Source organism: Haloferax sp. S2CR25 (assembly GCF_031624535.1).
In the GTDB taxonomy this organism is placed as follows: domain Archaea; phylum Halobacteriota; class Halobacteria; order Halobacteriales; family Haloferacaceae; genus Haloferax; species Haloferax massiliensis.
Genome location: NZ_JAMQOO010000006.1, coordinates 1 through 57671, shown reverse-complemented (window position 1 = coordinate 57671; position 57671 = coordinate 1). Strand labels below are relative to the sequence as shown.

Below are 57671 nucleotides of genomic sequence, written 5' to 3'. Positions count from 1 at the left end.
ACCACACCATCCCCGTCCCCTTCAACGACGAGGAGACGGTCCGCGAGGTGTTCGAGGAACACGGCGAGGACATCGCGGCGGTGCTGACCGAGCCGATTCTGGCGAACACGGGCATCGTCCACCCGGTCGACGGCTACCTCGAAGCCCTCCGCGACGTGACCGAGGACCACGGCGCGCTCCTCATCTTCGACGAGGTCATCACCGGCTTCCGCGTCGGCGGCCTCCAGTGCGCGCAGGGCAAGTTCGGCGTCACGCCCGACCTCACGACGTTCGGGAAGATTATCGGCGGCGGCTTCCCCGTCGGCGCGGTCGGCGGGAAGGCCGAGCTCGTCGAGCAGTTCACCCCCGGCGGCGACGTGTTCCAGTCGGGCACCTTCTCGGGCCACCCGGTCACGATGGCCGCGGGCCACGAGTACCTGAAGTACGCCGCCGAAAACGACGTGTACGGGCACGTCAACCGCCTCGGCGAGAAGCTTCGGGCGGGCATCACCGACATCCTCGAAGACCAGGCCCCCGAGTACACCGTCGTCGGCACGGACTCGATGTTCAAGACGGTGTTCACGCGCCACGGCGCGGCCGAGCGCGCCGACGCCTGCGCCGACGGCTGTGCGCAGGTCGAGTCGTGTCCCAATTACGACGCCTGTCCGAAGACCGGCGCGGACGTGTCGAACGCCGAGACCGACCGCTGGGAGCGCGTCTTCTGGCAGGAGATGAAAGACCACGGCGTGTTCCTCACGGCGAACCAGTTCGAGTCGCAGTTCGTCTCCTACGCCCACACCGACGAGGACATCGAGGAGACGCTGGAAGCGTACAAAGCGGCGCTATAACCCGAATCGACGATTCACCGGCCGCGCGCTTTTTTCACGATTCCGGTCCGGTCGCCCGAGAGAGTCCGAGGTACGCCGGGAGTCCGATGACGGCGGCCAGTCCGGCGGTGAGGAAAAGCGGGACGACGCCGGTCGGGTCCGGCGCGAAGATGAATCCGAGCGGGAGCGCGACGACGAACGCGACGCCGAAGATGAGGGCGAGACGAGCGGACCTGTTCACGTCGAAGTCGTCGCCGCGGAGGCCGATAACTGTTCGGCACGTCGAGACGGGTGCGAGCCGGTCGGCGCGAGCGGCGTTCGCCCGCGCAAATGCAAGCCCGACGCGGACCCGACGCGAACCCGACGCGAACCCGACGCGAACCCGACTCACTCGGCCCGCAGTCGCGCCTCGGCCGCCCGCCACAGCGGCGGGTAGGTCAGGGCGACGCCGACGCCGAGACAGACCGCCCACGAGACGAGGATACCGACGGGATTCCCGTGGAGTTCGAGGAGAATCAACAGCGGAATCCAGAGGGCGGTCACGACGAGGCCGACGCCCCAGACGCGGGCGACGAGTCGGAGGCGGAGGGGACGCGCGAGGAGGAGCGCGAGCGCGACGAGCGCGGCCGAGACGAGGCCGGCGAACCACGGGGGCTCGACGCCGACCGACGAGAGGAACACGTCGAGGGGCGCGACGACCGAGGTCAGGCCGAACAGGAGGAGCGCGACGACGACGAGGTCGCCGACCTGCCGGACGGCCGAATCGAAGGCGGGCATCGTCCGGGTCGTCGCGCGGGGACTGTATCGGTCTTCCGTTCGGGTTCGACCCGGCGCGCGGGAGCGAACTGGTGGGCTTTTCAACGCGGGGGCCGGACTGACGCGTATGACTACAACACTTCGCTTGGCGACGCGAGGGTCGGCGCTCGCTCGCGCGCAGGCCGCGAGCGTGCAGGGGGCGCTCGCGGGCCGCCGACTCGACGTCGAACTCGTCGAAGTCGAGACCACGGGCGACCGGATTCAGGACGAACTCATCCACCGACTGGGCAAGACCGGCGCGTTCGTCCGCGCGCTCGACGAGCGCGTCCTCGACGGCGAAGTCGACGCCGCGGTCCACTCGATGAAGGACATGCCGACCGAGAAGCCCGCCGACCTCGTCGTCGCCGGCGTGCCCGAGCGCGCGCCGGCGGGCGACGTGCTCGTGACGGCCGAGGGCCACGACATCGACGACCTCCCGGAGGGGGCCGTCGTCGGCACGTCGTCGCTCCGCCGACAGGCCCAACTGCTGAACTACCGCGAGGACCTCGAAGTCGAACCGCTCCGCGGCAACGTCGACACCCGCATCGAGAAACTGCTGGCGACGCACCTCCAGCGCGAACACGAGGCCCGCGTCGAAAACGACAAAGAACGACAGGCGAAGAAGGGCAAGACCGACCACGACGAGACGTTCGACGAGACCGCAGACGAGTGGTTCGAGGGGCTCACCGAACTCGAACGACAGGCCCTCGGCCGGAAGGTCGAAACCGAGTACGACGCCATCGTCCTCGCCGAGGCGGGCCTCAAGCGCAGCGGCCTCACCGAGAAGGTGAACTACGAGCGCCTGCCGCGGACGACGTTCGTCCCCGCGCCCGGACAGGGAGCCATCGCCGTGACCGCGGCGGACTCGGGGGTCATCGACCTCATCCGCGACAAACTCGACCACCCGCGGACCCGCGTCGAGACGACCGTCGAGCGGACCATCCTCGCCGAACTCGGCGGCGGCTGTATCGCCCCGGTCGGCGTCCACGCCCTCCTGCAGGGCGAACACGTCCACGTCGACGTGCAGGTGCTCGCGACCGACGGTTCGGAGTCCATCAAGGCCTCTCGGGACCTCCCCGTCGGCAACCACGCCAACGCCGCCAGCGAGTTCGCGGCGGCGCTCCGGGACCGCGGTGCCGGCCAGTTAGTCGACGCCGCCCGCGAGGAGGCCGAGGAGTGAGATGACGGGGGACGACCGCTCGAACGGGGACTCGGGGGAGTCCGCGGAGGGCGTCGGCACGGTCCACCTCGTCGGCAGCGGCCCGGGCGACCCGGAACTGCTGACGATGAAGGCCGCCCGCCTCATCGACGAGGCGGACGTGGTGCTCCACGACAAGCTCCCCGGCCCGGAGATTCTCGGGATGATTCCGGCCGAAAAGCGCGAGGACGTGGGCAAGCGCGCCGGCGGCGAGTGGACGCCGCAGGAGTACACGAACAACCGACTGGTCGAACTCGCCCGCGAGGGCAACGACGTGGTGCGCCTGAAGGGCGGCGACCCGTTCGTGTTCGGCCGCGGCGGCGAGGAGATGGAGCACCTCGCCGACAACGGGATTCCGTTCGAGGTCGTGCCGGGCATCACCTCGGCGGTCGCCGGCCCCGGTTCGGCGGGCATCCCCGTCACCCACCGCGACCACGTCTCGTCGGTGTCGTTCGTCACCGGCCACGAGGACCCGGCGAAAGACGAGTCCGCGGTGGACTGGGACGCCCTCGCCGCGACCGGCGGGACGCTCGTCGTCCTCATGGGCGTCGGTAAACTCCCGCTGTACACCGCCGAACTCCGCGAGGCGGGGATGGACGGCGACACGCCCGTCGCCCTCATCGAGCGGGCGACGTGGCCCGACATGCGCGTCGCCACCGGCACGCTCGACACCGTCGTCGACGTGCGCGACGAGGCCGACATCGAACCGCCCGCAATCACCGTCATCGGCGAGGTCGCGGCGACCCGCGACCGCGTCAAGCAGTTCCTGCGGGGCGGCGGCGCGGACGCCATCGCTGAGGCCGACGCGACCGACGGAGGTGCTGGAGGAGACGAATGAGCCAGCAGGTCCGCGCGGCCGTCTTCCGCCCCGACGACGACCGCATCGAGCGCGCCGTCGAACTCCTCGACTCGCTCGGCGCGACTCCCGTGCCCGACCCGATGCTCGCAATCGAGCCGACCGGCGCGACGCCCGAACCCGGCGCGTTCGTCGTCCTGACGAGCAAGACCGGCGTCGAACTCCTCGACGAGGCCGGCTGGGAGCCCGGCGACGCGGTGCTGTGCTGTATCGGCCCCGCGACCGCCGACGCCGCCCGCGAGGCCGGCTGGACGGTCGACCGCGTCCCCGACGAGTACACCTCGGCCGGGCTGGTCGACCACCTCGCGCCCGACGTGGACGGCGCGACGGTCGAAGTCGCCCGGAGCGACCACGGCAGTCCGGTCCTCACCGAGGGCCTGCGCGACGCGGGCGCGGACGTTCACGAGACGGTTCTCTACCGACTCGTCCGCCCCGAGGGAGCCGGGAAGTCGGCCGAGATGGCCGCCGCCGGGGACCTCGAAGCCGCCCTGTTCACCTCGTCGCTCACGGTCGAACACTTCCTCGACGCCGCCGCGGAGCGGGGTATCCGCGAGGAAGCCATCGCCGGCCTGAACGACGCCGTCGTCGGCGCAATCGGGCCGCCGACCCGCGACACCGCGGAATCCCACGGCATCGACGTGACCGTCGTCCCCGACGAGGCGACGTTCGAAGCGCTCGCGGTCGCCGCGGTCGAGACCGCCGCGCCGACGTATCACGAGTGACGTGACGGGAAGCGAGGGAGCGGCGTGACGGGAGCCGAGACGGGAGACGGCTCGTGGCGCGCCGTCGGCTCGGTCGCCGGCTGGCAGACCGCCGCGAGCCTCTGTTACTACGCCATCTTCGCGGCGACCGGCTTCGTCCGCGACGCGTTTTCGGTCTCCGAGTCGCTGGTCGGCCTCTTTCTGACCGCCGGCCTGCTCGGCTACACGGTGTTTCTCTTCCCGAGCGGCGCGGCCGTCGACGGCTACGGCGAAAAGCCCGTGATGGTCGTCGGCCTGCTGGCGCTGTCGGTCGCGCTCGTCGGCGTCACGTTCGCGCCGCCGTCGTACGCGCTGTTGCTCGTGACGGTGGCGCTCCTCGGGGCGGCCTACTCGACCGCGATGCCGGCGTCAAACCGCGGCATCGTCGCGGCCGCGCCCGCCGGGAGCAAGAACCTCGCCATGGGGCTGAAACAGGTCGGCGTCACCCTCGGTAGCGGGGCGTCGTCGCTCGTCGTCACCGGCGTCGCCGTCATCGCGGCGTGGCAGGTGGGGTTCTGGGCCATCGCCGTCTTCGCCGCCGGCTACGCGCTCGTCTTCGCGACGCGCTACCGCGGGAACCCGGGGACGGGACGGCTCGAACGACCCCGACTCGCCGGGCTCGGCGGCAACCGCGCCTACGTCGCGCTCGTCGCCGCCGCGCTGTTCATCGGCGCATCCATCTTCTCGATGCTCGGCTACACCGTCCTCTACGTGCAGGACGTGGTCGGGACCGGTCCCGCCCTCGCCGGGGGCGTCCTCGCGGCGACGCAGGTGACCGGAAGCGTCGGCCGCATCGGCGCGGGAAGCCTCGCGGACCGCCTCGGCGGGCCCCGCGGCGCGGCCACCGTCGCGCTCGTCCAACTGGCCGGCGCGGTCGCCCTCTTTTCGCTCCTCGTCGGGACCGGCGGCTCGTTCGCGCTCACCGTCGCCGTCTTCGTCGCGCTCGGCCTCACCATCCACGGCTCGACCGGCGTCTTCTACTCCTGTCTGAGCGGCGTCGTCGACGACGGCGACATCGGCGCGGCGACCGCCGGCGGCCAGACCGCGCTCAACGTCGGCGGCCTCGTCGCCCCACCGCTTTTCGGCTTCGTCGTGGAGTCGACGGGCTACGGGGCCGGCTGGGCGCTCGTCGCCGGCTCGACGGTGCTCGCGACCGTTCTCCTGTTCGTCGTCAGGCGGCGAATCTGACCGGCGGTCGCGCTCGGTCAGGTCCGCGGCCGCGGGCGAGCCTTCTTATACCGAACCGCGGCAACGACGACACATGTCCGCCGTCGAACTGGAGTGGAAACGAAGGGGTTCCGTGCCCGAACTGCCAGCGTTTATGCCGGAGAGGGCGTGAGTACCACACCAATGGACGGACCCGTCCCCGAACTCACAGAGCACGCGGCGGCCTGCGCGGCCCGCCTCCGCGACGCCGACCGGGTGCTCCTCGCCTCGCACATCGACGCCGACGGGTTGACGAGCGCCGGCATCGCCTCGACCGCGCTCGAACGCGCCGAAATCCCCTTCGAGACGGTGTTCTGCCGCCAACTCGACGCGGCCGCCGTGGCCGACATCGCGGCGACCGACTACGACACCGTGCTGTTCACGGACTTCGGGAGCGGCCAACTCGACATCATCGCCGACCACGAGGCGGCGGGCGACTTCCACCCCGTCATCGCCGACCACCACCAGCCCGCCGAGGGCGTCGAGACCGACCACCACCTCAACCCGCTTCGGTTCGGCCTCAACGGCGCGAGCGAACTCTCCGGCGCGGGCGCGAGCTACGTCCTCGCGCGGGCGCTCGAACCCGAGGGGGGAGATAACCGCGACCTCGCCGCCCTCGCCGTCGTCGGCGCGGTCGGCGACATGCAGGACACGAACGGCGAACTCCGCGGGGCCAACGCGGGCATCGTCGACGAGGGCGTCGAAGCCGGCGTCGTCGAGGAGGGAACCGACCTCCGCATCTACGGCCGCCAGACCCGCGCGCTCCCGAAGCTCCTCCAGTACGCGACCGACGTTCGCATCCCCGGCATCTCGAACAACGAGGCCGGGGCCATCGAATTCCTCACCGAACTCGACGTGCCCTGCCGCGGCGACGACGGCGAGTGGAAGCGGTGGGTCGACCTCACCGGCGACGAGCGACAGACGCTCGCCAGCGCCCTGATGCGCCGCGCCATCGCCAGCGGCGTGCCCGCCTCCCGCATCGACGACCTCGTGGGGACGACCTACGTGCTCTCTCGGGAGCGAGAGGGGACCGAACTCCGCGACGTGAGCGAGTTCTCGACGCTCCTGAACGCGACCGCGCGCTACGACCGCGCCGACGTGGGCCTCGCGGTCTGTCTCGGCGAGCGCGACGCGGCGCTCGACCGGGCGCGCAGGCTCCTGCGGAACCACCGCAAGAACCTCTCGAACGGCCTCCAGTGGGTGAAAGAACACGGCGTCCGCGTCGAGGACAACCTCCAGTGGTTCGACGCGGGCGACGAGATACGCGAGACCATCGTCGGCATCGTCGCCGGGATGGCCGTCGGCACCGACGCGACCCGAAACGGGATTCCGGTCCTCGCGTTCGCCGACACCGAGGAGGGCGAGGTGAAAGTCTCCTCGCGCGGGTCGTACGTGATGGTCCGAGAGGGCTTGGACCTCTCGGCGGTCATGCGCGAGGCGTCGCGGTCGGTCGGCGGCGACGGCGGCGGCCACGACGTCGCCGCGGGCGCGACGATTCCGAAAGGCGAAGTCGAGGCGTTCATCGCCGAGGCGGACCGCATCGTCGGCGAGCAGTTAGCGAAGAACCCGGATTAGTCGTCGACCGGGTTCGACCCGAACCGCGCGGGAACCCAGTTTTGGCTGTCGATTGGCGGGCGCTCGTACCCGGAGTCGTCCTGTCGGGACGGCAGTTCGATCGGGTCCGGCGTGAGGTCCTCGTAGTCGATTTGGTCCAGCAGGTGCGAGATGCAGTTGAGTCGCGCGTGGCGCTTCACGTCGGCGTTGACGACGTGCCACGGGGCCTCGTCGATGTCGGTGTGTTCGAACATCGCGTCTTTGGCCTCCGAGTAGTCGGCCCACCGCGAGCGCGCTTCGAGGTCCATCGGGCTGAGCTTCCAGCGGCGCTTGGGGTCCTCGTTTCGCTTCTGGAAGCGCCGTTCCTGCTCCTCGTCGCTGATGGAGAACCAGTACTTGACGAGGACGATGCCCGAGCGGACGAGCATCCGCTCGAACTCGGGGCAGGTCCGTAAGAACTCCTCGTACTCCTCGGCGGTGCAGAATCCCATCACCCGCTCGACGCCCGCGCGGTTGTACCAACTCCGGTCGAAAAGCACCATCTCGCCCTCGGTCGGAAGCTGTTCGACGTACCGCTGGAAGTACCACTGCCCCCGTTCGCGCTCCGTGGGCTTGCCGAGCGCGACGACCCGCGCCACCCGCGGGTTGAGCCGGCGGGTGATGCGCTTGATGACGCCGCCTTTCCCCGCGGCGTCGCGCCCCTCGAAGACGACACAAACCCGCAGGTCGTGTTCCTTTATCCAGTACTGGAGTTTCACCAGTTCCTCTTGGAGGCGGTTCAACTCGCGTTTGTACTGTTTCTTCTTCAGGACGCCCTCGTCGTTGTAGCGAGGGTTGTCAGTGGACATAGGCGAACTGAGTGCGCTGTGAACAAATAACAGACGGGGGACAGGGACGAGAGCGGGGGCGGCGCGGCGACTCAGAGGCCCGAACAGACCTGCTCGCCGCTCACGATTTCCGGGACGACGACCTCGTCGGCTCCGGCGCGGCGCGCGAGCGCCTCGTCCATCTGGTCGCCGGCGCGGACGACGAGTTTGGCGTCGGGGGACAGCCGACTCGCCGCGATGGCGATTTGGATGTTCACCTTGGAGTCGTCTATCGCGCCGACGACCGTCGCGGCGCGCTCGACGCCCGCGTCGGTGAGTCGGTCCTCGCGGCGGGCGTCGCCTTCGACCGCGAGCAGGTCCGCGTCACGGGCGCGCTGGTACCCCGCCTCCTTGCTCTCGACGACGACCACGTCGCGGCCCATCTCGCGGAGCCGCGCCGCCACCGTCTTTCCGAAGGTTCCGTAGCCGCAGACGATTACGTGCGATTCGAGTTCCGCTATCTCTCGGTGGAGTTTCATCTGGTCGAGTTCCTCGCGTATCTGTCCGCCGAAGGCCGCGGAGACGAACGTCTCGCCGGCCCACAGTCCGGTTCCGATGAGGCCGGTGAGAATCACGATGGCGTACGCCTTGACGAGCGTCGCCGGCCCCTCGTGAGTCTGGTAGTGGAGTTCGATGCTGGTCGGGTCGAGTAGCCAGAACGCCGCGTCGACGAGGCCCGCACCGCCGAGGACGCTGAATCCGCCGACGCCGGCGACGACGAACGCCGCGACGGCGACGAGCGGTCTGACCATCCGCCGGAGCAACGGCCGGTGCGCGAGCGCGTCGATGAGGATGCGACGGTCGTACATCACGGGGGCGCGGACACCTCGGGAGAGCGCGACCGGTCGGGTTCGTGCGGCCCGCAATCCCGGTTAATCGAGCCGGCCGCGAGTCCGAAGTTGTGTTTGCTTCTACTTCCGAGAGAATTTGACCCAGATTCGAGTGTATAGTCGCTCATGTATCCAGTATTCGACAATCTATCGAGCATAAAATCGTTTGTCCTTAAACAATCCAGTAGACTGGCGATGACTGCCTGATTCGGCCGCAGTGATAATTCGATATAGCGGAGTGTAGTTTATTTTTGGAGCAGGGACGGAGAGCTGAATCGGCGTCAGACCGGGTTCGCGTTCGGTCTCGGGCGCGAAATCCGCGAAATCCTCATATCGTATGCGTGTGTATGCCATGATACCGGCACGCATGCCGGAGCGGAGTGAACGATGGCGACTGCCAGATCGAACGAGGCCGAATACGACTACCCGGTCGGCTACGAACCGGAGGTACAAACAGAGACGGTCGAACTGGACCGTCGAACCGTCGAGCGACTCGACGCGCTGCGCGAGGACGACGAGTCGTACGACGAACTGATAACCGAACTAGCGTCCATCTTCGCGGCGAGCGAACTCTCGGCCGCGCGCGTGGACAGTCCGCTCATCGAGTGACGCCCCGCGTCACTCAAATTTCTGTATCTGAACCGCTCTCCCCGTAGAATCGCGATTCTGCCGAGTGTCTACGATGAACCAGAAGTTGCTATACAGAATCTGGGGTGGGAGCGCGACCAACCGAGTCGGCGTCCACGTAAGCAGGGAGTACCAGAAAAAACGGGTGCGTCTTCGGTTTAGTCCGCCCGTGCCGCCGGGTTCGCACCGTCTGCGAGTAGTTCGCCGCCGAACAGCGCCCGTTCGAGCGAGAGCGACCCCGGGCCGCTCAGGACGAGCGAGACGGCGACCAGCGCGAGCGCGAAGGTCAGTTCACTGGACTGGTAGCCCTCCGGAAGGTGGACGAGGGCGGTGGCGGCGAGCATGTTGACGGCGACGAGCGCGCCCGTGACGCGGACGAACAACCCGACGAGCAACAGGAACCCGCCGACGAGTTCGACCAGGCCGACACCCCACGCGGCGACGATGGGAAGCGGGACGCCGAGGCTCACCAAGAACCCCGAAAAGCCGGGGATTCCCGACGTTTTCGGCCCGATTGCGAGGACTTTACCGAGTCCCGAGACGACCATCGGAATTCCCACCGCGAGTCGAACGAGGACCGGACTCCACCGCGTGAGCGAAGCGACGGATTGTTGCGACACGGTTAGCTCACTCCGAAGTCCGCGGGGGCGATTGTTTTGTACGTTAGATTGCATATTAATTCCATATATTATTATATTTATCTAATAGATAGAAAAGTCTCAGGTAACATCGGTGTGACCGGACCCGCGGAGCGCACCGGCCAATCGTCCGATTTTTTGCTCAGAGCGCGAAAGCTCCGAGTATGACCGACTTCGACCCCGAGAAGTTCGAGGACAAGTACGCCAACTACTTCCCCGAACTCCAGCGCGCGTACAAGAACGCCTTCGAGACGATGAACGACGAGTTCGACTCGTCGCTCATCCACGGGGTCGACCAGCAGATTCTCAACGAGTCCGAACCGTTCTACGAGGACGGCGACTTCTCCGTGCAGCTCCCCGAAAACCCCGCGGAGCGACTGACGGCGGTCGAAATCGACGACGACGAACTCGAAGCCGTCCTCGACCGCTACGTCGACGAGATAGAAGGCGAGCTTCGGCGGGTCTTCGGCGTCGAGGCGTAACCCCGAACCAAAGGCCTAAGCACGTTCACCTCGAAGCCGCGTGCATGAGCACGGAGACGCAGGACGGCGAGGACGACCTCAAAGAGCGTGTCGTGAACTTCCTCCGTCGGAACTTCCCGCAGATCCAGATGCACGGCGGCAGCGCGGCCATCCGCGACCTCGACCGCGAGACCGGTGAGGTCACCGTTCTCCTCGGCGGCGCTTGCTCCGGGTGCGGTATCTCCCCGATGACCATCCAGGCCATCAAGACCCGAATGGTCAAGGAGATTCCCGAGATTAACGAAGTCCACGCCGACACCGGCATGGGCGGCGACGGCGGCATGGGCGGCGACAGCCGCGGCGGCAGTCCGTCGTTCCCCGGCGACACCAGCGACGACACGACCGACATCGAGGACGACCAGGGCCCGCAGGCTCCGTTCTAACTCGACGGTTCGGGCGTTTTCGTCGCGGCGGCGGCCGAGAACAGGAGTTTTATCGGCGACTACTCCCCACCCACGGGTATGACTGCCGAGTCGCCCGAGAACGTCCTCTTCGTCGTCATGGACACGGTCCGAAAAGACCACCTCACGCCGTACGGCTACGACCGCCCGACGACGCCGGGGCTCGACCGCTTCGCCGACGAGGCGACCGTCTTCGAGCAGGCCGTCGCGCCCGCGCCGTGGACGTTGCCGGTCCACGCCTCGCTTTTCACCGGGATGTACCCCAGCCAGCACGGGGCCGACCAGGAGAACCCCTATCTCGAAGGCGCGACAACCCTCGCCGAGACGCTCTCGGCGGCCGGCTACGACACCGCCTGTTACTCCTCTAACGCGTGGATAACGCCGTACACGCACCTGACCGACGGTTTCTCCGAGCAGGACAACTTCTTCGAGGTCATGCCCGGCGAGTTCCTGTCGGGGCCGCTGGCGAAGGCGTGGAAGACGATGAACGACAGCGACGCGCTCCGGACGCTCGCCGACAAGCTCGTCAGCCTCGGCAACACCGCCCACGAGTACCTCGCCGGCGGCGAGGGCGCGGACTCGAAGACGCCCGCGGTCATCGACCAGACCATCGATTTCGTCGACGACTCCGAGGAGTTCTTCGCGTTCGTCAACCTCATGGACGCGCACCTGCCGTACCACCCGCCCGAGGAGTACAAAGAGCGCTTCGCGCCCGGCGTCGATTCGACCGAGGTCTGCCAGAACTCCAAGGAGTACAACGCCGGAGCCTACGAGATTGACGACGACGAGTGGGGTGACATCCGCGGCCTCTACGACGCCGAAATCGCCCACATCGACGACCAGCTCACCCGGCTGTTCGACCACCTGAAAGAGACCGGCCGCTGGGACGACACCATGGTCGTCGTCTGCGCCGACCACGGCGAACTCCACGGCGAACACGGCCTCTACGGCCACGAGTTCTGCCTGTACGACCCGCTCATCAACGTCCCGCTCATGGTCAAACACCCCGACCTCGACGCGGACCGCCGCGACGACCAGGTCGAACTGGTCGACCTCTATCACACGGTGCTCGACTCGCTCGGCGTCGAGGGCGGAGAGCCCGCGAACCCCGGCGACGACGCGGTCGGCCTCGACCGCACGCGCTCGCTCCTGTCGGCCGACTACCGGGAGTTCGCGCAAGCATCGAACGACGACCCCGGCCAGCTCCGAGACGGCGAGTACGCCTTCGTCGAGTACTCTCGTCCCGTGGTCGAACTCAAGCAGTTAGAGGAGAAGGCGTCGAGCGCCGGCATCACGCTCCCAGAGGACTCTCGGTTCTACTCCCGAATGCGGGCGGCGCGGCGGACCGACGCCAAGTACGTTCGAATCGACCGCATCCCCGACGAGGCCTACCGCATCGACGCCGACCCCGAGGAGGCCGAGAACGTCGCCGACGCCGAAGACGAGGCAATCGCGGAGACCGAAGCCGCCCTCGCGGAGTTCGAAGACGCCATCGGCGGCGCGTGGACCGACGCGCTCGACACCGACGTGTCGGACGACTCGGTCGACCAGATGGACGACGAGGCGCAGGACCGACTGCGCGACCTCGGCTACCTCGAATAGCGACCGGAGCCGGTCCTAATGCTTAACGTATCCCTGCACCCCGCTCCCACGCCCGGAGGAGCGCCGCGAGCGTCCGGTTCGTCGGAACCTCGAAGCCGTGGTCGGCGGCGATATCGACCACCGCGCCGTTGATGGCGTCCACCTCGGTCCGCTTTTCGGCCGCGACGTCCTGTAGCATCGACGAGCGGTTCGCGGCGGTTTTCTCGACGACGCGGTCGACCGCCTCGCGGGCGACGCGGTTCGGGAGCGACACGCGCTCTAATCGGGCGACTCGGGCCGTCTCGCGGGCCGCTCGGTGCGCGAGGTCGTTGGCGTCGCCCGACCGGAGCGCGCCGTTTTCGACCCGCGAGAGCGCGGTGACGGCGTTGATGCCGGCGTTGACGGCGAGTTTCTCCCAGCGGCGTCTCGGCATGTCGGTGGCGACGAGCGTGTTGAGCCCCGCGTCGCGGAACGCCTTGCCGACCCGCTCGGCGAGGGAGTCGGGGCCGCCGTCGAGCGCGCCCAAGGCGATTCGGCCGACGCCGGTACACTCGACGCGACCCGGTTCGACGAGCCGCGCCCCGTAGGTCGCCGTCCCCGCGAGAACCGGCGCGTCGAGGCGAGAAACGAGCGTCTCCTCGGTGAGTCCGTTCTGGAGCGACAGCACCGCGCCCACGTCGCAGTCGGCGAGCGCGTCGGCCGCCGCCGCGGTGTCGAACGACTTGACCGTGACGAGCGCGAGATCCGCCGAGTGGCCCGTCTCGGTCGTCGTCGCGGCCGGCGAGACGTGCGCCGACTCGGCACCGACGATGTCGAGACCGGCCGCCGACACCCGCGCGGCGTGCGGGTCGCGCGCGACGAGCGTCACGTCGTGGACCGACGCGAGGAGGCCGCCGACGAGCGTGCCCAGACTGCCCGCGCCGAAGACGAGGATACGCATGGCTACCCGTACTCGGCGGACGACAAAAATGGCGAGTTTCGCGGGCGCGGCGGTCGAATCGGTCCGAGACCTCAGTCCTCGGTCCAGTAGTAGAGTTTCTCCCGTTCGGCACCGCAGTTCGGACAGGTGTCGGGGAGTTCGTCGAGGTCGCCCATCTCGCCGCAGTCGCTACACCGCCACATCAACTCGGCCTCGCCGAACTCGCCGCCGGCGCGTTCGTGCTCGACGGACATCCCCGCGAGCCCCTCGCGGGTCGTGACGTAGAACCCGTCGTCGTCGAAGCCGCGGATGCTCCCGAGTTCGCTACCGTCCTCCGCGTACACCGTCATTCCCACCGTCGGCTCTGTCTCGTCAGCCATGTGCGACTAATCGTCGCGCGAGCGAATAAAAAGGAACGGCCGAATCGGCGTCGACGCCGACCAACCGTCCGTCGACGGGATGGAGCAACGACGCCCGTATATATAAATGATAAATCCGATACCGCGATATAGAATTTCGTGATGCGATAAAGCACTTACCGTCCCGTCATAGATTCGGCAGTATGTCCCGTCCTCGGAGCCGTCGCCGATACCTCCAACTGCTCGGAAGCGCGTCGCTCGGTGTCGCCGGCTGCCTCGGCCGCGACGGCGGGTCACCCAGTCCGACGACCGAGGCGACGACCACCGACGAACCGACCACGACGTACGGTCCGACGTCCGGGCCCGACGAGCGCGTGACGGCCACGCCGCCGGGCGACCCCTCGCTCTCGCCGTCGGGGGCGTGGCCGCAGTACCGCTTCGACGCGGGAAACACCGGCTACAACCCCGACGTCTCGGTTCCGGCCGACGCCGAGGAGTACTGGCGACTGAACGCCGGTGGCTCGCCCGTCCTCGACGGCGACCGTCTCTACAACCTCCACGGGCGCGGGCGCGACAGGCGAGCGCTCGTCCGACGCGACCCGGCGACCATGGCCGAGCGAGCGGCGACCCCGCTTGTCGGCTACGGCGTGAACTCGCCGCCCGTCGTCGCGGGCGACCGGGTCGTCGTCACGACCTTCATCGAGGCGTTCTGTCTCGCCGCCGACCGCGACGAAGTGCTGTGGCGCGGCCCCGAGATGGACGGTATCCACGGCCCGCCCGCGGTGGGCGACGGCGTCGCCGTCGTCTCGGGCGGCGGGTTCGACGGCGTCCCGACCCAGCTTCGGGCGTTCGAACTCGCCGACGGGAGCGAACGCTGGCGCTACGACCTCGAAAGCGACGCGAAGGGCGCGCCCGCCGTCGCCGACGGGGCGGTGTTCGTCGTCACCGGCGACGCCGTCCACGCCGTCGACCTCGCGACCGGCGAGCGGCGCTTCCGCGTCGAGGCGCGGACGAGCGAGTGGACGACGCCGGTCGCGACGACAGAGGCGGCGTACCTGACCACCCGCGACGACGAACTCCTTGCGCTCGCCCCGACCGACGGCACCGAACGATGGCGGTCGCCGGGAAGCGGCGCGCCGGTCGTCGCCGACGACGTGCTCCACGTCGCGGTCGACGGAGAGACCGCGACGCTGTCGCGCGACGACGGACGCGAGGCGGCGGCGCGCTTCTCCGGCGCTCCGCACGCGCGCGCACGAGAAACAATGGTTGTCTCCGGTGAACAGGGACGGCTAGCAGCGTACGACACCGGGGAAGAACGTCAATTGTGGGCACATCAGACCCCGGAAGTGCAGGTGGCGGACGTGATTTCACGGGGCGTCTCCGCCGCAGTCCCCGTCGACGGCGCGGTGTACGTCGTCGCCGCCGACGGCTTCCACGGGTTGGGACCTGCTCGGGACTGAGACGCCGAGCGACTACGCCGCTCGACTCGCAAAACCTGGAGGAAAAACCGACCGTAGACTCACATGAAGTCCGCGATGCCGGACTGTTTGTTTTTGTCGTTCTCGAAGACCGATTCGAGGCTCTTTTCGAGCACTTCGAGCCGCTGTTTCGTGTAGTCGCGGCAGTCGAACTCCTCCGCCACCTGAATCGCGGTGTCCATGTACTTGTTCACGGAGCCCTGGTGGACCGTGAGGTTCACCCGGCCGCCGCACTCCCGGCAATCGCCCGAAAGCGGCATCCGCCGGTACTTCTCGCCGCAGTCGAGACACCGCGTCTCCTGCCGCGAGAAGGCGCGGAGGTTCCCGATGAGGTCGGGGAGGAAGTGGTACTCGATGACGCGCTCGGCCACGTCAGTTTCGTCCACTGCGCGGAGTTTCCGCGCGAGGAACAGCTGGGCGTCCATCTTGTCCATCATCGACCCGAGGGTCTTGTACGCAGAGAGGTCCGGGCCGGCGGCGATATCCGTCGTGTCGTGGGTGTGGTCGAACCCCGTGTACTCGCGGTCGGTTCCGAGGTACTCCTCGGCGATGGTGACCTCGTCCTCCCAGTCGTCGGGGTCTTCCATCCGCAGCGTCGCCTCGTAGAACTCGCGGGGGTACTGCCGCACGATGTCCATGTTGTGCGCCTCGTCGTCGATTTCCGAGGGGTCGATGCGCGAGGACATGACGAGCGGCGCGTCCATCTGCCCGCCGCGCTTGTCGGGGAGATATTCTTTCGAGAAGTTGAGAAGACCGTCCATGAGGAGCATGACGCAGTCTTCGTCACCGTCGCACTGCGCGACGTGGAGGTCGTTGGCGACGAGAGAGTTGGTGTCTTCGACGGTCAACGAGTAGGTGTGGTCGACGTCACTTTCGAGGTATTCGACCGAGACGACTTCGTCGAGCCACGTATCCCCGCCGTCCGAGAAGAGGCGCTGGCCTCGGACGTCCGTGTCGTCGAGCGCGCTCGCCAGCGCCTCGCTCTTTCGGGGGAGGTGGAAACCGACTTCCTCGGCGAATCGAACCGCGTTCTCCGACGTGAGTTTGAGGACCCACGAGTCAAACGTCGGGACCTCGTCTTCGTCGTAGAACTCCGCCACCGCACCCGTCTGTGGCGTTCGGCGCTCGGAGTAGGTCTTCGAGGCGATGCCGAAGCGTTTGAGCGCGGCAACGAGGTCGCGTTTGAGGTCATCGCTCACGGTGTGCGCGCGAATCTCCACGCGGTCCGAAGACGCGCTTCCGTCGCCGGAGAAGTACGCCGACAGGAAGGACCGAAGAACCGGCTCGGGGCCGGTGAGTACCGAGTCCGGGACGCGTTTGTCCTCGGCACGCGACCCGCATCCGATAACGTCCGCAAACAGCGACTGGACGAGTCGACTCGAAACCGTGACCTTCCACTCGTTTTCCTCGAACGCGTCGACGCCGAGTGCTTCGCTAACGGTATCGAGGATGCGTTCGCGGGCGGGTTCGTCCGGGATACAGATTGTCGTCTGGTAGAAGTTTCCGGGCGATGCCCTCGTGAATCCTTCTGCGGCGTAGTACCCCAGTACAGTTCCGAATGATTCGTCGATATCGAGCACTCTCGAAACGGTCGCGGTGTCGCGACGGACACCGAGAGAAAGCTCACGCGGAAGCACGTCGACGACCGTTTCGACGTTTCCGAGGATCTCCACGAATACCGAGGCCGGAACGCTGTCGCGAGAGACCCAGTTGTAAACCGTCGAATCGCTCCGTCCGAGTCGCTCGGCGACCGGTTTCAGGTAGCCGCTCGCTTCGGTATGCTCGTCGAAGAGCGACCGGATTCGGTCCGGGCCGAGCCCCCGAATCATCAGGTCTTCGGCCGGTATCGACTCGCCGTGCAGGAACTCCGCGAGCAAGTCGAACTGGGCCGGGTCCGCGTCGATGTCGACGCGCTTGGGCGACGGAAGCGCGTCGCCTTCGGCGAGTTCGTGCGCGGGAATGCGCGTGAATCCGCCGTCGTCGGCTCGAATCACCGTATGGTCCGGGGTGACCGTTAGTTCTCTCCCGCCGCGGGTCTCGATGCGGACGAGGTGGTCCTGTGCGACGTGCTTGGAGACGGCTCCGACCGGTTTAATCGTCTCTCGACCATCTCTGGTCAGAGACGGAACGTACACGTCCCCGTCCAGTTCCTGAACGAGCGTCCCGAAATCGTCGGTCTCCGGGTCATCGAGCCGTTCCTCGACGAGCGTTCGAATCTCGTCGTATCGCCACCGGTCGGTCTCGTCTCGGTACCAGACCTTCGTCTCCGGGTGGAAGCAGTTCCGGCGTTTCGCGGCGTGAAAGTACGGATGCGCGTATCCAACCGCTGCTGTCGTGAATCCGATAACTCTGCCGACGACCGCGGCGGAGGTGTGAGGGGCCATCCCGAAGACGAGTTCGCCGATGAGGTCGTCGCGCTCTTCGATTTCGTAGAACCGGTCGAGGCCGTAGAACTGTTCGAGGAGGTCGTCGACGAAGTCGGCGGTCTGCATCATGTGCTGCGCCGCGCCGTTCGAGAGGACGATGTCCTGGACTTTGAGTTCGACCAGTTGGTCGTCGAACCGGAGGGGTTCGCCGTCGATGTCGGTCTCGTAGCCGAGTTCGCGGAAGTGGTCGGCCGTCACGTCGAGTTCCTCGGGGCGGACCGCGGTGACCGGCAGGTCGGTCATGTCGTAGCGGACGGTGCCGTCTTTGAACGACGACACGTCGTGTTTCGCGCGCAGGACGCCCTTCTCGATGGGTTCGGGCGTCTTGTTCGCGGAGGTGAGCCCCTTCACGCCCTTGAGAATCTGGAACGACGACTCGCGCTCGCCGACGCGTTCGAGAGCGTTTCGGTACTCGGTGTTGAGGTCGATGTCCTGCCACTCGGCGCTCTCGACGTCCCAGTCGCAGCGCTCGCAGTAGACGCGGCCGGACTCGTCGGGTTCGAGGACGGTCCCGCAGTCGTCGCACTCGTAGTGGGGTTCGGTGTGGCCGCCGCAGTCGGGGCACTTCGACTTGAAGCCGAACGCGCCGCAGTCGGGGCACTTGCGCCGGCCGAGGCGGACCGAAATCTGGCCGCGCTTGCCGGACTCGCCGCGGTGTCTGGCGGCGTCGCCTACGTCGCGTTGGCTCCCGCCGGCCTCGCCGATGGGAAACAGCGTGTGGACCGCAGGAGAGAGGTCGCGGCGCTCGGACTTCTCCGGGCGGCCCATGCGGTTGCCGATGCGGGTCGGCGCGCGCTCGCGGACGGCGAAGGGCGCGACCTCGTTGACGGCCTCGACGGCGTTGTCGCCGCCGTCCCACGTGCGGGCGCGCTCGGAGAGGTCGGCGAGTTCCCACGTCCGCTCGCGGTCGTCGGTGAGGCCGAGGCTCCGGGCGAGCGGTCGCCAGACGGGGACGCGAAGCGTCTCGTCGGTCTGTCGGTGGGCGACGAGCAGGTGTTCGAGCGCCTCCCGAATCTCGGGCGTGTTGTCGAGGACGAGCGTGCCCTCCAGTCCGCGCTCGGGTTCGTTTTCGTGTTCGAGCGCGGCGGCCGTGCCCCCGTCGGCTTCGGCGGCGACGACCTCGCCGGCCGCGACGGCGTCGGCGAGCGCGTCGAACCGGTCAACCGAGATGTCGTGCCAGAGGTAGGTGTAGGTGGGATGGAGCGGGGCATCGAACTCCGTCGCCCACGAGAGGGCCCGCTCGACCGACGGCGCTTCGAGGTCGACGGCGGGGTCGTCGCGGAGCGCCTGCACGTTGGCCTCGGTCGCCTCGAAGTCCTGAATCCACCACTCGTAGACGTAGGAGGCCGGCGCGAGCGGGTGGTTGTTCTCGACGAACTCGCCGAAGTTGACGAGGTACTCGCCGAGATCGAGAATCTTCTCGACGCCGTTCTGTAGCTCCTCGGCCTCCTCGGGGTCGTCGATGCGGCGCACGTCGCCGTTGGCGAGTCTGACCGTCGGCCCCTCGATGGAGTCGACGGGGACGACGCCGCCGGCCTTGCCGGGGCGCTCGGTCTTGATCTGCGTGCCGGTGGCGATGAAGTCGTCGACGATGTGCATCGTCGCGGGGTGGACGCCCGCGGTCGCGAAGCCGTGGTTGCGGGCGCGGCCGTACCGCAGGCGGAAGCCGCCGGGCGCGGAGGGGTGGCCGAACACCGGGCGGCCCGCGATGAGGTCGCGGAGGAACTTGGTCGCGGGTTCGACGCGAGTCGGCCCGTCGGGGGCCTCGCTCTCGGCGTCGTCGGCGTCCGGGTCGGCGTCCGCCTCGTCGCCCTCGGCTTCGCCCTCTCCCGCGTCGTCGGCTTTCGCGGCCTTCCCGTCGTCCTTGCCGATGGTGCCGTCGATGAGGTCTTGGAGCCACGGCCAGTCGACCTCGTCGAGTTGGCGGGTGTAGCGCTGAATCTTCGGGGCCTTGAGGGCGATGCCCTCGGCCATGACGAGACACATGCCGCCGCGGGCGGAGTTGGTGTCGACGCGTTCGAGGTCGCGGTAGCCCGAGACCTCCTCGTCGCCCGTGGCCTCGCCGTCGAGCATGATGGGCATGTTCTCGGCGATGAAGCGCGACTCCTTGTCCTTCGGCGAGTACTGGAGGCCGGTCTCCTTGTCGTAGAGGTTTATCTCCTCGACGTAGCGCTCGACCTCGTCGGTTCGGGCCTTGTACTCGTCGATGTCGAGAAGCGAGCGGGCGTAGTCGGCGACGAGCACGGACAGCGCCTGCGCGGTGCCGCCCGCCGAGCGAATCGGACCGGCGTAGTAGACGTTGACGAACTCCGTGCCGTCGTCGTTTTCGAGGATTTCGACGCGGTCGATGCCCTCGATGGGCGCGGCGACGACCCCCTCGGTGAGGAGGGCGACGGCGGTGCGGACCGCGCCCTCGACTTTGCCCTCGCGGGAGTCGTAGTCGCCGACGTTGCCGTCGACGAAGTCGGTCACGAGTTCGAGCGCGGCCTCCTCGCGGGACATCTCGCCTTCGAGTTCGCGGACGCGCTCTGCGACGCCGTCGATGCCGAGGATGTTCTCGACGCGGTCGGCCATGTCCTTGGCGACCGGAATCTCGACTTCGGTCTTCGGGTCGTACCCCGTCGCCTTCGCGGCCTCCGCGAGGTCGAACGCCTCGTCGAGGCGGGCTTCGATGCGACGGAAGTACCGGGAGTCCTCCTCGCGCACGGTTACAGCCAGAGGTCGAGGTCGGTCACCGCGTCGTGGTCGCGTTCGAGCGGTTCCTCGAAGGCGCGGAGGTTCAGTTCGCCCGCGAAGACGGTCGCCGAGTCGAGGTGACCCGCGAGCGCCTGTCCGCTGCGTCGGGAGAGAATCGCGTGCGTGTGTGCGAAGGGCTCGCCGTCGAGGAGCGCGACGTTACCCACGCAGGCGGCGACTTCGAGCGGCTCGTCGAACGTCACGGACTGGTACTCCTGGTCCGTCTGGTCGTAGAACCAGAGTTCGGCGTCCTGGACGGCGCCCATGGCGTTGAACCACGCGGACTCGATGCCCTTGCGCGCGCAGAACTCCTCGATCTCCTCGCGCCAGTCCGCACCGTGTTCGAGGCGGGCGAGGTACTCCTCGCTCACCGTCACCGCTCGAGCGTTCATGTAGCGTACCACGAGCGAGTCGGACTAAAATGTGAATGGTCTGCTCGCCGGGGAGGCGAGCGGGGCCGGAGCGGTTATCGCCACTCGTCGAGCGCGAGCGCGTCGGCTACGTCAGAAGCGAGCCACGCGTCGTCGCGGGAGATATCCGCGATAATAAGACGCTGGCCCGTCTGAGAGCGATCCACCGAGGCCATGACCTCGGCGTCCAAGTCGTCGACGGAAGCCGTCGCATCCGGCGTCATGTATGATACATAGTGACACCCCTATATAAGTGGACCGAAACGACGGGGCGAGACGGACCGGGACGGCCGGCTCAGCCCCAAAACTGAGGGTGAAACCTCAAACGAGTTCTATAGGGATTCTCGTGGCAGTTTTCGCCGCTTGGGTATGGAACTACATCCCTTCCACGCTACACTATATCAAACAAATCGAATACGGTAAGTTTATCCACGCGCCCCGAAAATTTTGGTCTGAATGCCAGACACTAACAAACTCTCGCGTCGCCGCTTTCTGAAGGCAACGGGTGGAGCCGCCACGGCCGCCGCCCTCGCCGGTTGTACCGGCGGTGACGGTGAAGAGACGACGACCGAATCCGGTGGCGAGGGAACCACCACCGCGACGACCCAAGAGGACACGGGCACGGAGCTGTCCGGTTCGGTGTTCAACCGCATCCTCTCGGGGACCATCACGACGATGGACCCCGTCGCCGCGACTGACACGTCGTCGGGCATCCTCATCCAGCAGGTCTTCGACTGCTTGATGTCCTACCAGAACGCCCTCCCGACGGTCGAAAACGAACTCGCCGCGGACTACACGGTCTCCGACGACTTCACGACCTACACGTTCGAGCTCGCCGACGCCACCTACCACAACGGCGAGCAGGTCACCGCCTCCGACTTCATCTACTCGTGGGAGCGCCTCGCGGCCTCCGAGAACAGCCGCCGCGCCTACTTCATCCTCGACTCCGTCGGCGTCGAACACGAGACGGAGACCGTCACGCAGGACGGCGAGGAGACCGAGGTGTACAAACCCGGTTCGCTCGGCCTCGAAGTCGGCGAGACGGAGACCGAACTCGTCGTCAACCTCTCGGAGCCGTTCCACGACACCCTTGAGATGTTCGCCTACACCTCCTTCGCCGCCCTCCCCGAGGGCGTCCTCGGCGACATCGAGGGCCACGACGGCCAGATGGAGTACACCGAGTTCGCGTCGAACAACCCCATCGGCGCGGGTCCGTTCGAGTTCGCCTTCTGGGAACAGGGCACCGCCGCGGCCGTCTCCAAGTACGACGACTACTACGGGCAGGCCGCGCAGGTCGACAACGTCCGCTGGCAGGTCATCGAGGACGACACGGCCCGCTACAACTACGCGATGAACGAGAACGCGGACTACTTCACGCTGCCCACCGCGCAGTACGACCCCGGACTGGCCCAGGTGGAGTCGACCGACGAGTACGGCCGCGAAATCGGGACGTACGGCCCGGTCCGCAACGGGAAGACGCTCAACTACGTCGGCGTCCCGACGCTGTCGATTTACTACGTCGGCTTCAACATGAACAAGGTCCCGAAGGCGGTCCGTCAGGCGTTCGCCTACGTCCTGAACCAAGACCAGATGGTCTCGGAAGTGTTCAAGGGCCGCGGCTCCGCGGCGGAACTCTTTACGCCCCCGACCATCTTCCCCGGCGGCGCGCAGGCCGCGAGCGACCTCGTCAGCTCCGACTACCCGTACAGCGCGGGCGAGACGGACATCGAGGCCGCCCGACAGGTCATGGAGGAGGCCGGCTACGGCCCGGACAACCAGTTCGAGGTCCAGTGGACCCAGTACAACTCCAACGCGTGGGAGGAGATGGCGAGCATCCTCCGCGACCAGCTCGCGTCCGCCCACGTCAACATGCAGATTCAGAAGGCCGACTTCTCGACGCTCCTCGAACGCGGCCGCAACGGCCAGCTCGAAGCGTACACCCTCGGCTGGATCGCCGACTGGCCGGCCCCGGACAACTTCCTGCAGCTCATGAACCCGCCGCAGACGGACACGTCCAAGCAGGGTCCGATTTCGTACGTCAACTGGACGAGCGAGAACGGCGACGCGGCCCAACAGGCGACCGACGCCTACCAGCAGGTCGTCAACAACCCGGCTCCGACCGACGAGGCCCAGCAGGTCCGCGACGAGGCCTACGTCAACATCGAGCTGGCCAACTGGGAGGACGTTGCGATGCTGCCCATCTACAACCAGAAAGAGGAGGCGTTCTGGTACGACACCGTCGAAATCGAGCCGTTCGGTGGGATGGGTCCGAGCCGTCAGAAGCTCAACAACGTCACCCTCAACCGATAACGCCGGGGAACACGGGCACGCCCTCGCGTCCCGTCCGAATCGAACTCCCGGATATTTTTGACAAGCGTATAGTTAGTCGCTACTATGTGGCATAATCTGGCGTTAGAGTTGCTGAAACAGCAGTATTGGGACTTCGAAGCGCAAGACATAACCATACCACTCAGTAAACCCTTACAATAATGTCCGCTCGAACGGTCTGCGAGGTGATGCCATGAGTCGATGGCAGTACTTCCTCCGCAGGGTACTGATGTCGATTCCTGTCGTCATCTTCGGGACGACGATTACGTTTGCCCTCATCCGCCTGGGGCCGCTCGACCCCGTGTCGGCGATTCTGGGGACGCAATACAACCCGCAGGCGGCAGAACAGATTCGAACGAACCTCGGATTGAACCAGCCGCTCTGGAGTCAGTACCTCGACTTCATGTACGAGCTGTTCACCTTCCAACTCGGCCAGTCGTGGGTCATCGCGCCCGGGACGACCGCGTACGAACTCATCGAGATCTACGCGCCCCGGACGATTTGGCTCGGCTTCTGGTCGGTGCTCATCGCGCTGTTCGTCGGGATTCCGCTCGGCTTCTACGCCGGATTGAACCCGAACACGCCGTCCGACTACGTCGCCTCCTTCGGCGGAATCGTCTGGCGCGCGATGCCGAACTTCTGGCTGGCAATCATGCTCGTCACGGCCCTCTCACAGCTCGGGACGTGGACGAACGGCCTGTTCACGTGGCAGACGTGGATCGTCAGGACGAACGTCGTCACGCCGCCGGCGCTGGGCTTCTTCCAATCGCCGGTCGAGCAGTTCCTCGCCGACCCCGGCGGGTGGACCGAGTCGTTCATCCGGGCGACGAAGCAGATCGCCCCGGCGGCGCTGGTCCTCGGGTCGGCGTCGATGGGTAACGAGATGCGTATCGGCCGCACCGCCGTCCTCGAAACCATCAACTCGAACTACGTCGAGACCGCCCGCGCGAAGGGTGTCTCCGGGCGCTCGCTCGTCTGGAAGCACATCTTCCGGAACGCGCTCATCCCGCTCGTGCCCATCATCACGGGCGAGGCGTTCCTGCTTCTCGGCGGGTCGGTGTTCGTCGAGACGGTCTTCGCCATCAACGGCCTCGGGTGGCTGTTCTTCAACGCCGCCATCAACGGGGACCTGCCGCTCATCGGGACGCTGATGTTCATCTTCATCCTCATCCTGGTCGGCACGAACATCCTGCAGGACTTCCTGTACACGATTATCGACCCGCGCGTCGGGTACGACGGGTGAATCACAGTGAGCACGACAACCGAAACCGAGATTCCGCTCCGACAACGAGTCGCTGAGAACCCCCAGCCAGCGCTGATTTGGGCCGCCGTCGGTGCCGTCCTCATCGGCGTCGAGCTGGGCGCTATCCTCCAAGTCGTCGGCGCCGTCGCCGGCGTGGTCGTCAACCTCCTCCCCGGTGACCCCGGCGCGTCCGCCGTCCAGTCGTTGCAGGCGGCGTTCAACGCGGTTCCGACGCTCGTCTCCCGCGACGTGATTCCGAACCAGGGCTACTGGAACGGAACGGGCTACGAGAACACCTTCCTCGGGCTCTCGCCCGCGGTCGCGTGGTTCATCCGGGTCGCGTTCGTCTACGCGTACGCCTTCGCAGTGCTGGCGTGGGCGTGGAACGGCTACACCCGATTCCGCCGCCACTACCGCCGCGTCGACTGGACGCCGCGGGACGACGTGGTCAACCGCTTCCGGGGTCACTCCTGGGGCAAGTTCGGGCTCGTTATCGTCATCACGTTTGTGGTCATGGCGGTATTCGCGCCCGCGCTCGGGCCGACCACGATGGAGCGGAACATCCTCCAGCCGTACGACTACGAGGTCACCTACTGGAGCGAAGACACCCAGAGCACCGAGACGGTCCTCGTCGGCGAGGCCAACCTCGGCTCGGGGTCGCAGGGCGCGGGTGACGAGAACGTCGCGCCGCTGACGTACGACGACTACGGGCGGTTCCATCCGTTCGGCACGGCGACGAACGGGAAGGACCTGTTCACACAGGTGGTGTTCGGGGCCAGGATATCCCTGACCATCGCCGTCGTCGCCATGGGCATCGCCGGGCTCATCGGACTCGGCTTGGCCATGATAACGGCGTACTACAAGGGGCTGGCGGACTTGGCGACGGTGTTAGTCTCCGACTCGGTACAGGCGTTGCCGGTCATCATGGTCCTCATCTTGATGCTCGTCATCTTCCAGAACACCTGGGTCAGGGAGTTGTACGACGGCGCGGTGCTCATCATCCTCATCTTCAGCGTCGTCTACTGGCCGTTCATCTGGCGGTCGATACGTGGCCCGGCGCTCCAGGTGTCCGAGGAGGACTGGATCGACGCCGCGAAGTCGTTCGGACAGACGCCGACGCAGGTCATGCGCAAGCACATGGCCCCCTACGTGTTCAGCTACATGCTCATCTACGCCTCGCTCAGTCTCGGTGGAATCATCATTAGCGTCGCCGGGCTCTCGTATCTCGGGCTCGGCATCACCGCGCCGACCCCCGAGTGGGGGCGGCTCATCGCCAACGGACAGCAGTACGTCGCGAGCCCCTCGTGGCACATCTCGCTGGTTCCCGGCCTCCTCATCACGCTCGTCGTGACCGGGCTGAACGCCTTCGGCGACGGCATCCGCGACGCCATCGACCCGCAGGCGGACACCGGTGACGAGGCCGCCGCCACGGGAGGTGGCGCATGAGCACCGAACAGGCGCGTTCGACCCGCACCGGGGGCGAGCCCCTGCTCTCCGTCGAGAACCTCCGGACGTCGTTCTACACCGACAAGGAGGTCATCCGAGCGGTCGACGGCATCTCGTTCGACATTTTCCGCGGCGAGACCGTGGGCATCGTCGGCGAGTCCGGCTCCGGCAAGTCCGTCACGGCCCGCTCTATCATGCGACTGGTCGAGAACCCCGGCCGCATCGAGAACGGCCGCATCATGTACGACGGCGAGGACCTCCTCGACAAGTCGCCGAAGCAGATGCGCTCCATCCGCGGCGGCAGTATCGCCATGGTGTTTCAGGACCCGCTGACGAGCCTGAACCCCGTTTACACCGTCGGCAACCAGATCAAGGAGGCGCTTCGCCTCCACCGCGGGCTGAGCGGGTCGAAGGCAACGAAGGAGGCAATCGAACTGCTCGAAGCGGTCGGGATTCCGGACGCCCACCGTCGCGTCCGCGAGTACCCCCACCAGTTCTCCGGCGGGATGCGCCAGCGCGCCGTCATCGCGATGGCGCTCGCGTGCGACCCCGAACTGCTCATCTGCGACGAGCCGACGACCGCGCTCGACGTGACCATCCAGGCGCAGATTCTGGAGCTCCTCGAAGAGCTTCAAGAAGAGCGCGACCTCGGCATCATGTTCATCACCCACGACATGGGCGTCATCGCCGAAATCGCCGACCGCGTCAACGTGATGTACGCGGGCGAAATCGTCGAGAGCGCCCCCGTCGTCGAACTGTTCGAATCGCCGAAACACCCCTACACGCAGGGGCTTCTCAACTCCATCCCCGGACAGGGACTCGACGAGAACGAGCGCCTCGCGACCATCGAGGGCGACGTGCCGACGCCGAACGAGGACCCGACGTACTGCCGGTTCGCCCCCCGGTGTCCGAAGGCGTTCGCCGAGTGCGACACGGTCCACCCCGAACCCGTCGACGTCGGCGACGGCGCGGGCGACCACCGCGCGTCGTGTCTGCTGTACCCCGAAGACCTCCCCACGGAGGAGGCGGTCGCCGTCCACCGGGAGGGCGGACAGCGCGGAGGTGACACGCGATGAGTACCACACCCACTGAAGAAGAGCGACCCACGACGGCGCGCGGAGAGACCATTCTCGAAGTCAACGACCTCAAGACCTACTACGAGGACGGCGGCCTCCTCGGGAGCAATCCCGTGAAGGCGGTCGACGGCGTCTCGTTCGACATCCAGCGCGGCGAGACGCTCGGGCTCGTCGGCGAGTCCGGCTGTGGGAAGTCCACGCTCGGCCGCACGCTGATGCGCCTCGAAGAGGCCACCGCGGGCGAGGTCAAACTCAACGGCACGGACATCACCACGCTGTCCGGCTCCGACCTCAAGCAGTTCCGCAAGGACGTGCAGATGGTGTTCCAGGACCCCGATTCGAGCCTCAACGAGCGGATGACCGTCGGCGAAATCGTCCGCGAGCCGCTCGACGTCCACGACTGGAAGACGCCGTCCGAACGCCGCGAGCGCGTCCGCGAACTGCTCGAAACCGTCGGCCTGCAGGAACAGCACTACTACCGCTACCCCCACCAGTTCTCCGGCGGCCAGCGCCAGCGCATCGGCATCGCCCGCGCGCTCGCGCTCGAACCGGAGTTCATCATCCTCGACGAGCCGGTGTCGGCGCTCGACGTGTCCGTGCAGGCGAAGATTCTCAACCTGCTCGAAGACCTGCAAAACGAGTTCGGGCTGACGTACCTGTTTATCGCCCACGACCTCGCGGTCGTCCGCCACATCTGCGACCGCGTCGCCGTGATGTACCTCGGCAACATGATGGAAATCGGCCCGGCCGACGAGCTGTTCGACGAGCCGGCGAACCCGTACACCCACGCGCTGTTGTCGTCGATTCCGGAGCCTGACCCGACGGTCGAGCGCGACCGCATCACCCTTCGCGGGACGCCGCCGAGCCCGCGGGACCCGCCGGCGGGCTGTCCGTTCTCGACGCGCTGTCCGGTGAAGATTCGCCCGGCGGCGTACAGGGACATGGACCCCGACGTCTGGGAGCGCATCGAGGTCTTCCGCGAGGTGCTTCGGGAGCGCTCGCGCGCCGACCCGTCGCTCGGCGACCGCGTTCGAGAACTGCTCGGCCGCGAGAGCCACCGCGCCGGCATGGACGAAATCATCCCCGAACTGTTCGGCGACCTCGACGTGCCGTCGGACGTGATGACCCACGTCCGCGAGGCCGCCGACTACGCCGAAAACGACGACGAAGACGCCGCGCGGACCTACCTCCGCGAGGAGTTCGGAAGCGTCTGTGACCACGAGCGGCCCGAACAGCTCGCGGTCGGCGACCGGGGGCGACTGAGCCTCTGTCACCGCCACGACGCCGAGTACGAGGAGCCGGCGACCGTCTTCGAGACGCTCGTCCGATAGCCATGGAGTTCGACCCACGCCGACTCGGCGTCAAGGCCATCGACGCCGTGGTCTACGCCGTCTCGCTCACCGGCGTGGTGTTCGTCGTGACCGCCGTCGTGAGCACGCTCGCCGGCAACGGACTGCCCGGCGCGAAGTGGCTCATGTTCTTTCTCGGGTTCGCCATGTTCGGCTACGCGTCGCTCAAAGTCCGCCCGAAGGCGGCGTGGAAACGCGGGGACGGAAACGGCGGAAACGGCGGCAACGGCGACAGCGACGGCGGCCTGTTCTCGGGGAGCGACGAGCCCGTCGGCGTCGAGAAGCTCGTCGGGGACGCCCTCGACGCGATACTGCCGCCGCGACTGCGACCGGCGACGGGCGACGAGCGGCCGTCGAGCGGGGTGAAACTCCTCCTCGCGTCGGTCTGTATCCTCGCGACCTCCTACGCGATGGAGGTCGTCTTCGAAATCAACTACTGACCGGCCCCGGACCGCCCGCGACCTTCGATGCCTTTTACCATACACGTCGTCCAGAACGGGTATGGCCGAACTCGGAGACGACGAGACGCCCGAGGTCGAACGCATCGCCGGCGAGGCGGACCGTCGCCGCGAGGCGTGGGGCGCGACGCTCGACGACATGACCGCGATGGCCGACGAGTTCGAGGACGACGGGTGGACGACGGTCCGCATCGCCGCGGGCGACAGCGGCCCGTTCGGTCCCTCCAGCGGGAAGGGCGACGAGGGGGCGTTCGGCCTCGCGTACGTCATCCCCGGCGACAAGGCCGAGACGGTTTCCGACCTGTTCGAGGCGACCTCGTTCCCCGAGTACGAGGTGTACCGCGCGGAGAACGACGGCCGCGTCTACATGGTGACGGCGCTGTTCTCGCCGGACGCCGAGACCGCGGTGTTCATCGCCGGCGCGTGGGACCTCCGCGAGGCGCTTGAGTGCGCGACCGTCGCCGTCGAGGAGGGGCGGATGTACACCTACCTCCAGAAACTCGACGGCACCGTCGTGGGCGTCGTCGAACACGACGACCCCGAGAAGTTCTTCCCCAACCTCGACGCGATTCGGCGGTACGCGCCGAACAGCGGCGACGACGCGGCCGGCGAGAACTGAGCCGGAGGCCGCGCCGTCCGCGGGTCGTCGCCCGCGTCGTGGACGCGCCCGTGAGCGGCGGCGGACGCCTGCCAACGAGGCGAAAGCGTTCGCAGAGTACATTAGGCGGGGGAAAGAAAGCGGGTGTATGAAAGTAGCCGACGCGATGACCCGCGGCGAGGAGGTCGTGACGGTGTCCCTGCCGGGCACCCGCGACGACGTTCTGGAATACCTCCAAGAGCGTGGGTTCTCTTCTGTTCCTGTGGTGAAAGAGACCGACGAGGGGACGAAGTACCGGGGGCTCATCTCTCGGGAGGACCTCATCGAGCACCCCGACGAGGACCAACTGGCGGTGCTCGTCCGCGAGGTGCCGACCGCGAGCGCCGACGACGAGCTCGAAGCGGTGGCCGCGACGATGGTCTCGGAGGGCGCGCGCCGAATCCCCGTCGTCGACGGCGACGCCATCGAGGGCATCCTCACCGTCACCGACGTGGTCCGGGCCATCGCCCGCGGCGACATCGACGGCGAGACCGAGGTCGGCGACGTCGCCGCCCGCGACGTGAACACGACGTACGTCGACGTGCCGCTCCACATCGTCGAGCGGGAGATTTTCTACGCGAACGTGCCCTACGCCATCGTCCTCGACGACGAGGCCTCGCTGGCCGGCATCGTGACCGAAGTCGACATCATCGAGGTCGCCCGCGTCGTCGAAGGCGAGGCCGGCACCGGCGATTCGGTCGCCAACCAGGACGACGAGTGGATGTGGGAGGGAATCAAGGCGGTGGGCAACCGCTACATCCCGACCCGGAACGTCGAGATTCCGGCCGAGCCGGTCTCGAAGTTCATGACCGACGACCTCGTGAGCGTCGCGACGCGCGTCACCGCCAAGGACGCCGCCCAGACGATGATTCGCGAGGACATCGAGCAGATTCCGCTGGTGTCCGGCGACGAACTCATCGGCGTCGTCCGCGACGTCAACCTGCTGGAGGCGCTGTATGAGTGAGGGCGACGAGTCCGCCGCGCTCACCGAACTCGCAAAGCGCCGGGGCTTTTTCTTCGGCTCCTCGGAGGCCTACGGCGGCGTCGGCGGGTTCTACACCTACGGCCCGCAGGGCGCGGCCCTGAAGTCCAACGTCGAGGAGGCGTGGCGCGAGCGCTTCGCCGTCCAGGAGGGCAACCTCGAAATCGAAGCGCCGACCATCATGCCCGAACCCGTCTTCGAGGCGTCGGGCCACCTCGACGGCTTCGACGACATGCTCGTCGAGTGCGCCGAGTGCGGCGAGTCCCACCGCGCGGACCACCTCATCGAGGACAACTCCGAGCTAGAGGACGCGGAGACGCTGTCGCCCGAGGAAGCGGCGGAGAAAATCGCCGACCTCGGCCTCGTCTGTCCGACCTGCGGCGCGGACCTCGCCGGCCAGTCGGTCGAGGACTTCAACCTCATGTTCGAGACGAACATCGGCCCCGGCTCGTCGACGCCGGGCTACCTCCGGCCCGAGACGGCGCAGGGCATCTTCGTGGAGTTCCCGCGCATCAAGGAGTACGCGCGAAACAGCCTCCCGTTCGGCGTGACGCAGGTCGGTCGCGCCTACCGCAACGAGATTTCGCCGCGGAAGAGCATCGTCCGCACCCGCGAGTTCACGCAGGCCGAACTGGAGCACTTCATCGACCCCGAGCGCGACGAGGCCGACCTCTCCGCGGTCGAGGACGTCGAGGTGCTTCTGTACCCCGCGACCGAACAGGAGGCCGACGGCGGCGACTACGTCGAGACGACCATCGGCGAGGCCGTCGAAGACGGTATCATCGGCAACGCGTGGCTCGGCTACTTCCTCGGCATCGCCCAGGAGTGGTACGAGACGGTCGGCGTCGACATGGACCGCTTCCGCTTCCGCCAGCACCTCGCGGGCGAGCGCGCCCACTACTCCTCGGACTGCTGGGACGCCGAGAGCGAGGTCGACGGCGACTGGATAGAGATCGCGGGGTTCTCGTACCGCAGCGACTACGACCTCTCGAAGCACGGCGAGTACGGCGACGACGACTTCACCGTCTTCCAGCAGTACGACGAGCCGAAGACGGTCGAGCGCGCCGTCGTCGACCCCGACATGGCGACGCTCGGCCCCGAGTTCGGCGCGCAGGCCGCCGACGTGGCCGAGGCGCTGGAGACGCTCGCCGAGCGCGACCCCGACGCCTTCGACGCCGACGAGGTGACCCTCGACGTCGACGGCGAGGAAATCACCGTCGACGCCGACGTGGCCAACTTCTCGGTCGAGACGCAGACAGAGGCGGGCGAGCACATCACGCCGCACGTGGTCGAGCCCTCGTTCGGTATCGACCGCACGGTGTACACGCTCCTCGCGCACGCGTACGAGACCGACGAGGTCGACGGTGAGGCGCGGAGCTACCTCTCGCTTTCGCCGTCGGTCGCGCCGACGAACGTCGGCGTCTTCCCGCTCGTGAGCAACGTCGACGAGCTTGTCGACCTCGCGGACGACGTGGCCGAAGAACTCCGCGCGGCCGGCTTCGCGGTCGTCTACGACGACTCCGGCAGCATCGGTCGGCGCTACCGCCGACAGGACGAGGTGGGCACGCCGTTCTGCATCACCATCGACCGCGACGGGCTCGAAGGCGACGGCGGCGACACCGTCACCATCCGCGAGCGCGACAGCGGCAAGCAGGTCCGACTGCCCGTCGACGACCTCGTCGGAACGCTCGTCGGCCTGCGCGCCGGCACCGCCTCGTTCGACGACGTGCTCGACGAGAACGAGGTCGTCGAGGCGTAACCCGCCGTGGGGCGACCGAGCACCGCCGAGGTGAAGCGGCGACTGGTCCACGCGAGCGGTTCGGGGATGCCGCTTTTGTACCTCCTCGGGCTGGTCGAGTGGCGTACCCTCGGGTATCTGTTCGTCTTCCTCGCGGCGGTCGTCAGCGTCCTCGAACTGCTCCGGCTGTTCGGCGGCCTCGAATGGGTCGTCTACGACGAGCTCACCCGCGAGTACGAACAGGACAACGTCGCCGGCTACGCGCTGTACGTCTACAGCCAGACCGCCGTCGCGCTGGTGTTCGGCCCACACATCGCGGTGCCGGGGATGCTCATGCTCACCATCGGCGACCCGATAAGCGGCCTCATGGGCTCCGCGCCGGTGGGCGAACTGAAGTCGGCGCGGACGCTCGCGGCGATGTTCGCGGTCTGTTTCGTCCTCGCCGCGCCGTTCGTGATTCCCGTCTTCGGGGTCGTCGCGGGCGGCCTCGCCGCGGCCGCCGGAGCCGCCGGCGCGACGCTGGCCGACGGCGCGAAGCCGGTCGTCGCCGGCTACGTCATCGACGACAACCTCTCGATTCCGCCGGTCGCCTGTACCGCCATCGCGGTGACGCTCTGGCTTCTCGCCTGAGCGGAAGGCGGCTTTATTTCGTCCGCTCGCTAATCGTCGAGTCATGACTGTCTACGAGAGCGACCTTCCGGGCGTCGGGAAGAAACACGAGGTTGAGCTCGGCGACGGCTCCCGGCTCGTCATCGTGACGCACAACACGGGGAAACGAGAGGTGTTCCGGCGCGCGAGCGCCGACAGCGACTCGGAGAAGCTGTTCGAGCTCACCGACAAGCTCGCCCGGCAGGTGGGGACGCTCCTCGAAGGCGCGTACTTCCAGCCGGTCCAGACCGAGACCATCGAGACGCTTCTGGGCGACAACACGCTCATCGAGTGGGTCGAAGTCGGCGCGGACTCCGACATCGCGGGCAAGAACCTCCGCGAGTCCGACCTCAGACAGGCGACCGGCGCGTCCGTCATCGCCATCGAGCGCGGAGACGAGGTCATCACCTCGCCCGGCGGCGACGCGATGGTCGAAGCCGGCGACACGCTCGTCGTCATCGGTCCCAAGACGGCCTGCCGAGACTTCGTCGCGCTCGTCAAAGGGACCTGATGGCGGCGGCGCTCCTCGAATTCGGCTACCTGTTCGCCGTCCTCGCGGTCGTCGGAGCGGTCGCGCTCCGCCTCGGCCTGTCGGTGATTCCCCTCTACGTCGTCGGCGGCGTCGTCGCCGGACCGTACGTCGCCGGGCGGTTCGGCCTCCCGTACGTCCCGAACGGCGAGGTCGTGACGATTCTGGCGGAACTCGGTATCGTCCTCCTCCTGTTTTTCCTCGGCTTGGAGTTCAGCCTCGACCGGCTCCGGGCGTCCGGGGCGAAAATCGGCCGCGCGGGCGTCATCGACCTCGCGGTGAACCTCCCCATCGGCGTCGCCATCGGCCTCGTCCTCGGGTGGTCGCCGGTCGAGGCGCTCCTGCTCGGCGGCATCGTCTACATCTCGTCGTCGGCCATCGTGACGAAGACGCTCATCGACCTCGGGTGGATTGCGGACCCCGAGTCGGAGCCGATTTTGGGCACGCTCGTCTTCGAGGACCTCGCCATCGCGGTCTACCTCGCGGTCGTCACCTCGCTCGTGCTCGGCGGCGACGGCGGCGTCGCGGCCATCGGGCGGTCGCTCGCCATCGCCTTCGGCTTCCTGGGCCTCCTGTTCGTGGCCGTCCAGTACGGGACGGCGCTTTTCGCCCGCGTCCTCGACGTGGAGAACCAGGAGGCGTTCGTCCTGCGGGCGCTCGCGGTCGTCGTCCCCATCTCGGGCGCGGCGCTCGCGCTCGGGGTGAGCGAGGCCGTCGCGGCGTTCTTCGTCGGCATGGGCTTTTCGACGAGCGGCCACAGAGAGCGGCTCGAACACCTGCTCGTCTCCGTGCGCGACGTGTTCGCCGCGGTGTTCTTCTTCTGGATCGGCCTCGGAACCGACCCGACGCTGTTGGCGGCGGCGGCCGTCCCGCTGGCCATCGCGGTCGTCGTTTCGACGCCGTCGAAGGTCGTCTCGGGCTACCTCGGCGGCCGGGCGTACGACCTCTCGGCGCACCGGTCGCTCCGGGTCGGCGTCGGGATGGTCCCCCGCGGCGAGTTCTCGCTCGTCATCGCGGCGCTGGCCGCCGCGGGCACGACGCCGGTGATGCGCGAAATCATCCCGGCGTTCGCCGTCGGCTACGTCTTCGTCATGAGCGCGCTCGGGACGGTGCTGATGCAGCGGTCGGACCTCGTGGAGCGACTGGTCTTCCGCGGCGGCGCGGCGGACGGAGAGGCCTCGACCGAGAGCGCCTGATTCGTCCCGACGCGGCGTTTGCGCCCCGTCGACGCCGACCGCCTCGGCCGGCCACAGAACACTTATTGGAGGAGTCGTCACGTTGCGGGTGCTATGACCCTTATCGAGTGGCTCGTCATCGCAGTCGTCGTGGTCGCGATTATCGCGCTCGTCCTCGCGCTCGTCGACAACGAACTGCTGGTCGAACTCGCCGGGGAGTTGCTCGACTGAGGAAACGTTTGCGTCGCCGCAAGCGTTTAATAGGGACGACGTTGTAGCGTCTCACAACGATGGCGGCTCGCAGTACTTGCGCCACTTTTGCCCCACTGCGAGCCGCGGCTGTCCGACCCCGACGACGGGCCCTTTAGGGCCACAATCATCATCTCCTTCGGGACACGTCGAAATCGCTAATCTCCTGTTTTCGTGCCCATAGGCATCTCTACCACTTAATTTCATAAAACGAATGCAAAGAATTTATCTGTATGTCCCCGCCACAGACGAGTACATGAAGAAAGTCGCACTCGCGTTCTCGGGCGGACTCGACACGACAGTCTGCGTCCCGATTCTCGAAGAGGAGTACGGATACGACGAAGTCGTCGGCGTCACCGTCGACGTCGGCCAGCCCGAAGAGGAGTTCGAGGAGGCCTACGAGACGGCCGAGGCCCTCGGACTGGAGCACCACGTCGTCGACGCGAAACAGGAGTTCGCACAGCTCTGTCTCGACTCGGTGTGCGCCAACGCGGACTATCAGGGCTATCCGCTCGGCACCGCGCTCGCGCGCCCGGTCATCGCCAAGGCCATCCTCGGACTCGCGGAGGAGCAGGACTGTGACGGCATCGCGCACGGCTGTACGGGCAAGGGTAACGACCAGCTCCGCTTCGAGGCGGTCTGGCGCGCCTCCGACCTCGAAGTCATCGCGCCCGTCCGCGAGATGGGCATGACCCGCGAGTGGGAAATCGAGTACGCCGCCGAGAAGGACCTCCCGGTGCAGGGCGGCAACGAGGGCGTCTGGTCCATCGACACGAACCTCTGGAGCCGTTCCATCGAGGGCGGCAACCTCGAAGACCCCGGCTACGTCCCGCCGGAGGACATCTACGAGTGGACCGACCAGCCCTCGGACGAGACGGAGCTCATCGAAATCGCGTTCGAAGACGGCTACCCGGTCGCCGTCGACGACGAGGAACTCGAACCCCTCGAACTCATCTCGCTTCTCAACGAGAAGGCCGGCAAGCACGGCGTCGGCCGCACCGACATGATGGAAGACCGCATGCTCGGCCTCAAGGTGCGCGAGAACTACGAGCACCCGGCCGCGACGACGCTCCTGAACGCCCACGAGGCGCTCGAAGGCCTCGTCCTCACGAAAGAAGAGCGTGACTTCAAGGCCACCGTCGACAACGAGTGGTCCCAGAAGGCCTACGAGGGCCTCATCGACGCCCCGCTCGTGGGCGCGCTGAACGCCTTCGTCGAGAAGACCCAACAGCGCGTCACGGGCACCGTGACCATCAAGTTCGAGGGCGGACAGGCCCGCCCGGTCGGCCGCGAGTCCGAGTACGCCGCCTACTCCGAGTCGGCCGCCTCCTTCAACACGGAGACGGTCGACGGCATCGAGCAGGCCGACGCCACGGGCGTCGCCAAGTACCACGGCTTCCAGGCGCGTCTCGCCAACCAGAGCGTCGAAAAGCAGAAGCCCGAGCTCGCCGCCGACGGCGGTAGCGACTGAGATGGCAGGCGAGGACGGCGACTCCGAGGGCGTCATCCGCCGGGACCGCTTCAGCGGCGGCCCCGCCCGCGGGTTCATGTCGAGCCTCGCGGCCGACGAGCGCATCTTCGAGGCCGACCTCGCCGTCGACCGGGCGCACGTCGTGATGCTCGCGTCACAGGACGTCATCGAGTCCGAGGTCGCAAGCGAGATTCTCGCCGCGCTGGACGAGGTCGAGGCCGCGGGCCACGACGCGCTTTCGGGCGGCGAAGACGTCCACGAGGCCATCGAGGCCGCCGTCATCGACATCGTCGGCCCCGACGGCGGGAAGATGCACACCGCCCGCTCGCGCAACGACGAGGTGGCGACCTGCATCCGCTACCGCCTGCGCGAGGACGTGCTTTCGGCCCTCGACGCCGCGCTCGCCCTGCGCGAGTCGTTAATCGAGACGGCCGCCGAACACACCGAGACGGTGATGCCCGGCTACACGCACCTCCAGCCCGCGCAACCGACGACGGTCGCGCACTTCCTGTGCTCGTACGAGCGGGCGGTCGCCCGCGACTGCGCCCGCCTCATGTGCGCGTACGAGCGCATCAACCAGTCGCCGCTCGGGTCGGCGGCGTTCGCGGGCACGCCATTCGACGTGAACCGCGAACTCGTGTCCGACCTGCTCGGCTTCGACCGCGTGATGGAGAACTCGATGGACGCCTCGGCGACCCGCGACTTCCTCGCGGAGACGCTGTCGGCGCTCACGACCCACGCGGTCACGCTCTCCGGCCTCGCCGAGGACCTCGTGATATTCTCGAACAAGGGGCTCGTCGAGCTATCGGACGACTACTCGTCGACGTCGTCCATCATGCCGCAGAAGAAGAACCCCGACACGGTGGAGCTCGTCCGCGCCGTCGCGGGCGACGCCGTCGGGGAACTCACCGGCCTCCTGACGACGCTGAAGGGACTGCCGCGCGCGTACAACCGCGACCTCCAGCGCGCCCACAAACACGCGTTCCGCACCGTCGACGACGTGGCCGAGGCGGCCGCGGTGGCCGCGGGCGCGGTCGGGTCGGCGACGTGGCCCGAGGACGAACTCGCCGCGGCCGCGGGCGACGGCTTTTCGACCGCGACCGGCGTGGCGGACCTGCTGGCGATGGCCGGCCTGCCGTTCCGCACGGCCCACGAGGTCGTCGCGGAGGCGGCCGCCCGCTCCGAGGGAACGCCCGACGTGGCAACACTTGACGCCGTCGCTACGGACGTATTAGGTGAGTCACTCTTTACGCACGTGACAGCCGAGGCCGTCGACGCCGCGCTCGACCCGACCGAGAGCGTGGCGAGTCGCGATTCGGTCGGCGGGCCCGCGCCCGCCGCCGTGGAGGCGACGCTGTCGACGGCCCGCGACGAGCTCTCGGACGACGCCGCCGCCGTCGCCGACGCCCGCGACTCGCTCGCGGCGGCCGCCGAGGGTCTCGACGAGGAGGTTTCGAGCTATGTCTGAGTCCGACCGCGCGACGCCCGCCGGCCTGCTCCGACGACCCCGAGCGGCCGCGCCGCGACGACCGGCGGGGCTCCGACGACCCCGACCGGAACCGCGGCGACGACGACGACCACGCCCGACGCGGGGGACGGGTCGACCGGTCCGACGACCGGTCCCGTCTCCGGCGTCGAGTGAGCGTGGCACCCAAGCTCGACGCGTCGTTCGGTCGGTCCGTACGTTCGGCCGATTCGACAGATAACACCCGTTAGAGACTTCTTTGCGCTTATTTTCCTCGCGTAATTTTCGACGCCTTTAATACCGTCCGTCGACCAGCCACGGATGTAATGAGCGACACCATCACCGCGGAAGACCCGCTGAGCGGAGAGGAAATCGAGCTGCCGGCCGACGTCGAAGTCGGCGAAATCATCGACAGCCCCGCCACGGGCGCAGAGCTGGAAGTCGTCTCCCTCGACCCCGTGACACTCGAAGAAGCGCCCGAACTCGAAGAGGACTGGGGAGAGTAAATTGCACGTTGGACTGCTCTATTCCCGGATTCGCCGCGACGAGAAGCTCCTGCTCAACGAGCTTCGCGACCGCGGCCACGAGGTGACGAAGATAGACGTTCGGAAAGAGCAGTTCGACCTCACTGAGCCGCCGGAATCGTTCGACGGACTCGACGTGGTGGTCGACCGCTGTCTGGCGACGAGCAGGAGCATCTACATCACGCGCTTCCTGCAGTCGTACGGAATCCCGGTCGTCAACTCCCACGAGACCGCCGACATCTGCGCCGACAAGGCGAAAAACAGCCTCGCGCTCGCGGACGCGGGCGTTCCCACGCCGAACACGAAAGTCGCGTTCACGGTCGAATCGGCGATGGAAATCGTCGAGGAGTTCGGCTACCCCTGCGTCCTCAAGCCGGTGGTCGGCTCGTGGGGTCGCCTGATGGCGAAAATCGACTCCGAGTCGGCCGCCGAGGCCATCCTCGAACACAAGTCGACGCTCGGCAACTACGAGCACAAGGTGTTCTACATCCAGGAGTTCGTCGAGAAGCCGGGCCGCGACATCCGCGTGCTCGCCGTCGACGGCGAACCCGTCGCCGCGATGGTCCGCTCGTCGGACCACTGGCTCACGAACGCCGCGAAGGGCGCGAGCGTCGAGGAGTTCGAACTCGACGACCGCGCGAAGGAACTCGTGAAGCAGGCGTCCGACGCGGTCGGCGGCGGCCTGCTCGGCGTCGACCTCATGGAGACGGGAGATAGTTACACCGTCCACGAGGTCAACCACACCGTCGAGTTCAAGGCGCTCAACGACGCCGTCGAGGCGGACGTTCCCGCGACGGTCGTCGACTGGCTCGAAGCCAAGGCCGACGGCGAGCAGTCGCTGGCGGAGGTCTCGGCGTGAGCGACCAGCTCACCGCGGGCGTCGTCGGCGGCTCCGGGTTCACCGGCGGCGAACTGCTCCGTCTGCTCGACGGCCACCCGAACTTCGATATCGAACAGGCGACGAGCCGCTCCTACGAGCGCAAAACCGTCGGTCACGTCCACCCGAACCTTCGTCACCTCGACCTCCGTTTCACCTCGCCGGAGGACCTCGAATCCGTCGACGTGCTGTTCACGGCGACGCCCCACGGCGTCTCGATGGAGCACATCGACGCCTTTCAGGACGCGGCGGACACCGTCGTCGACCTCTCCGCGGACTTCCGCCTCTCGGAGGCGGCGCAGTACGACGAGTGGTACGACGGCCACGTCTGCCCCGAATACCTCGAACAGTCGGAGTACGCGCTCCCCGAACTGAACCGCGAGAACCTCCCCGGCGCGGACCTCATCGCCGCGGGCGGCTGTAACGCGACCGCGACGATTCTCGGCCTCAAGCCGCTTTTCGACGCCGGCATCCTCTCCGGCGACGAGCAGGTCGTCGTGGACGTGAAAGTCGGCTCGTCGGAGGGCGGCGCGGGCGCGAGCAAGGCGTCGTCGCACGCCGAGCGCTCGGGCATCGTCCGCCCCTACGCGCCGACCGGCCACCGCCACGAGGCCGAAATCGAGGAGTACCTCGGACTTTCGGTCTCGTTTACCGTCCACGCGGTCGACATGGTCCGCGGCGCGGCGGCGACCTGTCACGTCTTCCCCGACGGCCCCGTCTCGAAGGGCGACATGTGGAAAGCGTTCCGCGGCTCCTACGGCGACGAACCGTTCATGCGCACCGTCGCCGGCGGCGGCGGCGTCTACCGCTACCCGGAACCGAAGTCGGTCGCCGGGACGAACTTCGGCGAGGTCGGCTTCGAAATCGACCCCGGAAACCGACGACTCGTCGTCTTCTCGGCCATCGACAACATGATGAAAGGCTCCGCGGGGCAGGCGGTCCACGCCGCCAACATCGCGCTCGGGCTGGACGAGACCGCCGGACTCGACTTCACCGGCTTCCACCCCGTCGGCTCGCCCTGACCGCACCGCCCCCGAACGCTCGCCCCGACCCACGATTTACGCACCATTTCGACTATGACAGGATACACACGCGAGGAACTGCTCGCGGCACACGAACAGCTCGTCGACAACGAAGCGAACCTACTCACCGATGGCGGTTCCGAGCCGCCGGTCGTCGTCAAAATCGGCGGCGCGAAAGCCGTCGACCCGCAGGGGGCCGTCTCCGACGTGGCCCACCTCGTCGCCAACGGCACCGACGTCGTCGTCGTCCACGGCGGCTCGACCGCCGTCGACGAGACGCTCGAAGAACTCGGCGAGGAGCCGACGTACGTCGAGTCGCCCTCGGGCGTCTCCGGGCGCTTCACCGACGAGCGCACCATGGAGGTCTTCTCGATGGTGATGCCCGGCAAGCTCAACACGGACCTGACGGCGCTGTTCCGCGAGGCGGGCGTCGACGCGCTCGGCCTCTCGGGCGTCGACGGCGGTCTCCTGACCGGCCCGCGCAAGTCGGCCGTCCGCGTCGTCGAAGACGGCAAGAAGAAGATAAAGCGCGGCGACCACTCCGGGAAGATTACCTCGGTGAACGCGACGCTCCTCGAAACCCTCCTCGACGGCGGCTACACGCCCGTCGTGACCGTGCCGATGCTCGCCGACGACGGCGTGCCGGTTAACGCCGACGCCGACCGCGCCGCGGCCGCTGTCGCGGGCGCGCTCGGCGCGAAACTCGTCGTCCTCACCGACGTGAAGGGCGTCTACGCCGACCCCGACGACGAGTCGACGCTCATCGAGACGGCCGACACGCCCGAGGAGTTCTCGGCGCTCGAATCGGCCGCTGAGGGGTTCATGACCAAGAAGGTCATGGCCGCGAAGGAGGCGCTCGACGGCGGGGCCGCCGAGGTCGTCGTCTCCGACGCGAACCTCAACGACCCCATCGTGACGGCGCTCAACGGCGGCGGTACGCACGTGACGCCCGGCGCGCTGGTCGAGGCTGAGGAGGCTGAGCAGTAATGTCCGGCTTCGTCTTCAACGAGAAACCCATCGCCATCGAGTCCGGCGAGGGACCGTATCTCTACTCGGACGACGGCACCGAATACCTCGACTTCGGCGCGAGCTACGCCGTCGCGGCGCTCGGCCACTCCCACCCCGCGGTCACCTCGGCGATTCAGGAGCAGGCCGCGAAGCTGACCTACGTGCAGGCGTCGTACCCCGTCGAGGTCCGCACGGAACTGTACGAGAAGCTGGCGACGCTCGCGCCCGGCGACATCTCGAACGTCTGGCTCTGTAACTCCGGCACGGAGGCAAACGAGGCGGCGATGAAGTTCGCCCGCTCGGCGACCGGCCGCCAGAAAATCGTCGCCACGAAGCGCGCCTTCCACGGTCGCACCCTCGGGAGCCTCGCGCTCACGTGGAAACAGAAGTACAAAAAGCCCTACGAGCCGGTCGCCGGCGGCGTCGAGTTCGTCAGCTACGGCGACGAAGCGGAACTCGCCGAGGCCGTCGACGACGAGACGGCCGCGGTCTTCCTCGAACCGATTCAGGGCGAAGGCGGCATCAACCCCGCGACGGCGGAATATCTCCAGACCGCCCGCGACCTGACCGAGGACGCCGGCGCGGCGCTCGTCTTCGACGAGATTCAGACCGGCATCGGTCGCACCGGGTCGCTGTGGGCCTGCGAGAACGCCGGTGTCGTCCCCGACGTCCTGACGAGCGCGAAGGGCATCGCCAACGGTCTCCCGCTCGGCGCGACGCTGTGTGCCGACTGGATTGCCGACGGCGCGGCCTCCCACGGCTCGACGTTCTCCGGCGGTCCCGTGGTCTGTGCGGCGGCGAACGCCACCCTCGACACAATCGTCGAGGAAGACCTGCCGGGCCACGCGGCCGCGGTGGGCGACTACCTCACGACGGAACTCGAAGCCGCCGTCGAGGAACACGACCTGCCGGTCCGCGAGGTCCGCGGCGACGGCCTCATGGTCGGCGTCGAGGTCAAACGCGGCGCGAACCGCACGCTGAAGCACCTCGCGCTGTCCGAGCAGTTGCTCGCGCTCCCGGCGGGCCGGACAGTCGTCCGGTTCCTGCCGCCGCTGGTCATCGAGGAGGAACACGCCGACCGCGCGGTCGACGCCATGACGAACGTGTTATCATGAACGCCGAAATCGAACGCGAAGACGACGAGGCAGACGTGGAGAACGCGGGAGCGGCCGACGCCGAGACCGACGCGAGCGCCGTCTCCGACGACGGGACCGACGCCCTCGACGAAGGCGAGTGGGCCGAGGCGCGCCACCTCCTCTACGACATGGTCTCGACGCCCTCGGTGTCGGGTGAGGAGGAGGCGGCCGCCGAGGTGCTGAAGGCGTTCTTCGAGGCGCACGACCGCGAGGTGTGGATAGACGAGGTCGGCAACGTCCGCGCGCCGGCCGACGACGCGGTGCTTCTCACCTCCCACATCGACACCGTCCCCGGCGACGTGCCGGTGAAAATCGAAGACGGCGTCCTCTGGGGACGCGGCAGCGTCGACGCGACCGGACCGCTCTGTTCGATGGCCGCGGCGGCCGTCGAGACGGGCGTCTCGTTCGTCGGCGTCGTCGGCGAGGAGACCTCCTCGCGCGGCGCGTGGCACCTCGTGGAAGACCGCGAGGAGCCCGACGCCCTCGTCAACGGCGAGCCCTCCGGTTGGGACGGCGTCACGCTCGGCTACCGCGGCTTCCTCTCCGGGACGTACATCGCGACGAGCGAACTCGGTCACTCCTCGCGCCCCGAGGAGAACGCCATCCAGTCCGCGGTCGCGTGGTGGTCCCGCGTGGCCGACTTCTTCGACGAGGAGCGCGACGGCGTCTTCGACACGGTGACGACCAAGCCCGTGACGTTCGACGGCGGCCCGAGCGACGACGGCCTCGCGGTTGAGGCGACGGTTGACGTGCAGTTCCGCGTCCCGCCGCGGCTCGCTATCGACGACGTGCGCGAGGTCGCGGAGGGCGAGCTCACCCGCGGCGGCGTCCACTGGAACAAGCCCATCCCGCCGGTCATGATGAACCCCCGAACCGACGTGGCGCGGGCGTTCCGCGTCGCCATCCGCAACGTCGGCGGCGTGAAGCCCCGGCTCCTCCGCAAGACCGGGACCAGCGACATGAACATCTTCGCCGGCACGTGGGACTGCCCGATGGCGACCTACGGTCCCGGCGACTCCGACCTCGACCACGCCCCGAACGAACACCTCGACCTCGCCGAGTTCGACAGCGCCATCGACGTGCTCGTCGACGTGTGCGAGCGCCTCGCCGACGACTGAGGCGAGGCGAGCGGCGACGACGACCGAACAACCCGGACGACGAACCGACACGGAGACACGACACACGACACAATGCTCGAAACCACCCACTTCACCGACATCGACGACATCAGCGCATCGGAGTTAGACCGCGTCCTCACCCGCGCCGCCGACATCAAGTCCGGCGACGACGAGACGCAGCTCACCCGAGCGACGCTGGCGATGCTCTTCGAGAAGCCGAGTACCCGGACGCGTGTCTCCTTCGAGACGGGGATGACCGAACTGGGCGGCCACGCGCTGTTCCTCGGCCCCGAGGACATCCAGCTCGGCCACGGCGAGCCGCTTTCGGACACCGCGCGCGTGCTGGGTCGCTACGGCGACGCCATCATGGTCCGCCTGTTCGACCACGAGGACCTGCTCGAAATCGCCGAGCACTCCGACGCGCCGGTCATCAACGGCCTGACCGACGACGCCCACCCCTGTCAGACGCTCGCCGACCTGCTCACCATCCGCGAGCACGTCGGCGACTTCGCCGAGGTGTCCGCGGCGTGGGTCGGCGACGGCAACAACGTCGGCCAGTCGTTCGTCCTCGGCTGTGCGATGGCCGGCATCGACCTCACCGTGGCGACGCCGCCGGCGTACGGCGTCGACGACGACGTGCTCGAAAAGGCGGACGAACTCGGCTCGGCACCGACGATTACGACCGACCCCGAAGAAGCCGTTTCGGACGCGGACGTGGTCTACACCGACGTGTGGATTTCGATGGGTCAAGAGGACCAGCGCCACGAGAAACTGCAGGCGTTCGAGGGGTTCCAGCTCAACGAGGAGTTGCTCTCGGGGACCGACGCGAAGGTCATGCACTGCCTGCCGGCCCACCGCGGCGAGGAGATTACCGGCGACGTGCTCGAAGGCGAGCGCTCGCTCGTCTGGGACCAGGCGGAGAACCGCCTGCACGCCCAGAAGGGCCTCATCGTCGAACTGCTCGAAGAATAAGCGAGTCCGCCGCTTACGCCGGCGCGCCCGCACTGCCTTCGGCGTCCGCCTCCGCCTCGGACGGAATCAGCCCGAGTTGCCGCATCGTCCCGAAGTAGTCGAAGGCGTCCCACTGTTCCGCGATTCTGTCGCCCTCGAAGCGGTAGATAGTGATACCGCTCGACTGCCAGTGGTTCCCGGTCGGTTCCGCGGTGAGGTACGACGGCGCTTCGTTCGTCCCTTCGAGCGTGTAGCGGACGGCGACCCGGTCGCCGGCGGCGAACAGGTCGTCGACGGTGAATTCGAGGTCCGGCGTCCCGTCGAGGACCGCCTGAACCATCTCGCGCGCGCCGTCGACGCCGCGGTCGCCCATCGGGTCGTGCATGACGAAGTCGTCGGTCGCCAGTTCGTCGAAGGCCGCCGGGTCACGGCCGTTCCACACCGCCTCTTCGACGTGCCGAACCGTCGCTTTCATCTCGGCTGTCGGTATCGGGTCCATCTCGGTTCACCCGGTGTGAGTACGTCCGGACGAAGCATAGAACATTTGTCAGTTGTTTCTGTGAGTCTTGTCTGTCGGCCGGTCGCCGCCGAGAAAAAGGCGGGGTGGGTGCTCCGAGCCTTTTAATCGGATGGCGGCCGAGATTCTCCCGTGGCCCACGCCAACGGCGCACCCGACGACGGCGACGCGGACGGCGCGTGGCGGTTCTTCCCGTACGACGAGCCGTACCCAAATCAGGAGGCGGCGATGGCCGGCATCGCCGACGCGCTCGACGACGAGCGGAACGTCCTCCTCGAAGGGGCGACCGGGACCGGGAAGACCATCTCCGCGCTCGTGCCCGCGCTCTCGTACGCCCGCGAGCACGACAAGACGGTCGTCATCACGACCAACGTCCACCAGCAGATGCGCCAGTTCGTCGAGGACGCCCGCGCCATCACCAGAGAGGAGGCCATCCGCGCGGTGGTGTTCCGCGGGAAGTCCTCGATGTGCCACATCGACGTGGGCTTTCAGGAGTGCCAGACCCTCCGAGATACGACCCGGAGCATCGTCGAAAAGGAGTCAGACAAGGCCGAACTCTCCGAGCAGGCGCAGTCGCTCCTCGACGGGATGCGCGAGGGCGAGTCCGGAGCGGCCGACGCGCGGAGCGCCGTCACGGACGAACTCGACGCCCTCGACGACGAACTGGAGGAGTTGAAAGAGGGCAACTACTGCGAGCACTACTACAACAACCTCACGCGGAACACGGACGAGTTCTTCCAGTGGCTGTTCGACGACGTGCGGACGCCCGACGAGATTTTCGAGTACGCGGGAAAGCAGAACCTCTGCGGCTACGAACTGCTCAAGGAGGGCATGGAGGGCATCGACCTCGTCGTCTGCAACTACCACCACCTGCTCGACCCGATGATACGCGAGCAGTTCTTCCGGTGGTTGGACCGCGACCCCGACGACGTGATTACGGTGTTCGACGAGGCGCACAACATCGAGAGCGCCGCCCGCGACCACGCGAGTCGCGCGCTCACCGAGAACACGCTCGAAAGCGCGATGAACGAGCTGGAAGACGAAGACGACTCGCGGGCCGAGAGCGCCCGCAACGTCATCGGGACGTTCCTCGACGCGCTTCGCGACAGCTACGAGGAGGCGTTCGGCTTCGGCGAGCGCGAGCAGGTCGGCGAGAACTGGTACGACCTCTCTATCGCCAATCAGGGCCGCCGCGACGACCTGACGATGGAGTTCCTGCAGTCCTACGAGGGCCGCGGCATCGACGTGGAGGTCGAACTCGCCCTCCAGTTGGGCAAGCAGTTGGACGAGCAGTACGAAGACGCGTACAAGAACGGCGAGGCGACGACGCGCAAGGAGTGCCAGACGCTCCAGGCGGCGAACTTCATCGCCGACTGGACGGAGATGGGCGGCGAACTCGGCCGCCACCCGATGCTGTCGGTCCGCCGCGACGGCGGCACAGACGAGATTTACGGCCGCGCAGAGCTGTACACCTGCATCCCGCGAGAGGTCACGAAAGAGCTGTTCGAGGAGGTCCACGCGAGCATCCTGATGTCGGCGACGCTCCGCCCGTTCGACGTGACGGAGGGCACGCTGGGCCTCGAAGACCCGGTGACGATGGCCTACGGCCTCGAATACCCCGAGGAGAACCGCCGGACGTTCTCCGTCTCGCTGCCCGCGCTGTTCTCCTCCGAGCGCGACGACCCCGGCACGCAGCAGACAATCGAGGAGATGCTCGCGGACGCGGCCGCCTTCACGCCGGGCAACACGCTCGTGTTCTTCCCGTCGTACGCCGAGGCGGAGCGCCACCACGAGCGCCTGCGGGCCAACCCGGACGTCGACGCGGAGCTGTTTTTGGACGAGCCGGGCGTCCGCGCCGAGGAGATGCGCCGGGAGTTCGTCGGCAAGGACGGCGCGGTGCTTCTCACCTCGCTGTGGGGGACGCTCGCCGAGGGCGTGAGCTTCGACGGCGACGACGCCCGAACCGTCGTGGTCGTCGGCGTGCCCTACCCGCATCTCTCCGAGCGTCTGGAGGCGGTACAGGCCGCCTACGACCGCGCCTACCGCGGTAAGAAGGACGCCGGCTGGCGCTACGCCGTCGAGATTCCGACGATTCGAAAGACCAGACAGGCGCTCGGGCGGGTCATCCGCGCGCCCGACGACTTCGGCGTCCGCGTGCTGGCCGACAAGCGCTACACCCGCGAGAGCTCCTCGATGGGCAAGTACGGCGTCCGCGGGTCGTTCCCGGTCGAAGAGCGCGCCGAGATGGTCGACATCGCGCCGAACAAACTCAAGTTCGCCATGCTGAACTTCTACACCGACCGCGACGCCTACGACGGCGACCCGCCGCGACCCTGAGCGGGTCGCGCTCGCAGTCGGAGCGAGAGCGACGACCGCGACCGCCGTGCAGTTCTTACCTGTTCGAACCAACACAGGGTGATGAGTGCGACCCCTCCCGGACCGAAGGGCCTCCCGTTGTTCGGCGCGAGCAGGCAGTACGCCCGCGACCCGTTTACGTTCCTGACGGCCGTCGCGGACGCCTACGGCGACGTGATCCACTTCGACCTCGGCCCGCTCGACACGTACATGCTCACGAACCCGACGGACGTCGAGACGGTGCTCGTGAGCGAGGCGTCGAAGTTCAGGAAGCCGCAGTTCCAAGACCGCGCCATCGGCGACCTGCTGGGCGACGGCCTGCTCATGAGCGAGGGCGCGACGTGGAAGAAACAGCGCCGGCTCGCCCAGCCGGCGTTCGACGTGCGACGCGTCTCGACGATGGCCGGCATGATGACAGACCGGACGGAGTCGATGCTGTCGTCGTGGGGAGACGGCGACGTGGTCGACGTGCAGTTGGAGATGGCGCGGCTGACCGTCGAGATAATCGTCGACGCCATGTTCGGCACCGACCTCGACGAGGGGCGCGTCCGGCGGGTACAGGAGAACCTCGAACCGCTCGGCGCGCGGTTCGAACCCGACCCGCTTCGGTTCCTGACGCCCGACTGGGCACCGACGCGGGAGAACCGCCAGTACAAAGAGGCGCTGTCGAAGCTCGAATCGCTCGTCTGGGACATCGTCGAGGAGCGCCGCGGGACCGAGTACGGCGAGACGCCGGCGTCGTCGGTGCCGGCCGGCGCGACGGGCGACGACCGGCCGATGGACCTGCTTTCGATTCTGCTCCGCGCCTACGACGAGGGCGAGCAGACCGAACAGAACCTCCGCGACGAGCTGATGACGATGCTCCTCGCGGGCCACGACACGACGGCGCTGACGCTGACGTACGCGTGGTATCTGCTCTCGCAACACCCCGAGGCGGAGGCGAAACTCCACCGCGAACTGGACGAGGTGCTCGGCGGGCGGACGCCGACGTTCGAGGACGTGCGAAAACTGGAATACACCGAGCGCGTGCTGAACGAGGCGATGCGGCTGTACCCGCCGGTGTACGTCATGTTCCGCGAGCCGAAGGTGGACGTTCGCCTCGGCGGCTATCGCGTCCCCGCGGGGTCGGCCATCATGCTCCCGCAGTGGGTCGTCCACCGCTCGGAGCGCTGGTGGGACGAGCCGCTTTCGTTCGACCCGGACCGCTGGGCGTCCGAGCGGACCGTCGACCGCCCGCGCTTCGCGTACTTCCCGTTCGGCGGGGGGCCGCGTCACTGCATCGGCAAGCACCTCTCGCTGCTCGAAGGCCGGCTCATCCTCGGCACCGTCGCCCAGCGATACGAACTCGACTACGTCCGCGACGAGCCGTTCTCGCTCCGCGGGTCGCTGACGATGCACCCCGAAGAGCCGATGGGGATGCGACTCCGGGCGCGAGAGTGACGGACAGTGGTCTGCGCGCCGCCGCCGGCGACGACGACAGTCGAATCTCCAACGACCGTCAGGGCCTCGCGGTCAGGCCGGAAGCGAAATCGAGGCGGCGGTCTCGCGGAACGACGAGTCGTAGACGTCGAGCTGTGAGACGGTCCACTCGATGGGGTCGAGCGGTTGGCTCGCGACCGCGCGGGCGTCGGCGAGGCTGCCACCGCGGGCGAGCGTGACGTGCGGGACGTAGTCGTCACCTTCTATCCCCTCGATAGCGCCGAACTCGTCTGCGAGCGTGCGGTGGAGGTCGAGGAGGCCGGGGCTCTCGACCGCGAGGTAGACGACCGGCGCGGCTCCGCGGGGCGGCTCCTCGAAGAACCGGATATCGGTCACGCGGGCTTCGAACGCCGGTTGCCCGGCGAGCGCGCGCCGCAACTGTTCGCGCAGGCGGTCGAACTCGACGTCTTCGAACCGCTTACAGACGAGGGTGTGCCGGTCGCGGGCCCGGTCGAACGGGGCGAGGTACGGAAACAGGTCGGACGCGAGGCGGGCGACCCGCCCCGGAACCGGGACGTTCAGACTGTACACGCCCGTGTCTCACGGGAGAGACACAAAGGCGTATCGTCGTCGCCGCGGGCGACGGTTAGATTCGGTCGAGCAGCCAGAGGATGATGAGCACCGCGACGACGAGGCCCAAAAGCGGCTGGAGCGGGCCGAGCAACGCGCCGAACAGCCCGAGCACCTCGCCGATGATTTCGAGGACGAGCCAGACGAGGACGAGCAGGAGGATGATTTTCAGCAGGTCCTCCACGTCGATTCGGCCGCGGTTGGTTCGCATATCGGGCCGTGGGGCGTTCGGGGCCAAATAGTTGGTGGCCGGGTAGCTTTATTCCGCTTCGGTGTCACTCTCCACCATGGACAGCCTGTTCTACCAACTCGGCCGGCTCTCGGCGAGTTCCTCGTCGTCGGGCGCGGAACGGGTCGACAGCGACCCCGGCCGAATCCCGCGGTGGCTCGGTCCCCTCGCGGTCGCGGTGGTCGTCTTCGGCCTCGCAGTCGTCGTCTTCCCCGTCACGCCGCTGACGCTCGCGGGCTACGTCGTCATCGCGCTCGCCGTCGCCGCGGTGTACGACGCGGTCGAAATCGTGCAGGCGTACGAAAAGCGGACGCTGACGGTGTTCGGCGACTACAAGGGAATCCTCGAACCGGGGCTGAACGTCGTCCCGCCGTTCGTCTCGAAGACCTATCGCTTCGACATGCGGACCCAGACGTTAGACGTGCCCTCCCAAGAGGCCATCACGGAGGACAACTCGCCGGTCACGGCCGACGCCGTCGTCTACATCCGCGTGATGGACCCCGAGCGCGCCTTCCTCCAGGTCGACAACTACCGCCGGGCCGTCTCGCTGCTCGCCCAGACGACGCTCCGGGCCGCCCTCGGCGACATGGAACTCGACGACACGCTGGCGCGACGCGACCACATCAACGCGCGCATCCGCCGGGAACTCGACGAGCCGACCGACGAGTGGGGCGTCCGCGTGGAGTCCGTCGAGGTCCGCGAGGTGAAGCCCTCGAAGGACGTCGAGAACGCGATGGAACAGCAGACCTCCGCCGAGCGCCGCCGCCGCGCCATGATTCTCGAAGCGCAGGGCGAGCGCCGCTCCGCCGTCGAGAAAGCGGAGGGGGACAAGCAGTCGAACATCATCCGCGCGCAGGGCGAAAAGCAGTCGCAGATTCTCGAAGCGCAGGGCGACGCCATCTCGACGGTGCTTCGGGCCCGCGCGGCGGAGTCGATGGGCGAGCGCGCCATCATCGACAAAGGCATGGAGACGCTGGCGAACATCGGCACCTCGCCGTCGGCGACGTACGTCCTGCCGCAGGAACTCACGTCGCTGCTCGGTCGCTACGGGAAGGGTCTGAGCGGTTCCGACGTACAGCAGGCGGCGGGACTCGAAAGCAAGGCGTTCGACGAGGAGACCCGCGAACTCCTCGGCCTCGACGACATCGGCGAGATACTCGGCGAGTTGGACGGCGTCGAGACGGCGGACATCTCCGCGGACGCCGTCGACATCGAGATCGAAGACGGCGGCGTCGAGACTGAGCGCGTCGAGTGAGCGAAAAAATCCGATACGCGAATCGGCCGCGAACCCACCCGACGCACCGAGGGTCCGGTGCAGCGTCGTGCCCGGTCTGCGGGGGCGACCGGCGCGAGTCCCGTCGTCCGGCCGTCGCGGTTCGGCGAGGCGCGAGGCGGACGTGAGACGGGAGACCGCTCGGTGCGTCGACTTCGGGTCGTGGCTGATTCCCCGCTCGTCCGGCCGAACGAGAGTCTGAGCCGTCGGAACGTTCCCCCGAACGCGGACGAGAGACGGGCGTCGGCGTCCCACCACCGGTCTGCGGTTCGCGCAGACACCGTCACATACGTGACAAACACTATTAATCATCTAGGTCGTTGAAACGTCGCGCGACGTGCGGCGGCCGCCCCCAACCCGAGCGATTAATCGCCTTTATTTCCATTTTTCACGACGTAGAATAATTTAACCACGTCCGACTCCGACTGTGTGGTATGCAACAGCAGTCGTCGGTCGGGACGCGGTCGCTGTCGGCGTCTCGTGCCGAGATGAGCGAGATTCTGATGCCCAACGACACGAACAACCTCGGGCGCGCCCTCGGGGGGCGGATTTTGGAGTGGATGGACGTCTGCGGGGCCATCGCCGGTCGTCGCTTCGCCGAGCGGCAGGTGGTCACGGCGTCGATGGACCACGTGGACTTCCTCGCGCCCATCGACGTGGGCGACGTGGTGACCGTCGAGGCGTACGTCTTCGACACCGGCCGCACCAGCATGGACATCAAGGTGGACGTGACCGCCGAGCGGCCGAGCGAGGGCGACCGCCGCGAGACCATCACCTCCTTTTTCACGTTCGTCGCGCTTGACGACGACGAGAAGCCGATTCCGGTCCCGGACCTCGTCTGCGACTCCCAAGAGGAGCGCGAACTGCGCGACGCGGCGCTCCAGAAGCGCCGCGAGCACCGCGCCGCGCTGGCCGAAGAGTTCGAGTAGCGCGGACCGCGAGAGGCCCGGGTCTTACTCTTCGCCCGCCGCGCGGACGGTCAACACCGGCGCGTCCGACTGCCGGACGACGCGCTCCGTGACGGAACCGACGAGGTAGTGGTCGAGACCGGTGCGGCCGTGGGTCGCCATCACGACGAGGTCGATGTCGCCGTCGGCGGCGTAGTCGACGATGGTCGAGTGCGGGACGCCCTCGACGACGATGCGTTCGGTCTCGACGCCCTCGGGGAGCGCCTCGACTGCGGCGTCGGCCGCGGACTCCGCGCGGTCGAGTTCGGACTTCTCCCACACGTCCGGCGCGATGCCGGCCGAGGGAGACTCGAAGCGGTTGCGCGAGTCGGCCACGGACAGGACGTGGACCGTCGCGCCGTACGTCTCGGCGAGGGTCGCCGCGTGTTCGATTGTCGCGTCGGTCGCGTCACTGCCGTCGGTCGGAAGCAGGATGTGGTCGTACATGGGTGAGGGTTCAGAATCGAGGACTGTGAAAGTGGTGCCGGTGGGGGCGATTCGGATGTGTGAGTGGGTCGATGGTCGTCAGATGCCCAGCGCCATCAGGAACAGCGCCAGCGAGATGACGGCGAACAGGACGCCGACGAAGTTCTTGATGACGCTCGTCTCCAGCGCGTTCGACACGTAGGGCGCGATCTGGCCGCCGAGGACCGTCGCGGGGACGGTGAAGACGACCATGTTCCACGGCGTCGTCGCGAGGCTCAGCGAGTGGCCGCCGACGAGGCCGCCGCCGAAGACGTGGACCAGCGACGCCAGGATGGCGGTCAGCGCGACCACGATGTGGTTCGTACCGATGGCGACGCGGACGGGAACTTTCGTGCCGAGCATCGAGATGATGCCGAGTTCGCCGATACCGAAGCCGGCGAGGCCCTGGAACATCCCGCCGACGCTGTAGTTGGCGAAGCGGCGCAGGTAGCCGCCGCGGGTGTAGGTGTAGTCGTCGCCGTCGCGGTCGACGCGGGTGACGGTCCCGTCGTCGGCCGTGTTGACGCCCGCGGGGCCGAGCTTACCGGGGTCGTTGGGGAGGCTCGCGGAGACGCCGCCGTCGGTGGCCGCGGCGTGGTCGGAGCCCGACGAACCGTGGTCCTCGTGACCGAGGTCGGCGGTGAAAAGCAGGTACGACGCGGCGAGCAGCGCGATGCCGAGCAGCGCGTGGAACACCACGTCGGGGATGACGAACGAAAGCAGCGCGCCGCCGACGACGAACGGAATCGACCCGCCGACGAGCGTCAGCGCCAGTCGACGGTCGACGAGCCCGTACTGGATGAAGGCGACGGCCGAACTGGAGAGGCCGAACGCCTCGCTGATGAGGCCCACCTTCACCAGCGTCGACGAGTCGAGCGGGTGCGCGAAGATGGGGAAGATGAAGATGAGAAACGGGACGAAGAGCGCCGACCCGCTGATGCCGACCGTGTTCACGATGGTCGCGCCGGTGAGGAACACCGGGAACAGCCACCAGTACTGGAGCCAGTACTCCATGCCTGCACCCGACGGCGTCGGTGCCATGGTTAACACCGAGACGAGGAACAGCAGGGGAGCGATGAACACGAGGATGTGTTGGTACTTCAGGAACGACTTCTGGACGTGACTGAGAGACTGAGAGCTCATGGTTCTCGTTGTTGTCAGTACGCAGTAACGTTCGCGTGCACTCGCGTGGAGTGACGCGTCGAAAACAGCCCGTTTGCCGAGTCATCAGCGGCACCGACCCGCGCGCGTTCACCGTCTCCCGAGGATGCGACCGCGTCGCACGCCGGGGGGACCGGCGTGCCGTGGCCGCCCGAACTGTCGAGCACGGAGTGCTCGAATCCGCGGACCATTCAGGTAATGCCTCCGTTGGGGTAGGCGTGGTGAACGGTGTGGGTTGCAGGCTCGTCCGCCGAGGTGCGGATCACGGTGGAACGGGCATAGCGAGGATGGGCTAATAAGTCTTAATGTCGCCCCGGCATTTTGGGTACGGTCCACACACCGACGCGCGTCGAAAAACCAGTAACATGTGTTTCTATCCAAAATCTGCGCTCACTCGTTGGGTTCGAACAGCCGTCTGACCAGCGCCCGTTCGGTCTCGTAGGAGAGCCGTTCGAGGGCTTCGGCCGGGGTGACCCACCGGCGCGCGTCGACCTCGCCGTCCGGTTCGAACGGGCGCTCGTCGGCGACGCGCATGTGCCAGACGAACACGCCCTTCGGCCCGCCCGGCGTCCCCGCGTCGTCGGGGACGCGGTACTCGTAGCGCCCGGCGAACCGGCCGCAGTCGACCGCGCAGCGCGTCTCCTCGCGGACCTCCCTGACGGCGGTCTCGACCAGCGTCTCGCCGGGTTCGAGTTTCCCCTTCGGGAGCGACCAGTCGTCGTAGCGCGGTCGGTGGACGAGACAGAGTCGGCCGTCGTCGCGGCGGAGGAGGCCGCCGGCCGCGAACGTCAGGGTTGGCGGTTGGGACACGGCCGGTCAGAACTCGTCCGGCGGCGTCAGGCCGTCGTCGCCCTCGCCGTCGTGTTCGTCGGGGTACTCGGGCGCGACGCCGTCTTCGAGCGCGTCCACGTCGAACTCGCGGCGGAGCGTCTGGATGCGGTCGCGGATGTCGGCGGCGAGTTCGAATTCGAGGTTGTCGGCGGCCTCCTGCATCCGGTCTTCGAGGAACGCTATCTGTTCCGCCGCCTCGTCCGCGTCGGCGGGTTCGTCGCCGGAGACGCCGCGGGTGTCGGTCTTGCTCCCCGGCAGGTTCGTCTCGCCGACCTCCTTTTCGATGGTCGTCGGGGTGTAGCCGTGTTCCTCGTTGAACGCCTGTTGGATGCGGCGGCGGCGCTGAGTCTCGGAGATGGCGGCCTCCATCGCGTCGGTCATCTCGTCGGCGTAGAGCACGACCTCGCCGTTGACGTTGCGGGCGGCGCGGCCCATCGTCTGGACGAGCGTGGTCTCCGAGCGCAGGAAGCCCTGCTGGTCGGCGTCGAGGATGGCGACCAAGGAGACTTCGGGGATGTCGAGGCCCTCGCGGAGGAGGTTGATGCCGACGAGCACGTCGATGTCGCCGAGGCGGAGCGACCGGATGAGTTCGTGGCGTTCGAGCGTGTCGGTCTCGTCGTGCATGTAGGCCACGTCGACGCCGGCCTCTTCGAGGTACTCGGTGAGGTCCTCGGCCATCCGCTTCGTGAGCGTCGTGACGAGCACGCGCTCGTCGCGGTCGATGCGCTCGTCGATGCGGGCCATCAGGTCGTCGACCTGCCCGGTCGCCTCCGTCACCTCGACCCTCGGATCCACGAGGTGGGTCGGGCGGACGATTTGCTCGACGATTTGGTCGGAGTGCTCGCGCTCGTAGTCGCCGGGCGTCGCGGAGACGAAAAGCGCCTGTCCGACGGTCTCTTCGAACTCCTCGAAGGTGAGCGGGCGGTTGTCGTAGGCCGTCGGCAGGCGGAAGCCGTTTTCGACCAGCGAGTCCTTCCGGGACTTGTCGCCGGCGTACTGGCCCTTAATCTGCGGGAGCGTGACGTGCGACTCGTCGATGACGGTGAGGAAGTCGTCGGGGAAGTAGTCGAGGAGCGTGTAGGGGGCGTCGCCGGGTTCGCGGTCCGAGAGGTGGACCGAGTAGTTCTCGATGCCGGAGCAGTGGCCCGTCTCGCGGAGCATCTCGATGTCGAAGGTGGTGCGCTCTTCGATGCGCTGGGCGGCCACGAGGTCGCCCTGTCGCTGGAAGTGCTTCACCCGCTGTTCCATCAACTCCTCGATTTCCGAGATGGCTCCTTCGAGCTGTTCTTCGGGGATGGAGTAGTGTTCCGCCGGGTGGACGAGCACCGCCGGCTCCGACGACTTCACCTCGCCCGCAAGCGGGTCGAGCTTCAGCATCCGGTCGATTTCGTCGCCCCAGAACTCGATGCGGACGGCGTAGCGACCGTACATCGGGAACACCTCGACGGTGTCGCCGCGGACGCGGAACGTGCCCTGTCGGAAGTCCACGTCGTTGCGCTCGTAGTTGAGGTCGACGAGCGCGCGGAGCAGTTCGTCGCGGTCCATCTGTTGGCCGACCTCCAGCCGGAGCGACAGGTCGGTGTAGTTCTTCGGGTCGCCGAGGCCGTAGATGGCCGACACCGAGGCGACGACGATGACGTCGTCGCGGGTGAGAAGCGACCGGGTCGCGGAGTGGCGGAGCCGGTCTATTTCCTCGTTTATCGACATGTCCTTGTCGATGTAGGTGTCGGTCTGTTCGATGTACGCCTCGGGCTGGTAGTAGTCGTAGTAGGAGACGAAGTACTCGACGGCGTTGTCGGGAAACAGCCCCTTGAACTCCTCGTACAACTGGGCGGCGAGGGTCTTGTTGTGCGCGAGGACGAGCGTCGGCTTCTGAATCTCCTCGACGACCCACGAGACGGTGTTGGTCTTGCCGGAGCCGGTGACACCGAGCAGGGTCTGTACGTCGGCACCCTCGCGGAAGCCGCGGGCCAGCGCCTCGATGGCCTCGGGTTGGTCGCCGGCGGGGTCGAAGGGGGCGTCGACGCGGAATTCGCGGTCTGCGTCGGGTCTGTCGGCGGACAGGGGACCGGACTCGCTCATTGCCGGTCCTTGGGTCGCGGCGTACTTGAGCGAGGCGGTGCTTGTCGCCGGAGGAACGGTTTTGGGGCGGGCTGTCGAACGTTCCTGTATGACGCGAGCCGAACTCGAACGCGCGAGCAACCTGCTCAAGGAAGCCGCCGAGGCGACCGACGGCGACGTACAGGAGCGACTCTACGAACAGTCCGACCAGCTCGCGAAGCTGGCGACGCGCGAGCAGGGACCGGACCACGGGCGACTCGCCCGGCACATGACGGTCCTCCACGACCTCGCCGAGGACCTCGACGGCGACGTCGCCGAGACGGTCCGCGAGGCCCGAAGCGAGGTCCTCGAATACCGCAAGGGCGTCCCCGGCGTCTGACGACCGGCTGACAAACCCCTTCGTTTCTACTGGAACTCACCCGTTACGCCGCCAGTCGGCGCTGTCGGCACTCGGTGAGCGAAGACGGATTTCGCGCCGAGCGGGTCGCCCCGCGACCACGGATATGAAAAAGCGAGTCAGCAGACGTTCTTCGGCTTGACGCCCATGCCTTCCAGCGTCTCGACGTACTCGTCGTAGGCGGCTTCGACCACCGCGTCGGCGGCCTCGCGGGCGACGGCGTCGTCTTCGACGAGGTCGGAGACGGCGGCTCCGAGCGCGTCGAGTTGGTCGTTGAGGTCGGACTTGAGCGTGCGGAAGTCGTTTGCGGCCATCGGGTCCGCGTCGCCGACGAAGAAGCCGACCATCTGCTCGACGGTCTTCAGCGACACGAGCGCGCGGGCGAGCGCGCCGCCGAGGCGGCCGTCGGTCGTCTCGAACTCGGCGAGCACGTCGTAGACGTTCGGCTTCGACCCGTCAGGCTCCGCGCCGACGGCGTCGGCGTGCTCGCGGGCGGTGTCGGCGAGGTCCGAAAAGAGCGCGGCGGCCTCGTCGTTCGGTTCGTCGTCGGCCCACCAGTCGAACAGGTCGGCGGCGGCGGCGGCCTCGGCGGCGGCGGCCGCGCGGACCGCGTCGCCGTCCATCTCGCCGCCGGTGACGGCGTACAGCGCCTTCGAGGAGCCGAGTCGGGAAAGCGGCGTCTCGTGGTCGTCGCGGAGGGTGTCGAGGAGTTCGGTCATACGGCCCCGTATGGTCGTCTCGGGTTTGTACCCATCGGCGGCGGCGAGTCCGGCTCGAGTCTGCGACGGGCGAGGAGGTGACTGGCAAGTCGCCCGCCGAGTCGGCCGGTTCATGACATCCAACCGAGCCGAACCCGTTCGAATATTAAACATTATGTATTGTATGGCACTGTCTAGTTAGTCGCCTCCTCGACCGGTGTTCGTCCGTCGAGCGCTTGATGCGGTCTTTGAAAGTTGTAGTATTGCACAAATTGTATGAACCACTCGCGGACGCTTCCGTGACTGCCCAC

Annotated in this window: 56 protein-coding genes (1 of these 56 running past the window's edge); 37 read left to right on the top strand and 19 right to left on the bottom strand. The window is 67.5% G+C overall.

Translation table 11 applies throughout. The features are described 5' to 3' along the window. Positions 1-827, top strand: partial view of a glutamate-1-semialdehyde 2,1-aminomutase gene (locus tag NDI65_RS14735; protein ID WP_089777184.1) — the 3' portion only. Its footprint begins 511 nt before the window's first position; 827 of the gene's 1338 nt are visible here — the last part of the coding sequence; its start codon lies beyond the left edge, outside the window; the stop codon is at positions 825-827. Between the two features lie 34 nt (positions 828-861). Here the strand turns inward: NDI65_RS14735 and NDI65_RS14730 are convergent, their stop codons facing one another. Together NDI65_RS14730 and NDI65_RS14725 are read right to left on the bottom strand one after the other, a co-directional pair. Continuing rightward, positions 862-1047 (bottom strand): hypothetical protein, encoded by a 186-nt coding sequence (locus NDI65_RS14730; protein ID WP_310893792.1) that lies wholly within the window; start codon positions 1045-1047, stop codon positions 862-864. A 146-nt stretch (positions 1048-1193) separates the two neighbouring features. Beyond that, entirely contained in the window at positions 1194-1583 is a 390-nt protein-coding gene (locus NDI65_RS14725) for a hypothetical protein (protein WP_310893791.1), read from the bottom strand. Between the two features lie 106 nt (positions 1584-1689). Between NDI65_RS14725 and hemC the strand changes: the two genes are divergently transcribed. The 5 genes from hemC (at position 1690) to NDI65_RS14700 (ending at position 7176) form a co-directional block, all read left to right on the top strand. After that, positions 1690-2781, top strand: a complete 1092-nt coding sequence (gene hemC / locus NDI65_RS14720; protein WP_345784713.1) for a hydroxymethylbilane synthase — start codon at positions 1690-1692, stop codon at positions 2779-2781. 1 nt (position 2782) lies between these two features. Further along, positions 2783-3637, top strand: coding sequence for a uroporphyrinogen-III C-methyltransferase (gene cobA / locus NDI65_RS14715; RefSeq protein WP_089777181.1), 855 nt, complete (start codon positions 2783-2785; stop codon positions 3635-3637). Next, entirely contained in the window at positions 3634-4377 is a 744-nt protein-coding gene (locus NDI65_RS14710; protein WP_089777180.1) for a uroporphyrinogen-III synthase, read from the top strand. The genes cobA and NDI65_RS14710 overlap by 4 nt, the downstream gene beginning before the upstream one ends. A 24-nt stretch (positions 4378-4401) precedes the next feature. Further along, complete coding sequence (locus tag NDI65_RS14705) at positions 4402-5583, top strand: MFS transporter (RefSeq protein WP_310893790.1); 1182 nt, start codon at positions 4402-4404, stop codon at positions 5581-5583. Between the two features lie 162 nt (positions 5584-5745). Next, entirely contained in the window at positions 5746-7176 is a 1431-nt protein-coding gene (locus NDI65_RS14700) for a DHH family phosphoesterase (protein WP_310893789.1), read from the top strand. On the opposite strand, the gene ppk2 is transcribed toward NDI65_RS14700, so the two are convergent. Both ppk2 and NDI65_RS14690 read right to left on the bottom strand, forming a co-directional pair. After that, a complete protein-coding gene (ppk2, locus tag NDI65_RS14695) occupies positions 7173-8003 on the bottom strand; it encodes a polyphosphate kinase 2 (protein WP_310893788.1) in 831 nt (276 codons plus the stop codon). The genes NDI65_RS14700 and ppk2 overlap by 4 nt on opposite strands. 71 nt (positions 8004-8074) lie before the next feature. After that, a complete protein-coding gene (locus NDI65_RS14690) occupies positions 8075-8830 on the bottom strand; it encodes an NAD(P)-binding protein (protein WP_089777175.1) in 756 nt (251 codons plus the stop codon). Between the two features lie 408 nt (positions 8831-9238). Here NDI65_RS14690 and NDI65_RS14685 point away from each other — a divergent pair, with 408 nt between their 5' ends. Then, a complete protein-coding gene (locus NDI65_RS14685; protein ID WP_089777174.1) occupies positions 9239-9460 on the top strand; it encodes a hypothetical protein in 222 nt (73 codons plus the stop codon). A 176-nt stretch (positions 9461-9636) separates the two neighbouring features. Here the strand turns inward: NDI65_RS14685 and NDI65_RS14680 are convergent, their stop codons facing one another. Continuing rightward, positions 9637-10098, bottom strand: a complete 462-nt coding sequence (locus NDI65_RS14680; RefSeq protein ID WP_310893787.1) for a DoxX family protein — start codon at positions 10096-10098, stop codon at positions 9637-9639. A 182-nt stretch (positions 10099-10280) separates the two neighbouring features. On the opposite strand from NDI65_RS14680, the gene NDI65_RS14675 reads away from it, so the two are divergent. The 3 genes from NDI65_RS14675 (at position 10281) to NDI65_RS14665 (ending at position 12640) form a co-directional block, all read left to right on the top strand. Next, positions 10281-10598 carry a DUF5783 family protein gene (locus NDI65_RS14675; protein ID WP_089777172.1) on the top strand — a complete coding sequence of 106 codons (318 nt, stop codon included), beginning with the start codon at positions 10281-10283 and terminating at the stop codon, positions 10596-10598. 44 nt (positions 10599-10642) lie between these two features. Continuing rightward, positions 10643-11020 (top strand): NifU family protein, encoded by a 378-nt coding sequence (locus tag NDI65_RS14670; protein ID WP_004045112.1) that lies wholly within the window; start codon positions 10643-10645, stop codon positions 11018-11020. Between the two features lie 78 nt (positions 11021-11098). Then, positions 11099-12640 carry a sulfatase gene (locus tag NDI65_RS14665; protein WP_089777171.1) on the top strand — a complete coding sequence of 514 codons (1542 nt, stop codon included), beginning with the start codon at positions 11099-11101 and terminating at the stop codon, positions 12638-12640. A gap of 22 nt (positions 12641-12662) precedes the next feature. Here NDI65_RS14665 and NDI65_RS14660 read toward each other — a convergent pair whose 3' ends face one another. Both NDI65_RS14660 and NDI65_RS14655 read right to left on the bottom strand, forming a co-directional pair. Next, a complete protein-coding gene (locus NDI65_RS14660) occupies positions 12663-13559 on the bottom strand; it encodes a ketopantoate reductase family protein (RefSeq protein WP_310893786.1) in 897 nt (298 codons plus the stop codon). Positions 13560-13630: 71 nt separating this feature from the next. After that, positions 13631-13918, bottom strand: a complete 288-nt coding sequence (locus NDI65_RS14655) for a rubredoxin-like domain-containing protein (protein WP_089777169.1) — start codon at positions 13916-13918, stop codon at positions 13631-13633. Positions 13919-14100: 182 nt separating this feature from the next. On the opposite strand from NDI65_RS14655, the gene NDI65_RS14650 reads away from it, so the two are divergent. Further along, positions 14101-15357: a PQQ-binding-like beta-propeller repeat protein gene (locus tag NDI65_RS14650; RefSeq protein ID WP_089777168.1), complete on the top strand. Its 1257-nt coding sequence runs from the start codon at positions 14101-14103 to the stop codon at positions 15355-15357. A gap of 59 nt (positions 15358-15416) precedes the next feature. On the opposite strand, the gene NDI65_RS14645 is transcribed toward NDI65_RS14650, so the two are convergent. From NDI65_RS14645 to NDI65_RS14635, 3 genes are all read right to left on the bottom strand, one after another. Continuing rightward, the gene (locus NDI65_RS14645; protein ID WP_310893785.1) at positions 15417-20507 is read right to left on the bottom strand and encodes a DNA polymerase II large subunit; all 5091 of its coding nucleotides are present in this window, start codon (positions 20505-20507) and stop codon (positions 15417-15419) included. Positions 20508-20509: 2 nt separating this feature from the next. After that, complete coding sequence (locus NDI65_RS14640; RefSeq protein ID WP_004968803.1) at positions 20510-20929, bottom strand: PPC domain-containing DNA-binding protein; 420 nt, start codon at positions 20927-20929, stop codon at positions 20510-20512. Positions 20930-21003: 74 nt separating this feature from the next. After that, the gene (locus tag NDI65_RS14635) at positions 21004-21171 is read right to left on the bottom strand and encodes a hypothetical protein (protein WP_167344094.1); all 168 of its coding nucleotides are present in this window, start codon (positions 21169-21171) and stop codon (positions 21004-21006) included. 232 nt (positions 21172-21403) lie between these two features. On the opposite strand from NDI65_RS14635, the gene NDI65_RS14630 reads away from it, so the two are divergent. The 21 genes from NDI65_RS14630 (at position 21404) to argF (ending at position 44398) form a co-directional block, all read left to right on the top strand. Then, positions 21404-23257, top strand: a complete 1854-nt coding sequence (locus NDI65_RS14630) for an ABC transporter substrate-binding protein (protein ID WP_089777164.1) — start codon at positions 21404-21406, stop codon at positions 23255-23257. Positions 23258-23468: 211 nt separating this feature from the next. Beyond that, the gene (locus tag NDI65_RS14625) at positions 23469-24518 is read left to right on the top strand and encodes an ABC transporter permease (RefSeq protein ID WP_004968800.1); all 1050 of its coding nucleotides are present in this window, start codon (positions 23469-23471) and stop codon (positions 24516-24518) included. Positions 24519-24524: 6 nt separating this feature from the next. Continuing rightward, entirely contained in the window at positions 24525-25964 is a 1440-nt protein-coding gene (locus NDI65_RS14620; protein WP_007275833.1) for an ABC transporter permease, read from the top strand. Then, the gene (locus tag NDI65_RS14615; protein ID WP_007275832.1) at positions 25961-27040 is read left to right on the top strand and encodes an ABC transporter ATP-binding protein; all 1080 of its coding nucleotides are present in this window, start codon (positions 25961-25963) and stop codon (positions 27038-27040) included. The genes NDI65_RS14620 and NDI65_RS14615 overlap by 4 nt, the downstream gene beginning before the upstream one ends. Further along, positions 27037-28371 (top strand): ABC transporter ATP-binding protein, encoded by a 1335-nt coding sequence (locus tag NDI65_RS14610; protein WP_089777163.1) that lies wholly within the window; start codon positions 27037-27039, stop codon positions 28369-28371. The genes NDI65_RS14615 and NDI65_RS14610 overlap by 4 nt, the downstream gene beginning before the upstream one ends. 2 nt (positions 28372-28373) lie before the next feature. Next, entirely contained in the window at positions 28374-28829 is a 456-nt protein-coding gene (locus NDI65_RS14605; protein ID WP_089777162.1) for a hypothetical protein, read from the top strand. 61 nt (positions 28830-28890) lie between these two features. Beyond that, positions 28891-29466, top strand: coding sequence for a hypothetical protein (locus NDI65_RS14600; RefSeq protein ID WP_089777161.1), 576 nt, complete (start codon positions 28891-28893; stop codon positions 29464-29466). A gap of 127 nt (positions 29467-29593) precedes the next feature. Then, a complete protein-coding gene (locus tag NDI65_RS14595) occupies positions 29594-30448 on the top strand; it encodes a CBS domain-containing protein (RefSeq protein WP_089777160.1) in 855 nt (284 codons plus the stop codon). Continuing rightward, on the top strand, positions 30441-32225 hold the full coding sequence (glyS, locus tag NDI65_RS14590; protein WP_089777159.1) for a glycine--tRNA ligase: 1785 nt from the start codon (positions 30441-30443) through the stop codon (positions 32223-32225). Before NDI65_RS14595 ends, glyS begins: the two co-directional genes overlap by 8 nt. A gap of 6 nt (positions 32226-32231) precedes the next feature. Continuing rightward, positions 32232-32834 carry a dolichol kinase gene (locus tag NDI65_RS14585; protein WP_310893784.1) on the top strand — a complete coding sequence of 201 codons (603 nt, stop codon included), beginning with the start codon at positions 32232-32234 and terminating at the stop codon, positions 32832-32834. A gap of 43 nt (positions 32835-32877) precedes the next feature. Beyond that, positions 32878-33363, top strand: a complete 486-nt coding sequence (locus NDI65_RS14580; protein WP_089777158.1) for a TrkA C-terminal domain-containing protein — start codon at positions 32878-32880, stop codon at positions 33361-33363. Next, on the top strand, positions 33363-34577 hold the full coding sequence (locus tag NDI65_RS14575) for a cation:proton antiporter (RefSeq protein WP_089777157.1): 1215 nt from the start codon (positions 33363-33365) through the stop codon (positions 34575-34577). Before NDI65_RS14580 ends, NDI65_RS14575 begins: the two co-directional genes overlap by 1 nt. Before the next feature lie 484 nt (positions 34578-35061). Next, a complete protein-coding gene (locus tag NDI65_RS14570) occupies positions 35062-36276 on the top strand; it encodes an argininosuccinate synthase (RefSeq protein WP_310893783.1) in 1215 nt (404 codons plus the stop codon). Position 36277: 1 nt separating this feature from the next. Then, a complete protein-coding gene (gene argH, locus NDI65_RS14565; RefSeq protein WP_310893782.1) occupies positions 36278-37744 on the top strand; it encodes an argininosuccinate lyase in 1467 nt (488 codons plus the stop codon). A gap of 323 nt (positions 37745-38067) precedes the next feature. After that, the gene (gene lysW, locus NDI65_RS14560) at positions 38068-38247 is read left to right on the top strand and encodes a lysine biosynthesis protein LysW (RefSeq protein ID WP_004045057.1); all 180 of its coding nucleotides are present in this window, start codon (positions 38068-38070) and stop codon (positions 38245-38247) included. 1 nt (position 38248) lies between these two features. Then, positions 38249-39124 (top strand): lysine biosynthesis protein LysX, encoded by an 876-nt coding sequence (lysX, locus tag NDI65_RS14555; protein WP_089777154.1) that lies wholly within the window; start codon positions 38249-38251, stop codon positions 39122-39124. Next, the gene (gene argC, locus NDI65_RS14550) at positions 39121-40164 is read left to right on the top strand and encodes an N-acetyl-gamma-glutamyl-phosphate reductase (protein ID WP_089777153.1); all 1044 of its coding nucleotides are present in this window, start codon (positions 39121-39123) and stop codon (positions 40162-40164) included. Before lysX ends, argC begins: the two co-directional genes overlap by 4 nt. 54 nt (positions 40165-40218) lie before the next feature. Next, positions 40219-41151, top strand: a complete 933-nt coding sequence (locus tag NDI65_RS14545; protein WP_310893781.1) for an acetylglutamate/acetylaminoadipate kinase — start codon at positions 40219-40221, stop codon at positions 41149-41151. Next, a complete protein-coding gene (locus NDI65_RS14540) occupies positions 41151-42287 on the top strand; it encodes an acetylornithine/succinylornithine family transaminase (RefSeq protein WP_310893780.1) in 1137 nt (378 codons plus the stop codon). Before NDI65_RS14545 ends, NDI65_RS14540 begins: the two co-directional genes overlap by 1 nt. Next, positions 42284-43426, top strand: a complete 1143-nt coding sequence (locus NDI65_RS14535; protein WP_310893779.1) for a [LysW]-lysine hydrolase — start codon at positions 42284-42286, stop codon at positions 43424-43426. Before NDI65_RS14540 ends, NDI65_RS14535 begins: the two co-directional genes overlap by 4 nt. Positions 43427-43498: 72 nt before the next feature. Continuing rightward, complete coding sequence (argF, locus tag NDI65_RS14530; RefSeq protein WP_310893778.1) at positions 43499-44398, top strand: ornithine carbamoyltransferase; 900 nt, start codon at positions 43499-43501, stop codon at positions 44396-44398. A gap of 13 nt (positions 44399-44411) precedes the next feature. On the opposite strand, the gene NDI65_RS14525 is transcribed toward argF, so the two are convergent. Then, entirely contained in the window at positions 44412-44876 is a 465-nt protein-coding gene (locus NDI65_RS14525; RefSeq protein ID WP_310893777.1) for an ester cyclase, read from the bottom strand. A gap of 150 nt (positions 44877-45026) precedes the next feature. Here NDI65_RS14525 and NDI65_RS14520 point away from each other — a divergent pair, with 150 nt between their 5' ends. Further along, on the top strand, positions 45027-47231 hold the full coding sequence (locus tag NDI65_RS14520) for an ATP-dependent DNA helicase (RefSeq protein ID WP_310893776.1): 2205 nt from the start codon (positions 45027-45029) through the stop codon (positions 47229-47231). An 81-nt stretch (positions 47232-47312) separates the two neighbouring features. Continuing rightward, positions 47313-48689 carry a cytochrome P450 gene (locus tag NDI65_RS14515; protein WP_089777147.1) on the top strand — a complete coding sequence of 459 codons (1377 nt, stop codon included), beginning with the start codon at positions 47313-47315 and terminating at the stop codon, positions 48687-48689. A gap of 72 nt (positions 48690-48761) precedes the next feature. On the opposite strand, the gene NDI65_RS14510 is transcribed toward NDI65_RS14515, so the two are convergent. Together NDI65_RS14510 and NDI65_RS14505 are read right to left on the bottom strand one after the other, a co-directional pair. Beyond that, entirely contained in the window at positions 48762-49259 is a 498-nt protein-coding gene (locus tag NDI65_RS14510; protein WP_089777146.1) for a 2'-5' RNA ligase family protein, read from the bottom strand. 55 nt (positions 49260-49314) lie between these two features. Continuing rightward, entirely contained in the window at positions 49315-49509 is a 195-nt protein-coding gene (locus NDI65_RS14505; protein ID WP_089777145.1) for a hypothetical protein, read from the bottom strand. Positions 49510-49585: 76 nt separating this feature from the next. Between NDI65_RS14505 and NDI65_RS14500 the strand changes: the two genes are divergently transcribed. Together NDI65_RS14500 and NDI65_RS14495 are read left to right on the top strand one after the other, a co-directional pair. Beyond that, positions 49586-50782, top strand: a complete 1197-nt coding sequence (locus tag NDI65_RS14500; protein WP_089777144.1) for an SPFH domain-containing protein — start codon at positions 49586-49588, stop codon at positions 50780-50782. Positions 50783-51234: 452 nt separating this feature from the next. Continuing rightward, on the top strand, positions 51235-51729 hold the full coding sequence (locus NDI65_RS14495) for an acyl-CoA thioesterase (RefSeq protein WP_042665339.1): 495 nt from the start codon (positions 51235-51237) through the stop codon (positions 51727-51729). Positions 51730-51753: 24 nt separating this feature from the next. Here NDI65_RS14495 and NDI65_RS14490 read toward each other — a convergent pair whose 3' ends face one another. The 4 genes from NDI65_RS14490 to uvrB form a co-directional block, all read right to left on the bottom strand. Next, positions 51754-52194: a universal stress protein gene (locus NDI65_RS14490; protein WP_089777143.1), complete on the bottom strand. Its 441-nt coding sequence runs from the start codon at positions 52192-52194 to the stop codon at positions 51754-51756. Between the two features lie 78 nt (positions 52195-52272). Continuing rightward, positions 52273-53355 carry a sulfite exporter TauE/SafE family protein gene (locus NDI65_RS14485; RefSeq protein ID WP_089777142.1) on the bottom strand — a complete coding sequence of 361 codons (1083 nt, stop codon included), beginning with the start codon at positions 53353-53355 and terminating at the stop codon, positions 52273-52275. Positions 53356-53763: 408 nt separating this feature from the next. Next, positions 53764-54183: an NUDIX hydrolase gene (locus NDI65_RS14480; protein ID WP_089777140.1), complete on the bottom strand. Its 420-nt coding sequence runs from the start codon at positions 54181-54183 to the stop codon at positions 53764-53766. 6 nt (positions 54184-54189) lie between these two features. Next, the gene (gene uvrB / locus NDI65_RS14475; protein WP_089777139.1) at positions 54190-56286 is read right to left on the bottom strand and encodes an excinuclease ABC subunit UvrB; all 2097 of its coding nucleotides are present in this window, start codon (positions 56284-56286) and stop codon (positions 54190-54192) included. A gap of 88 nt (positions 56287-56374) precedes the next feature. Here uvrB and NDI65_RS14470 point away from each other — a divergent pair, with 88 nt between their 5' ends. Next, positions 56375-56644 (top strand): hypothetical protein, encoded by a 270-nt coding sequence (locus tag NDI65_RS14470; protein WP_007275806.1) that lies wholly within the window; start codon positions 56375-56377, stop codon positions 56642-56644. Positions 56645-56781: 137 nt separating this feature from the next. On the opposite strand, the gene NDI65_RS14465 is transcribed toward NDI65_RS14470, so the two are convergent. Next, positions 56782-57381, bottom strand: a complete 600-nt coding sequence (locus NDI65_RS14465) for a transcription antitermination protein (RefSeq protein WP_310893775.1) — start codon at positions 57379-57381, stop codon at positions 56782-56784. A gap of 173 nt (positions 57382-57554) precedes the next feature. Continuing rightward, on the bottom strand, positions 57555-57671 hold a 117-nt coding region (locus NDI65_RS14460; RefSeq protein WP_310893828.1), incomplete at its 5' end, for an integrase core domain-containing protein.

Coding starts and splice junctions, on each gene's coding strand:
- NDI65_RS14575 (WP_089777157.1), top strand. CDS start 33,363: ATGGCGGCGGCGCTCCTCGAATTCGGCTACCTGTTCGCCGTCCTCGCG.
- NDI65_RS14655 (WP_089777169.1), bottom strand. CDS start 13,918: ATGGCTGACGAGACAGAGCCGACGGTGGGAATGACGGTGTACGCGGAG.
- NDI65_RS14690 (WP_089777175.1), bottom strand. CDS start 8,830: ATGTACGACCGTCGCATCCTCATCGACGCGCTCGCGCACCGGCCGTTG.
- NDI65_RS14470 (WP_007275806.1), top strand. CDS start 56,375: ATGACGCGAGCCGAACTCGAACGCGCGAGCAACCTGCTCAAGGAAGCC.
- NDI65_RS14515 (WP_089777147.1), top strand. CDS start 47,313: ATGAGTGCGACCCCTCCCGGACCGAAGGGCCTCCCGTTGTTCGGCGCG.
- NDI65_RS14710 (WP_089777180.1), top strand. CDS start 3,634: ATGAGCCAGCAGGTCCGCGCGGCCGTCTTCCGCCCCGACGACGACCGC.
- ppk2 (WP_310893788.1), bottom strand. CDS start 8,003: ATGTCCACTGACAACCCTCGCTACAACGACGAGGGCGTCCTGAAGAAG.
- cobA (WP_089777181.1), top strand. CDS start 2,783: ATGACGGGGGACGACCGCTCGAACGGGGACTCGGGGGAGTCCGCGGAG.
- NDI65_RS14485 (WP_089777142.1), bottom strand. CDS start 53,355: ATGAGCTCTCAGTCTCTCAGTCACGTCCAGAAGTCGTTCCTGAAGTAC.
- NDI65_RS14490 (WP_089777143.1), bottom strand. CDS start 52,194: ATGTACGACCACATCCTGCTTCCGACCGACGGCAGTGACGCGACCGAC.
- NDI65_RS14525 (WP_310893777.1), bottom strand. CDS start 44,876: ATGGACCCGATACCGACAGCCGAGATGAAAGCGACGGTTCGGCACGTC.
- NDI65_RS14465 (WP_310893775.1), bottom strand. CDS start 57,381: ATGACCGAACTCCTCGACACCCTCCGCGACGACCACGAGACGCCGCTT.
- hemC (WP_345784713.1), top strand. CDS start 1,690: ATGACTACAACACTTCGCTTGGCGACGCGAGGGTCGGCGCTCGCTCGC.
- argH (WP_310893782.1), top strand. CDS start 36,278: ATGGCAGGCGAGGACGGCGACTCCGAGGGCGTCATCCGCCGGGACCGC.
- NDI65_RS14535 (WP_310893779.1), top strand. CDS start 42,284: ATGAACGCCGAAATCGAACGCGAAGACGACGAGGCAGACGTGGAGAAC.
- NDI65_RS14545 (WP_310893781.1), top strand. CDS start 40,219: ATGACAGGATACACACGCGAGGAACTGCTCGCGGCACACGAACAGCTC.
- NDI65_RS14600 (WP_089777161.1), top strand. CDS start 28,891: ATGGCCGAACTCGGAGACGACGAGACGCCCGAGGTCGAACGCATCGCC.
- NDI65_RS14700 (WP_310893789.1), top strand. CDS start 5,746: ATGGACGGACCCGTCCCCGAACTCACAGAGCACGCGGCGGCCTGCGCG.
- NDI65_RS14640 (WP_004968803.1), bottom strand. CDS start 20,929: ATGAACGCTCGAGCGGTGACGGTGAGCGAGGAGTACCTCGCCCGCCTC.
- NDI65_RS14665 (WP_089777171.1), top strand. CDS start 11,099: ATGACTGCCGAGTCGCCCGAGAACGTCCTCTTCGTCGTCATGGACACG.
- NDI65_RS14675 (WP_089777172.1), top strand. CDS start 10,281: ATGACCGACTTCGACCCCGAGAAGTTCGAGGACAAGTACGCCAACTAC.
- NDI65_RS14495 (WP_042665339.1), top strand. CDS start 51,235: ATGCAACAGCAGTCGTCGGTCGGGACGCGGTCGCTGTCGGCGTCTCGT.
- glyS (WP_089777159.1), top strand. CDS start 30,441: ATGAGTGAGGGCGACGAGTCCGCCGCGCTCACCGAACTCGCAAAGCGC.
- uvrB (WP_089777139.1), bottom strand. CDS start 56,286: ATGAGCGAGTCCGGTCCCCTGTCCGCCGACAGACCCGACGCAGACCGC.
- NDI65_RS14660 (WP_310893786.1), bottom strand. CDS start 13,559: ATGCGTATCCTCGTCTTCGGCGCGGGCAGTCTGGGCACGCTCGTCGGC.
- NDI65_RS14580 (WP_089777158.1), top strand. CDS start 32,878: ATGACTGTCTACGAGAGCGACCTTCCGGGCGTCGGGAAGAAACACGAG.
- NDI65_RS14685 (WP_089777174.1), top strand. CDS start 9,239: ATGGCGACTGCCAGATCGAACGAGGCCGAATACGACTACCCGGTCGGC.
- NDI65_RS14615 (WP_007275832.1), top strand. CDS start 25,961: ATGAGCACCGAACAGGCGCGTTCGACCCGCACCGGGGGCGAGCCCCTG.
- NDI65_RS14625 (WP_004968800.1), top strand. CDS start 23,469: ATGAGTCGATGGCAGTACTTCCTCCGCAGGGTACTGATGTCGATTCCT.
- NDI65_RS14650 (WP_089777168.1), top strand. CDS start 14,101: ATGTCCCGTCCTCGGAGCCGTCGCCGATACCTCCAACTGCTCGGAAGC.
- NDI65_RS14500 (WP_089777144.1), top strand. CDS start 49,586: ATGGACAGCCTGTTCTACCAACTCGGCCGGCTCTCGGCGAGTTCCTCG.
- NDI65_RS14595 (WP_089777160.1), top strand. CDS start 29,594: ATGAAAGTAGCCGACGCGATGACCCGCGGCGAGGAGGTCGTGACGGTG.
- NDI65_RS14505 (WP_089777145.1), bottom strand. CDS start 49,509: ATGCGAACCAACCGCGGCCGAATCGACGTGGAGGACCTGCTGAAAATC.
- NDI65_RS14630 (WP_089777164.1), top strand. CDS start 21,404: ATGCCAGACACTAACAAACTCTCGCGTCGCCGCTTTCTGAAGGCAACG.
- argF (WP_310893778.1), top strand. CDS start 43,499: ATGCTCGAAACCACCCACTTCACCGACATCGACGACATCAGCGCATCG.
- NDI65_RS14540 (WP_310893780.1), top strand. CDS start 41,151: ATGTCCGGCTTCGTCTTCAACGAGAAACCCATCGCCATCGAGTCCGGC.
- NDI65_RS14635 (WP_167344094.1), bottom strand. CDS start 21,171: ATGACGCCGGATGCGACGGCTTCCGTCGACGACTTGGACGCCGAGGTC.
- NDI65_RS14605 (WP_089777162.1), top strand. CDS start 28,374: ATGGAGTTCGACCCACGCCGACTCGGCGTCAAGGCCATCGACGCCGTG.
- NDI65_RS14725 (WP_310893791.1), bottom strand. CDS start 1,583: ATGCCCGCCTTCGATTCGGCCGTCCGGCAGGTCGGCGACCTCGTCGTC.
- NDI65_RS14610 (WP_089777163.1), top strand. CDS start 27,037: ATGAGTACCACACCCACTGAAGAAGAGCGACCCACGACGGCGCGCGGA.
- NDI65_RS14670 (WP_004045112.1), top strand. CDS start 10,643: ATGAGCACGGAGACGCAGGACGGCGAGGACGACCTCAAAGAGCGTGTC.
- lysW (WP_004045057.1), top strand. CDS start 38,068: ATGAGCGACACCATCACCGCGGAAGACCCGCTGAGCGGAGAGGAAATC.
- NDI65_RS14570 (WP_310893783.1), top strand. CDS start 35,062: ATGAAGAAAGTCGCACTCGCGTTCTCGGGCGGACTCGACACGACAGTC.